Source organism: Flavobacterium sp. ACN6, assembly GCF_002304005.1.
GTDB lineage: Bacteria > Bacteroidota > Bacteroidia > Flavobacteriales > Flavobacteriaceae > Flavobacterium.
The window spans coordinates 173,015-230,685 of the sequence record NZ_MRCQ01000005.1; the positions used below are offsets into that span (position 1 = coordinate 173,015).

45 protein-coding genes (2 of these 45 running past the window's edge) are annotated in these 57,671 nt (G+C 34.2%); 20 read left to right on the forward strand and 25 right to left on the reverse strand.

Annotated elements, in window-relative coordinates:
- The 8 genes from BSF42_RS09660 to BSF42_RS09695 form a co-directional block, all read left to right on the forward strand.
- On the forward strand, positions 1–8,802 hold the 3' portion of the coding sequence (locus BSF42_RS09660; protein ID WP_172426665.1) for a T9SS type B sorting domain-containing protein. 9,429 nt of this gene lie to the left of the window's left edge; only the last 8,802 of its 18,231 coding nucleotides appear in the window; the start codon falls outside the window, past its left edge; it ends in the stop codon at positions 8,800–8,802.
- A 43-nt stretch (positions 8,803–8,845) separates the two neighbouring features.
- Entirely contained in the window at positions 8,846–9,826 is a 981-nt protein-coding gene (locus tag BSF42_RS09665) for a type IX secretion system membrane protein PorP/SprF (protein WP_253251023.1), read from the forward strand.
- A 157-nt stretch (positions 9,827–9,983) separates the two neighbouring features.
- On the forward strand, positions 9,984–11,171 hold the full coding sequence (gene pgk / locus BSF42_RS09670) for a phosphoglycerate kinase (RefSeq protein ID WP_095952881.1): 1,188 nt from the start codon (positions 9,984–9,986) through the stop codon (positions 11,169–11,171).
- A gap of 110 nt (positions 11,172–11,281) precedes the next feature.
- The gene (locus BSF42_RS09675) at positions 11,282–13,099 is read left to right on the forward strand and encodes a LysM peptidoglycan-binding domain-containing protein (protein WP_095952882.1); all 1,818 of its coding nucleotides are present in this window, start codon (positions 11,282–11,284) and stop codon (positions 13,097–13,099) included.
- Positions 13,100–13,145: 46 nt separating this feature from the next.
- Positions 13,146–14,114 (forward strand): DUF4837 family protein, encoded by a 969-nt coding sequence (locus BSF42_RS09680; protein WP_095952883.1) that lies wholly within the window; start codon positions 13,146–13,148, stop codon positions 14,112–14,114.
- A 155-nt stretch (positions 14,115–14,269) separates the two neighbouring features.
- The gene (locus BSF42_RS09685) at positions 14,270–14,926 is read left to right on the forward strand and encodes a DUF1579 domain-containing protein (protein ID WP_095952884.1); all 657 of its coding nucleotides are present in this window, start codon (positions 14,270–14,272) and stop codon (positions 14,924–14,926) included.
- A gap of 179 nt (positions 14,927–15,105) precedes the next feature.
- Positions 15,106–15,549 carry a GNAT family N-acetyltransferase gene (locus BSF42_RS09690; protein ID WP_095952885.1) on the forward strand — a complete coding sequence of 148 codons (444 nt, stop codon included), beginning with the start codon at positions 15,106–15,108 and terminating at the stop codon, positions 15,547–15,549.
- Positions 15,550–15,693: 144 nt separating this feature from the next.
- A complete protein-coding gene (locus tag BSF42_RS09695) occupies positions 15,694–17,355 on the forward strand; it encodes a S41 family peptidase (RefSeq protein ID WP_095952886.1) in 1,662 nt (553 codons plus the stop codon).
- Between the two features lie 67 nt (positions 17,356–17,422).
- Here the strand turns inward: BSF42_RS09695 and BSF42_RS09700 are convergent, their stop codons facing one another.
- The 4 genes from BSF42_RS09700 to rnpA all read right to left on the reverse strand — a co-directional run bounded on the left by BSF42_RS09700 (position 17,423) and on the right by rnpA (position 21,196).
- On the reverse strand, positions 17,423–18,226 hold the full coding sequence (locus tag BSF42_RS09700) for an OmpA family protein (protein ID WP_095952887.1): 804 nt from the start codon (positions 18,224–18,226) through the stop codon (positions 17,423–17,425).
- A gap of 3 nt (positions 18,227–18,229) precedes the next feature.
- A complete protein-coding gene (locus BSF42_RS09705; RefSeq protein ID WP_095952888.1) occupies positions 18,230–19,867 on the reverse strand; it encodes a S41 family peptidase in 1,638 nt (545 codons plus the stop codon).
- 2 nt (positions 19,868–19,869) lie between these two features.
- The gene (locus tag BSF42_RS09710) at positions 19,870–20,721 is read right to left on the reverse strand and encodes a DUF4349 domain-containing protein (protein WP_095952889.1); all 852 of its coding nucleotides are present in this window, start codon (positions 20,719–20,721) and stop codon (positions 19,870–19,872) included.
- Positions 20,722–20,791: 70 nt separating this feature from the next.
- Positions 20,792–21,196 carry a ribonuclease P protein component gene (rnpA, locus tag BSF42_RS09715; protein WP_095952890.1) on the reverse strand — a complete coding sequence of 135 codons (405 nt, stop codon included), beginning with the start codon at positions 21,194–21,196 and terminating at the stop codon, positions 20,792–20,794.
- Positions 21,197–21,483: 287 nt separating this feature from the next.
- Here rnpA and BSF42_RS09720 point away from each other — a divergent pair, with 287 nt between their 5' ends.
- The 4 genes from BSF42_RS09720 (at position 21,484) to BSF42_RS09735 (ending at position 24,911) form a co-directional block, all read left to right on the forward strand.
- The gene (locus BSF42_RS09720) at positions 21,484–22,230 is read left to right on the forward strand and encodes a 1-acyl-sn-glycerol-3-phosphate acyltransferase (protein ID WP_095952891.1); all 747 of its coding nucleotides are present in this window, start codon (positions 21,484–21,486) and stop codon (positions 22,228–22,230) included.
- 45 nt (positions 22,231–22,275) lie between these two features.
- Positions 22,276–23,268 carry an acyl-ACP desaturase gene (locus BSF42_RS09725; protein WP_095952892.1) on the forward strand — a complete coding sequence of 331 codons (993 nt, stop codon included), beginning with the start codon at positions 22,276–22,278 and terminating at the stop codon, positions 23,266–23,268.
- A gap of 287 nt (positions 23,269–23,555) precedes the next feature.
- Positions 23,556–24,209, forward strand: a complete 654-nt coding sequence (locus BSF42_RS09730) for an HD domain-containing protein (RefSeq protein WP_095952893.1) — start codon at positions 23,556–23,558, stop codon at positions 24,207–24,209.
- Between the two features lie 105 nt (positions 24,210–24,314).
- On the forward strand, positions 24,315–24,911 hold the full coding sequence (locus tag BSF42_RS09735) for a SpaA isopeptide-forming pilin-related protein (RefSeq protein WP_095952894.1): 597 nt from the start codon (positions 24,315–24,317) through the stop codon (positions 24,909–24,911).
- Between the two features lie 197 nt (positions 24,912–25,108).
- Here BSF42_RS09735 and BSF42_RS22420 read toward each other — a convergent pair whose 3' ends face one another.
- From BSF42_RS22420 to BSF42_RS09770, 7 genes are all read right to left on the reverse strand, one after another.
- Complete coding sequence (locus tag BSF42_RS22420; protein ID WP_172426666.1) at positions 25,109–25,273, reverse strand: hypothetical protein; 165 nt, start codon at positions 25,271–25,273, stop codon at positions 25,109–25,111.
- Complete coding sequence (locus tag BSF42_RS09740) at positions 25,270–25,599, reverse strand: hypothetical protein (RefSeq protein WP_095952895.1); 330 nt, start codon at positions 25,597–25,599, stop codon at positions 25,270–25,272. Before BSF42_RS09740 ends, BSF42_RS22420 begins: the two co-directional genes overlap by 4 nt.
- A 329-nt stretch (positions 25,600–25,928) precedes the next feature.
- On the reverse strand, positions 25,929–28,493 hold the full coding sequence (locus tag BSF42_RS09745; protein WP_095952896.1) for a collagen-like protein: 2,565 nt from the start codon (positions 28,491–28,493) through the stop codon (positions 25,929–25,931).
- Positions 28,494–29,314: 821 nt separating this feature from the next.
- On the reverse strand, positions 29,315–30,199 hold the full coding sequence (locus tag BSF42_RS09750; protein WP_095952897.1) for a DUF4349 domain-containing protein: 885 nt from the start codon (positions 30,197–30,199) through the stop codon (positions 29,315–29,317).
- A gap of 482 nt (positions 30,200–30,681) precedes the next feature.
- Positions 30,682–32,781: a ferrous iron transport protein B gene (gene feoB / locus BSF42_RS09760; RefSeq protein ID WP_095952899.1), complete on the reverse strand. Its 2,100-nt coding sequence runs from the start codon at positions 32,779–32,781 to the stop codon at positions 30,682–30,684.
- On the reverse strand, positions 32,781–33,020 hold the full coding sequence (locus tag BSF42_RS09765; protein ID WP_095952900.1) for a FeoA family protein: 240 nt from the start codon (positions 33,018–33,020) through the stop codon (positions 32,781–32,783). Before BSF42_RS09765 ends, feoB begins: the two co-directional genes overlap by 1 nt.
- A gap of 103 nt (positions 33,021–33,123) precedes the next feature.
- Positions 33,124–33,789: an SCO family protein gene (locus BSF42_RS09770; protein WP_095952901.1), complete on the reverse strand. Its 666-nt coding sequence runs from the start codon at positions 33,787–33,789 to the stop codon at positions 33,124–33,126.
- A 226-nt stretch (positions 33,790–34,015) separates the two neighbouring features.
- Between BSF42_RS09770 and BSF42_RS09775 the strand changes: the two genes are divergently transcribed.
- Both BSF42_RS09775 and BSF42_RS09780 read left to right on the forward strand, forming a co-directional pair.
- The gene (locus tag BSF42_RS09775) at positions 34,016–36,076 is read left to right on the forward strand and encodes a M13 family metallopeptidase (protein WP_095952902.1); all 2,061 of its coding nucleotides are present in this window, start codon (positions 34,016–34,018) and stop codon (positions 36,074–36,076) included.
- A 169-nt stretch (positions 36,077–36,245) separates the two neighbouring features.
- Positions 36,246–38,306, forward strand: a complete 2,061-nt coding sequence (locus BSF42_RS09780) for a M13 family metallopeptidase (RefSeq protein ID WP_095952903.1) — start codon at positions 36,246–36,248, stop codon at positions 38,304–38,306.
- Between the two features lie 591 nt (positions 38,307–38,897).
- Here the strand turns inward: BSF42_RS09780 and BSF42_RS09785 are convergent.
- The 3 genes from BSF42_RS09785 to hemB are packed head-to-tail and all read right to left on the reverse strand — an operon-like array spanning position 38,898 to position 41,267.
- A complete protein-coding gene (locus BSF42_RS09785) occupies positions 38,898–39,296 on the reverse strand; it encodes a c-type cytochrome (protein ID WP_095952904.1) in 399 nt (132 codons plus the stop codon).
- 11 nt (positions 39,297–39,307) lie between these two features.
- Entirely contained in the window at positions 39,308–40,222 is a 915-nt protein-coding gene (locus tag BSF42_RS09790) for a hypothetical protein (RefSeq protein WP_095952905.1), read from the reverse strand.
- A 52-nt stretch (positions 40,223–40,274) separates the two neighbouring features.
- A complete protein-coding gene (gene hemB / locus BSF42_RS09795) occupies positions 40,275–41,267 on the reverse strand; it encodes a porphobilinogen synthase (RefSeq protein WP_095952906.1) in 993 nt (330 codons plus the stop codon).
- Positions 41,268–41,546: 279 nt separating this feature from the next.
- On the opposite strand from hemB, the gene BSF42_RS09800 reads away from it, so the two are divergent.
- Together BSF42_RS09800 and BSF42_RS09805 are read left to right on the forward strand one after the other, a co-directional pair.
- Positions 41,547–42,179, forward strand: a complete 633-nt coding sequence (locus tag BSF42_RS09800; RefSeq protein WP_095952907.1) for a hypothetical protein — start codon at positions 41,547–41,549, stop codon at positions 42,177–42,179.
- A gap of 2 nt (positions 42,180–42,181) precedes the next feature.
- Entirely contained in the window at positions 42,182–43,987 is a 1,806-nt protein-coding gene (locus BSF42_RS09805; RefSeq protein ID WP_095952908.1) for a hypothetical protein, read from the forward strand.
- Between the two features lie 73 nt (positions 43,988–44,060).
- Here the strand turns inward: BSF42_RS09805 and BSF42_RS09810 are convergent, their stop codons facing one another.
- The 11 genes from BSF42_RS09810 to hemA all read right to left on the reverse strand — a co-directional run bounded on the left by BSF42_RS09810 (position 44,061) and on the right by hemA (position 54,332).
- Positions 44,061–44,948 (reverse strand): fructose bisphosphate aldolase, encoded by an 888-nt coding sequence (locus BSF42_RS09810; RefSeq protein ID WP_095953028.1) that lies wholly within the window; start codon positions 44,946–44,948, stop codon positions 44,061–44,063.
- An 88-nt stretch (positions 44,949–45,036) separates the two neighbouring features.
- Positions 45,037–45,975, reverse strand: coding sequence for a DUF4421 family protein (locus BSF42_RS09815; protein ID WP_095952909.1), 939 nt, complete (start codon positions 45,973–45,975; stop codon positions 45,037–45,039).
- Positions 45,976–46,219: 244 nt separating this feature from the next.
- Positions 46,220–46,678, reverse strand: coding sequence for an IS200/IS605 family transposase (gene tnpA / locus BSF42_RS09820; protein WP_095952910.1), 459 nt, complete (start codon positions 46,676–46,678; stop codon positions 46,220–46,222).
- Between the two features lie 928 nt (positions 46,679–47,606).
- On the reverse strand, positions 47,607–48,509 hold the full coding sequence (hemF, locus tag BSF42_RS09825; RefSeq protein WP_095952911.1) for an oxygen-dependent coproporphyrinogen oxidase: 903 nt from the start codon (positions 48,507–48,509) through the stop codon (positions 47,607–47,609).
- Entirely contained in the window at positions 48,499–49,050 is a 552-nt protein-coding gene (locus tag BSF42_RS09830) for a GNAT family N-acetyltransferase (protein WP_095952912.1), read from the reverse strand. The genes hemF and BSF42_RS09830 overlap by 11 nt, the downstream gene beginning before the upstream one ends.
- A gap of 2 nt (positions 49,051–49,052) precedes the next feature.
- Positions 49,053–49,430, reverse strand: coding sequence for a hypothetical protein (locus tag BSF42_RS09835; RefSeq protein ID WP_095952913.1), 378 nt, complete (start codon positions 49,428–49,430; stop codon positions 49,053–49,055).
- A gap of 210 nt (positions 49,431–49,640) precedes the next feature.
- Positions 49,641–50,129, reverse strand: coding sequence for a hypothetical protein (locus tag BSF42_RS09840; protein ID WP_095952914.1), 489 nt, complete (start codon positions 50,127–50,129; stop codon positions 49,641–49,643).
- Between the two features lie 86 nt (positions 50,130–50,215).
- On the reverse strand, positions 50,216–51,241 hold the full coding sequence (hemE, locus tag BSF42_RS09845; protein ID WP_095952915.1) for a uroporphyrinogen decarboxylase: 1,026 nt from the start codon (positions 51,239–51,241) through the stop codon (positions 50,216–50,218).
- A gap of 123 nt (positions 51,242–51,364) precedes the next feature.
- Complete coding sequence (locus BSF42_RS09850; protein WP_095952916.1) at positions 51,365–52,039, reverse strand: uroporphyrinogen-III synthase; 675 nt, start codon at positions 52,037–52,039, stop codon at positions 51,365–51,367.
- Entirely contained in the window at positions 52,039–52,962 is a 924-nt protein-coding gene (gene hemC / locus BSF42_RS09855) for a hydroxymethylbilane synthase (protein ID WP_095953029.1), read from the reverse strand. The genes BSF42_RS09850 and hemC overlap by 1 nt, the downstream gene beginning before the upstream one ends.
- A 119-nt stretch (positions 52,963–53,081) precedes the next feature.
- A complete protein-coding gene (gene hemA / locus BSF42_RS09860) occupies positions 53,082–54,332 on the reverse strand; it encodes a glutamyl-tRNA reductase (protein ID WP_095953030.1) in 1,251 nt (416 codons plus the stop codon).
- Between the two features lie 227 nt (positions 54,333–54,559).
- Here hemA and BSF42_RS09865 point away from each other — a divergent pair, with 227 nt between their 5' ends.
- The 4 genes from BSF42_RS09865 to BSF42_RS09880 all read left to right on the forward strand — a co-directional run.
- Positions 54,560–55,432, forward strand: coding sequence for an AraC family transcriptional regulator (locus tag BSF42_RS09865; RefSeq protein WP_095952917.1), 873 nt, complete (start codon positions 54,560–54,562; stop codon positions 55,430–55,432).
- A gap of 68 nt (positions 55,433–55,500) precedes the next feature.
- Complete coding sequence (locus BSF42_RS09870) at positions 55,501–55,974, forward strand: hypothetical protein (protein WP_141248445.1); 474 nt, start codon at positions 55,501–55,503, stop codon at positions 55,972–55,974.
- 155 nt (positions 55,975–56,129) lie between these two features.
- Complete coding sequence (hemH, locus tag BSF42_RS09875) at positions 56,130–57,143, forward strand: ferrochelatase (protein WP_095952919.1); 1,014 nt, start codon at positions 56,130–56,132, stop codon at positions 57,141–57,143.
- Between the two features lie 87 nt (positions 57,144–57,230).
- Positions 57,231–57,671 carry the 5' portion of a CopD family protein gene (locus BSF42_RS09880; RefSeq protein ID WP_095952920.1) on the forward strand. It continues 108 nt past the right edge of the window, so the window shows 441 of its 549 coding nt (coding positions 1–441); its start codon is at positions 57,231–57,233; its stop codon lies beyond the right edge, outside the window.

Sequence of the window (57,671 nt, forward strand, 5' to 3'; positions counted from 1 at the left end):
TATAATTATCAGGTTATTGATACTAAAGGATGTATTAGTGACTCTCGTGATATTATTTTAGTAGAACCTGATCCAATTGATGTTGACAGAACGATTGTAGGTATTACTTGTAATGTTTTAAACGGAGTATCGTTAGGCTCTATCACAATTGATGAAGTTAAAGGTGGTACAGGTCCTTATAGCTACTACGTAACAGGAAGAAATTATTATAAAGAGTTTAAAAACGTACCAGGTACATCTCAAGTTTTTGAAATTGTTGACTTCGGTTTATACGAGTTAAAAATTATTGATGCTAATGACTGTCCATATATTGAAGAGATAACTATTACTTCTCCTCCAGAAGATTTGGATATTACAGTTACTGCACCGCCTCCAGCAGATTGTTCTGCTTTAGGTTCTGCAATTGTAGCGGTAGGAAGTAAAACTACAATTCCAGTTGGTAATGGACCATTTTTCTTTAGTTACTATACCGGAGTTAAGCCTGTATATCCTACTAGTGGGACATGGTATCCAGAATCTACTCCTTTACAAGCGGTTATTCCAGGTTTGATACCAGGAGTAAGATATACATTTATTGTATATGATAGTAAATCAGGGTGTTACTATTATGAGACGTCAGAATTTGCTATTCCATCAAATTCAACACTTACTGTAGGAGCACCAACAGCACAAAATGTTACTTGTACGGGAAGTGCAGATGGTAAAGTTACTTTTGCAATAAGCAGCTCTTACGGAACTCCTACACCAATCACTTATCAGGTGTATGATGCATTAACTTTAGCACCATTACCAATTAATGGTTCAGGTACTATTCCTGCAAACAGTAGTTTAACAATTAGTGGTTTTGGAGCAATGGCTCATGGGGATTATTTTGTTTTAGTAAAAGAAGACACAGGAGCAACAAATGCTGGATGCAGTGTGTCTACGGCAATGTTTTCTATTAGACAATCGGCAGTATTATTATCTGCAGGTTATGAGATCGTAAAAAATGACAACTGTAAAACAGAAGCAGGTATAATTAGAGTAAGCGGTAAAGACGGAACTGGACCATACAAATATATGGTTACAACGACAGCTGCAACGCCTTTGGCAACAGATGCAGCTTGGACAACTGTTCCAAGTTTTAGTAAAGATTCAAACAATTATTATGCTTGGGTAAAAGATGCTAATGGATGTATTCAAGGTACACCTGCATTCTTATTACCTTTAGATCCTAGTCCAGCAATCAGTCTTGATATACTTACTTATTGTGCTGCTGAGGGAGCATTCCAAGTAGAGGCTAATTTAGTGACAGCGGGTATTGCGCCATATTATATTAGTGTAAATAATAGCAATTTCAAAGAAATTACTATCACTACAACTGATTCATATACAATCACTGGATTAAATTCTGGCCTAGTTAATGTTGTTCTTAGGGATGCTAACGGTTGTGAAACGCCTGTTACTTCAACAACAATTAATGCTACGCCAATAGCAAGTGCTGAAGTTACTAGACAATTAGAGTGTTCTATTTCTGGTAGTGTTGTTGAAAATGCACAAATTACAGTTAAGGTTGAAAACGGAACAACACCGTATACATATCAAGTTAAAAAAGGTACCGGAACATATACTACAATTACTCCAGTAACTACGGTTGTTGCAGGAGAAACTACATTTGTTTATACGGTAGCTTATGGTGATGCCGATACATATCAATTTAGAATTAGTGATGTAAATGCTTGTCCAATTGAAACAACTGTTGTAAGAGTAGATGCTATAGTTCCTATTACACCATCTTATACTCCTACAAGACCATTATGTAATGGTGATAATAATGGAACTATTCTATTATCGGGAACGGGAGGAAAAGGAGGTTATTCTTATACATTAATAAGAACGGCTCCTACAACAGGAACGTTAATTTCTCAAGCTGTTCCTTTGTTTGAAAACCTTATTGCAGGTGATTATACATATACTATTAAAGATGCTTTAGGTTGTGAGGTTTCAGGTAATGCTACTCTAGGTCAACCTGACATTTTAGAAGAGATTGCACCAGTAATTCAAGGATTAAAATGTACAACAGGAAATGATGCAGTATCTGCTACAGTGACACTAGCTGCTGTGGTAGGTTCAGGTACAGCTCCTTATTATTATAGTTTTAACGGAAGTGATTTTAGCGAAACTGTTAAAACTTATACTGTAGATAATACAGGTGCAGATCAGACTATTCCATATGTTATAAAAGATGCGAATGATTGTGAAGTTTCAGGAACGGTTATTATCAATAGATTAAACCCTCCAACAAACTTTACAATGACGCCAGGTCCAGTAATTACTTGTACAACATTAAATACTACAATTAATATTTCTGCAGTCCAAAATGGTGTAGGAGCATTTACTTACCAAATAGTTTCGCCTGCGAGTGCAGCTATAGATAATGGTAATGTTACATTATTTACTGGTTTGTTACCAAATATTGAATACATCTTCCAAGTAACAGATGCAAATGGTTGTACAGTACAAAAATCTTTTACAATCGATGATGTTATTAAAATTAATATTGTAGAGCAATCTAAAACACCAATTACTTGTTTAGGTACACCAGACGGAAAAGCTAATTTCTTTGTATCTGGATTTGGAACAGGTGCTGGAACATATCATTATATACTTGACGCAGGATTAGCAGTTGGTGGTTTAACTTCTCCGGAAATTAACTTAACCAATTTAGCAGCAGGCAGCCATTTAATTACTGTTTATGATGATGCTACAGGTTGTGAGATGCCATTATCATTTACGATTGCGGCACCAGTGACAGCTTTAGTATTAAATCCTCTTGTTGTTACACCAAAAGGATGTACGACTTTTGGAGGTGTTACTATGACTGCAACGGGAGGTTGGGGTGATTATACTTACAGTGTAACACAACCAGACTTGAATGTTTTATCTAATAAAGATGGAATTTTTGGAAATCTTATTCAAGAAGGAACTTATACAGTTTCTGTAACAGATGCAAACGGATGTTCTATTCCAGATTCATTTAATTTGATTGCTCCGGTTAACCCAACAGCGACAATTGCTGCAACATCAGATTATTGCTATGTGAATGGTGGAAACACAACTACACTTGTTGTTACGGCAGCTACAACATCAACTTTTGATGTAAGGCCTTATCAATATAGTATCAATAACGGTGGAACATGGCAGCTATCAGACACATTCTCTAACTTAAGCCCTGGTACATATACCATTTTAGTTAAAGATAAATTTGGATGTAAATCAACTGCTTTCAATACAGAAATTAAAGGACAGTTATATGCAACTGCAGAAATAGAGAAACCAATTTATTGTGTTGGTGCTCTTCCTGAGAATGGAATAATTAGAATTAAAGCTTTAGGAGGATATGCCCCTTATAGATATACAGTTACTTACAATGGCGTGACAACTGCACCAATTGCATTTACTAATGCATTGTATTCAGATTATACGGTGTTAAGTTCAGCAAATGGCGTATATGTCTTTAATGTATACGATGATAACGATTGTCATGCTACTAAAAACACTGTTGATATGGTAGTGCCAGCAGCAGTAACATTTACTGCAACGCCAACTTCACCATATTGTGCAGGTGGTCAAGGAAACATGGCTAACGGTTCTATATTAGTAGAATTACAGCCAGGTAATAATGATCGAAATTACACCTATACTATTCAGCGTACGATCCCAACATTAGGTGCCATGACTTCTCAAAGCACACCATTATTTACTGGATTAGTTGCGGGTACTTATACTGTACGTGTAATTTCAGGTAAACAATGTGTTGATACAAAATCTATTGTTATCACTGAGCCTGTTCTAGTAGAAGCAAGAGCAGATGCATCGCCATTTACATGTGCTGCAACTAATACTTTAAACAGTACTGTAGTAACAGTTACTGCTTTAGGTGGGGTAGGAAATGGTGTAGTAGGTAATTACAGTTATAGTGAAAATGGAACAGACTGGAAAGGCACAAATACATTTAATGTTATTGATAACCAATTGCCTCAAACTTTAACGTATTATGTTAGAGATGCTAATGGATGCATTGACGATGTTCAGATTACAGTAGCTCCATTCCCAAAATTAACTGCTGCTACGGCAAGTTTATTTGAAAGAGCTTCTTGTGATAACAACGGACGTGAGATTATTCGTGTAGCGATTACTGGTGGTGCAACTCCAGCTAATTTTGAATATGAAGTATATCAAGATGGACAGATTTTACAAACTGCTACTTTGGTAGGTGCTGGAAATAGTAGTTTTGACTACATTGCTCCAACTGCTGGACATTTCTATCAATTTAAAATAAAAGATAGAACTACATTATGTTCTATTACAACAGATGCTTACGAAGTACCGCTATATAATACTGCAAAAGTTATTGCAACAGCATCGACTTCTGTATCTTGTAATGGACTGACGGATGGCGAATTAACTATTGATGTGATAGACTATAGAGGACATTACACATATCAGATCTTCAATGCTAATGTTGCAGTAACTGGAGCTTCTGGTTCTGCTAACAGCGCAACAGTGAACCCACTTACAATTCCATTTGGACTTGGAGCAGGAAGCGCTTATATGGTAGTAATTACTCAAACTGATTATCCATTCTGTCCTGTGACTTCAAATATTGTTGAAGTGGAACAACCGCCAATATTAGATATAACTGGATTGAACCCAACAGTTAAAAATCAAAATTGTAATACGGCAGGTGCGGTAATCACTATAGATGAAACACAAATTACAGGAGGTAGTGGAGAATACAAATATGTTGCTGTAGCAGCGACTGCGGGTATTCCGGCAGATGCGTTATTCAAAACAGAAAAAATAATCACAATTCCAACAACTGCAATCGCCCCAGCATTTGATACTTGGCATGTGTATGTGATGGATGCAAATGGATGTAAAACATTTGTACCAGTAAACATTTCAAAAGACCCTATGCCGGCTATTACTAATGTAAGTGTGGTTAGCCCTTGTTATGATGTTGCAGGTTACAGAATCAATGTAACAGCAACGGGAGTAGCTCAGTTGCAATATAGCTTAGATGGTATTCAATATCAAGATGATGCATTCTTTATTGTAAAAGCTCCTGGAGATTATACAGTAAGAGTAAGAGATGCTAATAAATGTGTTGTAACAGCTGCAACGGCATTTAACATTCCTGCTCCGCTTACATTAAAAGCAGAAATTACAAAAGTGCCAACGTGTTTTGCAGCTGATGGAGAAATTACATTAACAGCTGGCGGTGGTCAAGTTCCAGGAAGTTATGTTTACACTAGAGATAATTGGGCAACAGCACCAAGTATAGATAATGTATTTAGAAACTTAGCACCAGGTGCTTACAGATTTATCGTAAGAGATGTTCTAACGAATTGTGAGAAATTTGTAGACATAACAATTGAAGACCCAACGCTTGTAACAGGAATTGTGGCAGCAGGATTTGATGCTTCTTGTAAAGGTTCTTCAGATGGACGTATCGAAGTTACAATTGCAGCTTCTAACGATAATCCTGTATATATGTACAGCTTATCAGGTCCAGTAAATAGACCTGCTCAAGAATCGGCTATCTTCAACGACTTACCATTTGGTAGTTATGTTGTGACTGTTACATCTGGAAGAGGATGTTCTAATACTGCTCCAGCAACTGTAGGAGAACCAGATGCAATTGTTGTTGATGTTCCAACATTTACACAATATATCTGTAATACAGGTAATACAGCGATTGATGCTACGATTACAGTTCCTGCAGGTTCGGTAAGAGGTGGTTCTGGCAGCTATATCAGATACCAATTCTTAAGAAATGGTGTTGAAGTTCAAAATGACGATAGAAATGTTTATGTTGAAAGCGATTATCTAGGAGGTGACTATGTAATTAATGTATTTGACAATAAGGGTTGTCAAGGAAGTTATGCTACGGTAACTATTGATCCTTATGCAGGTATCGCAGATCTAGAACTTGTTACTACAGAAATTAACTGTAGAGATGACGAATCTGTTCAAGTAACAGCGGTTCCAATAAATGGCGCTTTACCAACATTAACATATACGATTGAAGGTACAAATAGTACAATTTACCCTGTAACATCTAGTCCAACTGGATTGTTTGCAGGATTAAAACCAGGTACTTACTTAATTAAAGTTACAAATCCAATAACGGGTTGTGGTATCGAAAGAAACTATATCGTTAATGAGCCAAATACATTCCGTTTTGTAGCTTCGGATATTAAAGATGTGACTTGTTTTACAGATAAAAATGGAAGTGTAACATTAACTTTAGTTGATGATATTCCAACTCCATCAGATAATGCTGGTCCATTTACATACGTACTAACGCACGAATCGGGAACAGTTGTTAATGGATTTACAACAAGCACAACATTAGAACTTTCTAACTTGGCTGTAGGTAAATATACCATCACAGCAACATTACAAGGAGTTCCATATTGTCCAGTGACAACAGAATTTACTATCCAAGGTCCAACAGCAGCTTTAGAAATTACTGTAAGCCCTAAACAAATAACTTGTGAAAGTGCTGCTAACGGTGAAATCGTGGCGACTGCAATTGGAGGATGGATTGGTGATTATCAGTATAAACTAGAGGGTACAGTAAATAAACCGTATTCTGCTGAAAATAAATTTACAGATTTACCAGCTGGATCTTACACAGTTTATGTTATGGATGCAAATGGTTGTGAAGATTATGTACCTGTTAACTTATCACTTCCAACTCCAATTACTTTGGCAATTAGTGCAGATAGAACTTCATTAACTTGTTATAGTGGTACAGATGCGACAGTATCAGTTAATACAATTAATGGTGGTTCAGGTAACTTTACATATACGTTACACGGAACTCTGACTGACGGTACAGAGATCATAAGAGAAGCACAGCCAACAGGAATATTCACTGGATTGGGTGCTGGAACTTACTATGTAACTGTTTCAGACGACTGGACTTGTACAGGTACATCTAATACAGTTGTAATAGCACAGCCAGATAAAGTAGTTGCAACATTATCATTAAAATCTAGAGAAACATGTGATACAACACCAGTAATTACATTAAGTGCAGAAGGTGGAACAGCTCCATATTTCTACAGCACAGACGGTAATACTTGGAACCCAGTTTCATTTACAACTCCACAAGACTTTAATGTTCCAAAAACAACTGCAGCAGTTTCTTACAGATATTATGTAAGAGATGTAAATGGTTGTACAGCAGAGTATGTTGAGATGCCATTATTACCAGTTCCAGAATTGGTATTTGAGAAATTTACTCATTTGGATGTTCCTTGTAAAGGTGGAGCAACAGGAAGTATTTATGTAGAAGCAAAAGGAGGTTTAGGTAATTATGTATATACATTAATAAATGCAGCTACTAATACGCCAGTAACGCCGGCTCCAACTCAGCTTACACCTGGAACATTTACACGAATTCCTGTTGGAAATTACTATGTGAATGTTAATAGTGAAGATTGTGATAAACTTTCTGCTCTAATTGAAATTACAGAGCCGCCTTTAGATTTATCGGCTGAGGTTACTCACACAGATGTAACATGTGCAGGATTTAATAATGGAACAATTACACTTGTTGCAACAGGTGGAGCAATTGATGGAACATATTCTTATGCAATTACGCCAAATCTTGAACAATTCTTTGAGACACCAGTTTTCGAAAATTTAAAACCAGGTGATTATACAGTAAGAGTTCAAAAAGGTATTTGTATTCAAGATTATCCAGTGACGATCGAAGATGCTATTCCATTAGTTGTTACGGAACTAGTTGATCAGCAAATTCCAGAACATTGTTACGATGATAAAGACGGAGTTGCTTTTGTTGAAGTTGAAGGAGGAAAAGGCCCTTATACAGCTAGTATCTCAGGAAACGGTGTAACATTAGATTTCAGAGCGCCAGACGTAACGCCAGAGATCTTTAGTTTCACAGGTTTATTAGGAGGAATTGAGTATACAGTAATTGTAAAAGATGCTAACAATTGTGATCAGGAAGTTAGAATTACATTACCAGATCCAGTTAAATTGAATCCTGTAGCACAAGAAGCTTACGATTGTGAAAATAATCTTCCAGTTAATTCGATCACTGTTACAGTAGATGACAGTATTGATCAAACAAGAAAAGATACAATTGTATATACTTTAGTATTAGATGGAGTTCCTACAGATAGAGTTCAAACTGGTGATCCAGTATTTAAAAATCTTCCTACTGGTAATTACAGTGTAAGAGCTTTACTTGAGGGTTGTGAGAAAGAATCTAATGTAGTTCATATCCAAGCAGTTGATCCATTATCGTTAATTGATTTAACAAATCAAAGTACAGAGATAAACACAATCAAAGTTAAAGCTTCAGGAGGTGTTGGTCCTTACGAGTATAGTTTCAACGGAGAACCATTTACATCATCAGACACCTATAGAATCTATAAAACAGATGTTTATAAAGTGATCGTAAGAGACAGAAATGGTTGTGAGGCAACAATAGACGTTCCTGGTACATTCTATGACTTCTGTATGCCAAATTACTTTACACCAGATGGTATCGGTGCTAATAATACTATTGGTCCTGATTGTGGTGCATTAGCATACAAAGATCTGACATTCGATGTTTATGACAGATACGGCAGAGTAGTTGGTAAATATCGTGTAGGAGGAAAATGGGATGGTAGATACCACGGAAATGAATTACCAACAGGTGATTACTGGTATGTTCTTAAACTAAATGATCCGAAAGATCCAAGAGAATTTGTTGGACATTTCACTTTATACAGATAACAAAATTATAGCCCCAATGATGTTATCTAAAAAATTTATTACAATGAAAAAGTTTATTTTATCCTTAGTACTCATGGCTGTAACAACAAGTTACAGCCAAGAGTTAAACCTACCAGTGTTTACCCAGTATTTAGCTGATAACCCTTTCATTCTTTCACCTGCTTATGCCGGTATTGGAGATAATCTCCGTATTAGAGCCAATGGTTTAACGCAGTGGGTCGGAATTAAAGACGCACCAGACAACCAATCATTGTATGCAGATTTTCGAGTTTTAGATCGTTCGGGAGTTGGTTTGTCCTTTTATAATGACAGCAACGGAAATACAAGACAAACAGGAGCAAAAGTTTCATTTGCACACCACCTTATTCTGGATTATTATTCAGAACAATACCTGTCATTAGGTATCTCTTATAACTTTAACAGTTTCCGTATCGAAACTGGTAATTTTACAGGAGATGTAAATGGTGTTCCAGTAGCATTAGATCCTTCAATAACAGACAATCGTTACAATTCAAATAATAACTTTGACATTAGTGCTTTATACCGTAACAAAGGTTTTTATTTAAGTTTTAATGCCAACAACGTTTTAAAGAAAAACACAGACAAGTTTAGAGGAGTTGAACCACAATTACTATCAAACTTTCAGGTGTATTCTGGATTCACTTTTAAAGATGGTGAAAACAGAAGAATCGAATACGAACCATCTGTTTTCTTGCAGTACTTTGCAAGTGACCAGCGTTCTACAACCGATTTTAACTTTAAGTACAGACGTTACAATCGTTACGAAGATTACTACTGGATTGGAGTTTCGTACCGTTTCCTAAATGATCAGTTTCCAAAGCCATTGGCAGCGGGACCTATGGCTGGTTTTATGAAATCTAAATTCTATTTTGCCTACTCTTATCAATTAATGTTTAATGGTTTAGGCACCTACAATTCAGGAACACATTCGATAACAATCGGGTTTGATTTCTTACAATCTATCAGTAACTGTCCTTGTACGCAGAGTCCGGTTCACGATTAAGCAAATAATTTTATCATTTTTAAGAATTAATTTGTTTGTTTTCATAAATTACAACGTTTTCGTTTTTATTGAAGCATTATTTTTACTTTTTTGAAATTTAGAGTACTGTAAAAGTTCTATATTTGTTATTCTTTCAAAAAATTAAAAAAATTAGCAGATGAAAACTTTAAACGATTTCGATTTTAAAAATAAAAAAGCAATTATCCGTGTTGACTTCAATGTGCCGTTGGATGAAAATTTTAATGTTACAGATACAACACGTATCGATGCTGCAAAACCAACAATTGACACAATTTTGGCACAAGGCGGAAGTGTGATCTTAATGTCTCATTTAGGCAGACCAAAAGGAGCAGAAGAAAAATATTCTTTAAAACATATTTTAAAAACAGCTTCTGATATTTTAGGAGTTGAGGTAAAATTTGCTGAAGACTGTGTTGGAGAACCAGCTCAAACTGCAGCAAAAGATTTAAAACCAGGCGAAGTATTATTATTAGAAAATTTACGTTTTCACGCTGAAGAAGAAGCTGGAGATGTAGCTTTCGCTAAAGAATTAGCTTCTCTTGGAGATATTTATGTAAACGATGCATTTGGTACAGCACACAGAGCACACGCATCAACTACAATTATTGCACAATTTTTTCCAAACGAGAAATGTTTCGGAACATTATTAGCTAAAGAAATTGAGAGTTTAAATAAAGTACTTAATAACAGTGAAAAACCTGTTACAGCGGTTCTTGGAGGTTCTAAAGTTTCGTCTAAAATCACAGTTATCGAAAATATCTTAGATAAAGTAGATCACATGATTATTGGAGGCGGAATGACATTTACTTTCGTTAAAGCACAAGGAGGAAAAATTGGTGAATCTATCTGCGAAGATGATAAACTAGATTTAGCTCTTGAAATTTTAAGATTAGCAAAAGAAAAAAACGTTCAAGTTCATATTCCTGTTGATGTTATTGCTGCAGATGATTTCTCAAACACTGCAAATACTCAGATTGTAGATGTAACTGCAATTCCTGACGGATGGCAAGGTTTAGATGCAGGTCCAAAATCTTTAGAAAACTTCAAAAAAGTAATTTTGGAGTCTAAAACGATTCTTTGGAACGGTCCATTAGGAGTTTTCGAAATGGAAACTTTCTCTAAAGGAACCATCGCATTAGGAGATTATATTGCCGAAGCAACTGAAAATGGAGCATTTTCATTAGTTGGAGGTGGTGATTCTGTTGCAGCAGTAAAACAATTCGGATTTGAAGACAAAATGAGCTATGTTTCTACTGGTGGCGGGGCTATGCTTGAGATGTTAGAAGGGAAAGTTTTACCTGGAATCGCTGCGATTTTAGACTAAAAAATCACAATTAACATTTTTTAACATAGTTTTCTTCAATAAAGGGCTTAGATTTGCAAAAATACAGTTCCTATAATTCTTTGAGTTACAGAATTTTAAAAAAATGTTATATGATTGTAAAGAAAATATCCTTAGTGGTTACAGCTTTATTCTCTTTATCGATGTTCGCGCAGGAATCTGCAGAATTTTCTAGAGAAATTAAGCAAGACATTAAGTTGTCGTATTTAGATTCTATTAAAAGCACATTCAAAAAAGAGCCATTAGCTGCAAAAGTTGACAGTCTTTGGATGAATGAATTAGTAAGTTTAGATATTTACGACGATTTAACAAAAGACATTCAAACGATAAACAAAGATGTCACTGTCGATGAAGAATTGCCGACCGAACTGCTGAAACAGCGTTTAGCAGCAATGAATCAAAAATCACCTTTTGAGATTGAATACAATCAAGGTTTAGAAAATATAATAAAGTCATTTCTTAAGAACCGTAAAAAATCGTTTTCTCGATTAATGGCTTTATCAGAATATTATTTCCCAATCTTCGAGGACGCTTTTGCCAAACAAAATGTTCCTTTGGAAATAAAATATTTAGCCGTTGTAGAATCTGCTTTAAATCCTAAAGCAGTTTCTAAAATGGGCGCCACGGGTCTTTGGCAGTTTATGTACGGAACCGGAAAACAATACGCTTTAAAAATTGACTCTTATATCGATGAAAGAAGCGACCCTCTTAAAGCTACAGCTGCCTGTTCTGAATACATGACCAAAATGTTCAATATTTTTGGTGACTGGGAACTAGTTTTAGCATCTTACAACTCTGGTCCAGGAAATGTTACTAAAGCAATCCGCCGTTCTGGAGGAAAAACCAAATACTGGGACATTCGTAATTATCTTCCAAAAGAAACTCAAGGTTATGTTCCTGCTTTTTTAGCTACAATGTATCTTTTTGAATATCATAAAGAACACGGAATTAATCCAGAAAGAGCAGTTGTTAAAAATTTCGAAACAGACACTATCTGCATAAAAAATCAAATGTCTTTCAAACAGATTGCCGACTTACTAGACATGCCGCAATCTCAGATTCAGCTTTTAAATCCATCTTATAAAATGAATGTCGTTCCTTTTTATCAAGGAGAACAACATTTTATTCGTCTTCCAAAAGATAAAATAGCAACATTCGTTTCTAACGAAGATCAAATTTACGCTTACGTTAAGCATGATGCAGAACACAGATCAACATCATCTAGACTAGCTGTAAAATATGCTCCAAAAGCTAAACCAGCGGCAAAACCTGCAGCAATTGACAATAGCGATTATGAACTTTATAAAGTTAGAAAAGGAGACAATTTAGGAGCCATTGCATCAAAATACAATGTGAGCACTACTGAATTAAAGAAATGGAATAATTTAAAAACGAATGCTGTTGCAATTGGCAGAAGTCTTAAAATTAAATCGGTTGAAGAAGCGCCTGCTAAATCAAATTCTGTTATAGATAAAAGAGAAGAAGCAATCGCAGCTGCAGACGATAAAGAAAAATCAAAAACGGCTGATCAAGACTATGTTGTGGCGGCGGGAGACAATTTAGGCAGCATTGCTAAAAAATTCGGTACGACTATTGCGGAGTTAAAAGAACTTAACAATTTAACTTCGAATAATATTGGTTTAGGAAAAACGCTTATTGTTTCAAAAGCGTCACCAATTATAGAAGAACCTGCTTCAGTATCGACAGCAATTGCATCGAACTCGGTTGATTCATTTAAGAAAAAAGCAGTTTCTAAAAATATTGGCGAAGATTATTACGTTAAAAAAGGAGACTCTTTATACAGCATTTCTAAAAAATATCCTGGAGTAACAATTTCAGATATTAAAAAATGGAATGGTATTAAAGATGAAGACATTAAACCGGGAATGAAACTTAAAATAAACGGATAATAGAATAATCTTATTAAATTTGGGTTTTATTTCATAAATTAAGAAAATGAATAAAACCCATTTTTTATTTCTATTACTTCCATTTTTCCTGATCTCCTGCTTTAAAGGTGATAAGCAAAACGATCCAGTTTCAGGAAAAACAAACGCCATTTCGATCATTATTGATGATCAATTATGGTATGGAGAAGTAGGTGATAGCATTCGAAATAAATTTGCTTCGCCAGTTCTTGGACTCACACAAGAAGAACCTCTTTTTACCATCAATCAATATCCAGCAAGACTTCTAGAAGGCTTCGTTACCGACAGCCGAAGCATTATTGTGGTTAAAAAAACGGCTACGGAAAAATTCGAAATCATTCGGAACAAAGATTTACCGCACAATACTTTTCGCATTTACGGAAAATCTGTAGATGACATTATTTGCAGTATTGAATTAAATTCTCCTCACATCATTAAACAAATTCGTGATGCAGAGATTAAAAAAGTTCAAGAAGACAATAGTAAATCACTGCTAAATCCGGCGATCATTAAGAATAAATTTCATATCGATCTACAAATTCCTACCGGATATGAATACATGCTTCACAAGAAAAAATTTATCTGGCTTAAAAAAGAGATCATCAGTGGGAATACCAGTCTTTTGATATACCAAATCCCGTTACGTAATTTCCAAAAGAAAAAAGACATTGTAAATTCAATTGTTAGCATGCGTGATTCTGTTGGAAGCTACATAAAAGGGCGTGAACCCAACACCAAAATGATTACAAGTGAAGCCTATGCACCTTATTTTTCAAAAGCGATTTTAAACAATAAAGATGCTTTTGAAACAAAAGGAACTTGGGAATTAAAGAATGATTTTATGGCTGGACCATTTATCAATTATGCCATCGTAGACAAAACCTATAACCGTCTTTTGGTTATTGAAGGATTTTGTTATTCACCTTCAAATCAAGAACGTGATTTAATGTTAGAGCTGGAAGCAATTATAAAGTCGGTTAAAATTGATAAAAGATAAAAGACGCCAACCAATAATTTTTGAAATAACCTTTGTGCTCTTTGTGTAAATCCCTGCTGACTTTGCAGTTACCTCACACAAAGTACAAACCTGAAACAAAACCTTTTGTTATTTTTCTTACTTTTGTTTTTTAACAATCACAAAAACAAAGACTTATGAAAAATGTAACCACAACATTAGTATTGTTTATGCTATGCTTTATATCCTGTAAAAAAGAGGTAAAGACAGAAACCGAAACCACAAAAGTTTCAGACAGCATTAAAACCGAAGAACCAATGGCTGAAGAATCAGTTGCAGAAAAACCTGTAGATTCAGCAGCTTACGTAAAAGCATGGCAAGATTATGCCACACCAGGAAATCCCCATAAATTACTCGCAGATGAAGTTGGAACTTGGAACTGCGAAATGACTTTTTGGTATGAACCAAATGCCAAACCAGAAAAAGCATCTTCAGTCGCCAACATTAAAATGATTCTAGGCGGACGATATCAGGAAGCAAATTATGTCGGAAAAATTATGGGCGCACCTTTTGAAGGCAAAAGTACAGTCGCTTTTAATAATGCGACTAAAGAATACACTACTACCTTTATCGATAACATGGGAACCGGAATGATGATTGGAGTTGGTAAGTATAATGAAAGCTCAAAAAGTGTAGAATACAAAGGTGAAGTTGTAGACCCTGTAACAGGAAAAAAAGCAGCTTACAGAGAAGTTTATACAATTGTTGATGCATCAACTCGTAAAATGGAAATGTTCGATACAAAAGACGGAACAGAATATAAAAGCATGGAGATTGTAATGAAGAAAAAGTAATTTTTTTTTGCTGCAAAGGCTTGAAGACACAAAGTTTTATTTATTCCAAGATGAAACTTATTTGTGCCTTCGAGCCTTTTTATATTTTCCAAAATAATAACTTTGCAAAGTAAATTACAAGGACATCTTTTTACTTAGCGTCTTAGTGCCTTTGCGGCAAAACAAAACAAACTATTAAAATGTTAAAATGGAAAATAAAGCCTTTTGAGGCGTTAAATGTAAACGAGCTATATGATTTGCTCCAATTAAGAAGTGAGGTCTTTGTAGTCGAGCAAAACTGTGTTTATTTAGATCTTGATGGTAAAGACAAGAAAGCGCTGCATTTAATTGGCGAATATGAAGGTAAAATTGTGGCATATTCTCGTTTATTCGATGCTGGGATTTCATTTGATAATGCTTCGATAGGAAGAGTAGTTGTAGATTCCAATTACAGAGATAGAAAATGGGGACACGATTTAATGCGCGAAGCTATCGCTGGTATTAAATCAAACTTTGGAAAAGATAAAATAACAATTGGAGCACAATTGTATTTAAAGAAATTCTATGAAAGCCACGGTTTTGTGCAGACAAGCGAAATGTATTTGGAAGATGATATTCCGCATATTGAGATGATTCGAGAGTAATCAATTTCTATTTATTTTTAAACCTTCATTTACTGATAAAATAAAAGAAGATTTTTTTATTCTTATAATTTTATGATTAGAATAACACTTTTAAAATTGACAATTTCTAATTTAGATTTTAATTATTTAGATAAGATTTAATAAATGAGTAAGTTAAAATGGGTTTTGGTTTTTTGTGCCTGCAGTTTTATGACTTTCGGTAAAAATCATTCTTATAAACGTATTGAAAATCTACAAATTGAAAATTTAGCCAGTTTGGCAAAAGTTTGGGGATTCTTAAAGTATTATCATCCAAATGTGTCAAAAGGTAATTTCAATTGGGATGAACAATTAATTCAAATCATTCCAAAAGTAGAACAAGCTCACAACAAAGAAGAATTATCTAATATTTATTTGGAATGGATTTATAGTTTAGGATCAATTAAAGAATGTAAATCTTGTAAAGATGTCCCAAAAGCAGTTTCATTTGATAAGAACTTTAATCTTTCATGGACACAAAATTCTAAAATATTCACAAACGAACTTTCTCAGAAACTAAAGTATATTGAAGAAAACCGTTTTCAAGGTTCAAATTTTTACGTTGCGGCTAGTCCTCAAGGTAACATAGTAATTAAAAATGAAATTGAATATCCAGATTTCGAATATCCAAATAGTAACTATAGGTTATTAAGTTTGTTTCGGTATTGGAACACTGTTGAATACTTCTTTCCATACAAGTATATGATGGATCAAAAATGGGACGAGGTTTTGATGGAAATGATTCCAAAATTCGAAAATGCGATTAATGCCACCGAATATCAATTAGTAATGCAGGAGACAGTTGTAAAATTAGATGATACACATGCTAGTTTTTTTTCTAATAAAAATTTTGATTTTTTTGGAAGAAAATATATTCCGGCATTTGTAAATGTTATAGAGAAAAAGGTTGCTGTAGTGGGACTTTACAATGATTCTTTGGCAAAAATAAATGACATCAGAATAGGAGATATTATTGAAGAAGTTGATGGTAAAGATGCTTTAAAAATAATGGAAGACAGAGCAAAGTATGTAAATGGGTCAAATAAAAATACAAAGGCAAAAAATTACCATTATTTTATTTTTAATGGATCGACAGATTCCGTAAAAGTAAAACTTAAACGCGACAATAATTTTTTAGCTAAGAAAATAAAACGATATGAAGAAGTAAAGAAATATCCTGAAATACATCACATTAAGGAAAAGTTTAAAATTGACGAAAATAATATTGCCTACATTAATTTGGACAATTTAGAGATGAAGGATCAAGATGTGATCATGAATAAAATAAATTCTACAAAAGGTTTGATTATTGACATAAGAAATTATCCAGATTTTATGGCTTATTTAATTGCCAGAAGATTAATTAAAGAGGATAAAGTGTACGCAAAACTTATAAAGCCAGATTTAACTTATCCAGGAAAATTTATTTGGAAAAAACCAAAAATTCTTGATCCGATGAAAAATCATTACTATTCAGGAAAAGTAGTTTTACTTGTAAATGAAGAAACACAAAGTATGGCAGAATATACTACAATGTTTATGCAGACAGGTGATAATGTTACTACTATTGGGAGTCAGACTGCGGGAGCAGACGGTGATATTGCGAGAGTTGAATTTTTGACGTTCAAAACTGCAATGAGCGGACTTGGTGTTTTTTATCCCGACGGAACAGAAACACAGAGAGTTGGTGTTAAAGTTGATATTGTAGTTAGGCCAACGATTAAAGGAATTCAAGAGGGAAAGGATGAGGTTTTGGACGCAGCGAAAGAGTTTTTAAATAAAAAGTAAATGTAGAGGATTCAAAGATTTAAATTAAAAAAAACTTTGTGCCTTAGATCCTTTGCGGCAAAAAACATTAAAGACTAGTAATCAAAAACTCCACCCTTCGATCGTAATTATCTCCTCTTTTAAGCGGATACTTATTGCCGCATCCAACATAAGTCATGCGGCTTTTGGATATTTTTTTATTCATTAAATAATAAAAAACAGTTTTGGCACGATTCCAAGAAAGTCGTCTTTCTTTGGTATCTCTGTCAATACCGTCGCTGTAAATTTCTGGAGTACAGCAGACATGACCGCGTATTTCAAACTTAAGATTTTGATGCTTTAGAAGCGTAACAACAACTTTGTCTAGTTCTTTTTTGGCATGATGGGTTAGTTTAGCACTTCCAATATCAAATAAAATTGATTCGAGATAAACTTTATCGCCAACTTTTAACTTGCCTTTGAATGAAGTATGAATCCCTTTTCCAAAACTATTCTTTTTGACAACAATTAAATCAACCCGTCGATTTTTCAATCTTGTTTCATACAGATTTTCAATAGTATCTGCCTTTACGAGGACGCGTCCTTTTCCTTCGAGAATAATAATTTTATTTGGGTTAAATCCATAACTGACCAAAAGATTCTGAATAGTAACCGCTCGATTATTGGATAATCTAAAATTGTATTGATCTGTTCCGCGATCGTCGCAATAGCCATAAACCTGTATAGACTCAACCGTAGAAGTGTCTATGTTTTTTATAAAGTCCGAAACAACATTGATCTGTTTGTCTGTCAAATCATATTTATCAAATTCAAAATAAATAGTTTCAACAGGTTCCTGCTGTGCCGATACTGTATAAAATGAGAAAAGAAGTATGGCAAGATGGAACTTCATTCACTACATTTTTAAAATCGTTTTATATTCTGTCTGGTTATTTAATACATTAACTGCTCTTTTAATCTCAGAATTGTTTTTGATGTAAAACTGATACAAACCTTCTTGATATTGATATCTCTTAATCAATTCTTCCTGAATCATGTTTTTGATTTCCTTTTGGTTTTTATCCAATAAAGTAGTTTCGCTTTTTTCTAAAGCCGCCAATAACTGCTGATATTCGGGAGCAATCGTTTCATCTATTTTTTCATTTTTAGCTGCAGCTAAAGTATTTTTCAAAGCTACTTCTGTTTCCGTATCAAAGGTGATTTTATTTGTTTTCAAATATTGTTTGAAAGCGCTATAATCAGCATCTGTAATCGTTGGGATCTTATCTCCAAGATTTGGGTTTTTATAATAATACGTTGTAGCATAATCAAAAACGCCATCATTTCTTAGTAAAGCCGTTGCAATGGCACTAGTTTTAGTTTCATCCAATTCGATATCTGGTAAAACACCGCCGCCGTCATAAACTGTTCTTCCTTTTCTGGTTTTAAAAGCATTAAAGTTCTTAGAATCGGTTTTTTGGGCAACTCCGTTTTTGTCTTTATGCGCGTAATCCAATGCTTGAATGCAGCGTCCAGATGGCGTATAATATCTAGAAATTGTCACCTTTAACTGCGTTCCATAAGTAAGGTCAACAGAACGCTGTACCAAACCTTTTCCGAAACTTCTGCTTCCAAGAATAACCGCACGATCCAAGTCTTGTAAAGCACCCGAAACAATTTCAGAAGCCGAAGCACTTCTTCCGTTTACTAAAATCGCCAACGGAATCTGTGTATCAATAGGCTCTTTGGAAGTTTTATACGTATTATTATGCTTTTCGATTCTTGATTTTGTAGTTACAATTACCTCATTCTTTGGAACAAATAAATTACAAATATCAATTGCTTCGTTTAACAAACCTCCAGGATTTCCTCTTAAATCGAGAACAATCTGTGTCGCGCCGTCTGCTTTCAATTTTTCAAGAGCCTCTTTTACTTCATTTGAAGCTTTTCTGCTAAAATGCGCCAAAACAATATATCCTGTTTTATCATCGATTTTTCCGTAAAACGGAACCGATTTAATATCCACTTCATCTAAAACCAAAACAGTCGTAAATGGTTTTCCCTGACGAAGATATTTGATGTTGATTTTAGTGTTTTTTGTGCCTTTCAATAATTGAGAAGCATCATCTTTAAAATCGGCAATCAAAACATCGCCAATCTGAATAATTTCGTCACCGGCTTTTAGTCCCGCTTTGTCTGCTGGATAATTTTTATAAGGTTCGCGAACAACCAGACGATCTTTTTTTCTAGAAATCAAAGCGCCGATTCCTGTATATTCTCCAGTATTATTGATTTTAAAGTTAACGACATCCTGCTCGTTAAAATAAACCGTATACGGATCTAAACTTCCCAACATGCTTTTAATGGCTTTATCCATCAAATCACCAGGATTGGTTTCGTCTACATAATTGGTGTTTACAGCTTTAAACAAAGTGGTAAAAATCTCGATCTGCTTGGCAATTTCAAAAAAATCTTCTTTAAAACTGGTTCCAACAAACAACATTCCCGCAGCAGCGACAGGTATAATAAATTTCTTTTTGAAATACGGATACATGATTATTCTTTTTTTCTTTTTAATCTTCTTCTAATAAAATAGGCAAATACACAAAATAGGATGACAAATGGCCAAACGCTTAATAACGAAATCAACAAATCGGATAAACTGAAAAACCCTGATTTAATTGCGGTCCACAATTTTGAACCGTACGATATTTTAACGCCTTCTTTTTCGGCTATTGTTTTATAAAATTCAATTGTAATGGTGCTTTCAGAAACACGGCTTTCCAAATATTTCAGCTGGCCTTCTTTGGCTTCGATCTCTTCGCGAATTGCCGAAATTTGTTCTTCAATTTCTAAAATCTCACTTACTTTATTTGCTTTTTTTAGGATTTCGAGATAGCGTTCTTCGAGTTTTTTCTTTGTTTTTAATCTTGAAGTCAGATCAATAAATTGCTCCGTAACATCTTCGGCAGATATATTTTTAGTTTCAAAATAAGAAACACCTTTAGAAACATCATTAATAAAACGGTCAAAATTCTGACTAGGTACTTTTATAGTAAGATTTCTAAAAACAGTTGCATAATCTTTTCCTTCGGAATCGTTTATTATTCTGGCTTTGCTCATTGCAACAGCTTTTTGAATTTGACTGAAAGAATTTTCTAAATTATCTGTTTCAAATTTTAAAGTTGCTTCTTTTATGATTTTTTGTTCGATTTGTTGATCTATCCTTGTAGGCGGAGGTGGCTGTTGAGGAGATGCAACCTCTGCTTTTCTGTCATAAGCTACATTTTCTGCTTTTGCAGGCAGTTTTACAGTTTGAATAGCGTAAGCTTCTTCATTTACAGCATCAGCTTTTTTACAGCCAACAAGAACTAATATGAATAAAAAGAAAAAGAAAATATGTCGCATAAAATTTCAATTTAGAGCTAAAACTACGATTTTTTTGTCTAATTTGATTATTAATCTTACGTTTTGAAAACTACGGCTCAATTTTCTTTTCAGAATCTGGAGATTTGTTTATTTGAGCTGCAAATTTCTCAAACAACTGAATCATTTTAGTATTGATTTCTGCGTATGATAATTTGTCTTTAGTCTGATAAAAAAGCATAATAGAATACGCTCCATCGAGATTGTCTAAAAGTAAATGCTTGTTTAAACGATACGTTTCTCTTAGAACTCTCTTAAAGTAATTTCGATCAACTGCTTTTTTAAAGTATTTTTTTGAAACCGAAACGCCGATTTTTGTAAGTTCTTCTGAATTTTCTTCCGCTTGACGGTAAACCAAACGAAGCGGATATTTAGAAACCGATTTTCCGTCAGAAAAAAGTAAGCCAATCGTTGTTTTGCTTTTTAAACGCTCGTTTTTAGGGTAAGTGAAATTCATTTAAATTCAGAAAATATTTGCAATAGAAAAAGCAAAGGTAATTTTTTTATTTGCTGTTTAATTATTCCGTAATGGGTTTTATGAAATCAATTTAGTCATTTGTATAATAGAAATCGCTAAGTATAGCCTATTTTTGTAATATTGATTTTTTAATGCCCTTATAATTCGTACAAAATTGAAGGTTTTTTTGTTATTTTTTACTTTTAAACGCCTTGTATATTGATAGTTATATAATTTTTATAGGGCTAAAAATATATTTATTACTTTTGGCCTTAAATTTTTCAAGCATGCAAAAGATAATTTCATATCCAATCTCTGTAATTTATTATTTGTGTTTTGGATTGTGTTTGGCAGTTTTTCACCCAATACAATGGATTTGCCTTAATCTTTTTGGTTATCAGGCGCACAAAAAAAGTGTTGATTATTTAAATTTCTTTCTTTTAAAGTGTACCAATTTGGTTGGAACTACGTATACAGTTAAAGGAGTTGACACAATTCCAACTGGAGTTCCTATTATTTTTGTGGCTAATCACCAAAGTATGTACGATATCGTTGCTATGATTTGGTACTTTAGACGTTTTCATTGTAAATTTGTAAGTAAGAAGGAGTTAGGAAGCGGGATTCCAAGTGTGTCATTTAATTTACGCCACGGAGGATCTGTGCTAATCGACCGAAAAGACCCTAAACAAGCGATTCCAGTAATCAAAGGCTTGTCTGAATATATAGAAAAGAATAAAAGATCGGCTGTAATTTTCCCTGAAGGAACTCGCAGCAAGACTGGAAAACCGAAAGAATTTGCCCAAAGCGGTTTAAAAATTCTATGCAAATATGCGCCATCAGCGTATGTGGTGCCAGTTAGTATTAACAATTCATGGAAAATGGTTCGTTTTGGAATGTTTCCGGTAGGCTTAGGAAATCATTTGACTTTTACTGTTCATAAAGCTATGGCGGTAAAGGATCATGATTTTGTCGAGTTAATGAAATTGACAGAAGAAGCAGTTAAAGAAGGTATAAATGAGTATAAACAGGTTTAAGTTTTAGTCCGAGCTAAAACGTACAACCCAAATCTATAATAAGTAATGTCTATAAAAAACATTAGATTAGAAGTAATGCAGTTTTTGGAAAAAAACGTGGATAGCTTCGTTGAACAGTATTTAATTCCAGTGGAAAAAATTTGGCAGCCGTCTGATTTTTTACCAAATTCTGAAGGAGAAAATTTCTTCGAAGAGGTAAAAGAATTACGCGAAATTGCTAAAGAATTACCATACGATTTCTGGGTTACGCTTGTTGGTGATACCATTACCGAAGAAGCTTTACCTACATATGAATCTTGGTTAATGGATGTAGAAGGTATTGACCAAATAGAAAATGGTGGAAACGGTTGGTCTAAATGGATCCGTCAATGGACCGGAGAAGAAAACCGCCACGGAGATCTTTTAAATAAATACTTGTATTTGTCTGGTCGTGTGAACATGCGTGAAATCGAAATGACTACACAGCATTTAATCAACGACGGTTTTGATATTGGAACTGGAACTGACCCATACAAAAACTTTGTATACACTAGTTTTCAGGAATTAGCAACTTATGTTTCTCATAACAGAGTAGCGCAGATTGCAAAGAAATTTGGCGATAATAAGTTGTCTAAAATGTGTAAAATGATTGCTGGAGACGAAATGCGTCACCACCATGCATACAGCGAATTCGTAACTAGAATTTTTCAAGTTGATCCAAGCGAAATGATGCTGGCTTTTCAATATATGATGAAGCAGAAAATCGTTATGCCGGCTCACTTTTTGAGAGAATCCGGTCAAAAAATCAGCACTGCTTTTGAACAATTTTCTGATTCAGCACAGCGTATTGGTGTTTACACAGCAAATGATTACGTTGATATTATGCAGAAATTAATCATTAAATGGGAAGTTGATAAAATTACCAATTTGACTGACGAAGCAGAAAAAGCGCGTGATTACTTAATGAAATTACCAGCGCGTATGGCTAGAATCTCTGAGAGAATTGTAATTCCACAAGAATCACACATCTTTAAATGGGTTGAACCGGCTAGATTGTAGATTGTAGATCAGCGGTATAATAATGTTACATAGCTTGTCCTCCTGAGCGAAGTCGAAGGATCTCATGCTAAATCCATAGTTTGCATCCTTCGACTTCGCTCAGGAAGACATAAAATGAGAATTGAAATGTGGTCCCAATAGCTATCGGGATTGGAATCAAAAAAATATATTTGTTGATTGTTAGATTTCAAAACTCTAACAATCAACATTTTTTATTTAATATAAAACCTTTCGTATAATCTGCTCAATCTGCATGATCTGCGAGAAAATTCAAATACTAATAATTCATGAATACTTCTGAACTAATAAACAAAACGATCACTTTTGTAAAAGAAAAATTAAATGATGCTGAAGGCGGACACGATTGGTTTCATATCGAACGCGTTTATAAAAACGCACTTTTAATCGCAAAAGATACCGTTTGTGATCTTACAGTTGTACAATTAGGCGCTTTACTTCATGATATTGCCGATAGTAAATTTCATAACGGAGATGAAACTATTGGGCCAAAGACAGCACGAGCGTTTTTAGAAACAGAAAATGTTTCAGAAGACATAATTGTTCATGTAGTCAATATTATTGAAAATATCTCTTATAAAGGAGGAAATTTTGAAAAGAAATTCTCTTCAATAGAATTGGATATCGTTCAGGATGCGGACCGTTTAGATGCAATTGGGGCAATTGGAGTAGCAAGAGCGTTCAATTATGGAGGATTCAAAAACAGAACATTGTACGACCCAGCAATCGAGCCCATAACAAACATGACGAAGGAGGAGTATAAGAAGAATAATGCTCCAACAATAAATCATTTTTACGAAAAGCTTTTGCTTTTAAAAGATAAAATGAATACCCAAAAAGGAAAAGAAATCGCTGCCGAAAGACATCGTTTTATGGAATTATTTCTAGGGCAGTTTTATGCGGAGTGGGAGGGGGTTAAATAATTATAGGTCTGGTATTTGCAAAGATTATTCTTTTATAACATCAAAAATTATGGTGCTTTTTTCTTACGAAAAGTCAAAAATTATTATATTTGACAAAAAGAGCGTATGAAAAAATTGTTTTTAATAGTAGTTTTTGTTTTTCAATCATTCCTATTTACTTCTTGTGATAATGATAATAACGAAATAGCGAAAGCTACTTTAGAATTAAAAATTAAAGATGAAGTAGGAAATAATATCAAAGATGCTAAAGTAACTTTATTTTCGACTAAAGAAGATTTTGAAAGTAAGTCAAATCCTCTGGGCATTTTAACTTCTGACAATGATGGAAAAGTAATTTTTGATAATTTAGATACTGAGAAATACTACTGGTTCGTCGAAAAGGAATGTAAAGATAATAGAAATGGAAAATTTTCGAGCGAATTAGCTTTAAAAGGTAACGTTGTTGAAAGAGAGGGTATAATAATTTCTGATAAGACAAGTAATATCGAGATACTTAATTCGAATAATATTCCACTTTCAGTAAACATAAATGGTGGGGAATATTTTATTGTAAATGCAAAACAATACATTGAAGTACCCGGATTCGGCTTAGGAAAGTATACAATAACCTGGAAAAATGAAGCGGAAAATATCCCAATAAAAATGGGTTCTGTTGAAATCGCAAATTGCGGATTTAGTTCTGCATTGGTTGTTTTATGGTAAGCGATGACATCCAAAAGGCAAAGCTTCACAAAGAAATTTAAATCTTCGTGAAGCTTTGTCCTTTTACTCTGTGTATCTGTAAAATTATATTCCGCAACGATTCCCCAAGAAAACACAAAGCTTCACAAAGAATTTTAATCTCTGTGAAGCTTTTTTATTTTCAAATACTAAATCTTATCTTAACTAGGCAAGAATAACTATTCCGTTGACCAGCCATTCTCATTTGAACCGCTTTCTATACAATGTTTTGAATAACGATCAAATTCTTCTCCAAATTTTTCCTCAAAAAGATTATAAGCAGAAAATCCAAAGCTTTCACCATCGATATCAAATGTAGCTTTTGAAGGGGTTTTATAGATCATATTATAATATTCTCGTCCCATTCCAAGTATAAAGCAACGGGAGTATAAAAGCCATCGTCAGAGCCATCTGTGTATTCATGAATTTCCTCTCGATCAATATTATACAGTCTTTCTTCTAAAATGAGAATGAATTTTGTTATATCTTCTTTATTAAGTTCAAGAAGTCTTTTGTTGTAATTTTTGAGAATAGAACCTTGCAATTCATCACTTAATTGTTCAAGTATTTCAGCATCATTATTTTTTAGACATTCGGCTCTTAATTTGTGAAGTGCTGGTGAGTCTGCCCAGGAAAGTTCAATAATTTCCCAAAATTTGTCTTCTGTCATTGTTTTAATGTGTTTTGTAGTTTACAATTAGATCAAAAGTATTTCAATTTTTTAAAAGATAAATACTCTAAAACGGTTTTTAAATATCATTAGAAAACAAATCGCTGCCGAAAGACATCGTTTTATGGAATTGTTTCTTGCTCAGTTTTATGCAGAATGGGAAGGGGTGAAGTAAGTTTTTAGTTTCAGTATTATTATAAAAAAAGCGACTTCAAATTTTGAAGCCGCTTTTTTATGTCTAAGAACCTAAGTCAGTCTAATGATCTAAGCAAGTCTTCTTCACTTTTTTGATTATCTCGCCGTTTCTATATCTTAAATTTCCATCACAGTTATTGTTTTACAAATGTAAATCTGCCAGCCATTACATTATTGTTATTGGATAATGGAAAATTTCCATTGGTTCCAATTGCATTTCGTCCATAACTTGTAAATATAATTCTAAATTGTGTTGCACTATACGGGATAATTAACATACTAGTGGTAACCATTCCACTTGGATCAAAAGCAAAAGCTGTTTTAGTGTTTCTTACGGTATATATTGAAGCACTGTTTTTTGTAGTGTTGTCAATAATTGGACCTGAGTAAAGAGGCTGGTCCGTTAGATCAAATTGGTAGCCATTAGGGAGTGAGAAAAGATAGTCTCCATCTCCTGGATCACTGCCAGACGAATCAGTTGCGGAATATAAAAAATCTACTTCTATTTCATTGTTTCCAAGATCTTTGTAACGTATAAAATCATTTTCACGTGTTGTCGGTTTTGTTGGTGCGGTAATTGTCGCGCCAATTTCTAAGGGAACTTTAGCGGAAAAACCCCCACGTGGTGGTGCAGTTTTCAAAACACCAGTTGCATCAACCACTACATTTAAATCGGCAGGATTCGAACTTGCCTTCAAACCTTCAAAACGTACAGGATCAGAGGTCGGGTCATTCCTGTTACTGACATGTAAGGTGTTTGTTGGGGCTTGTACATTAATACCTATTTTTGCGTCTGCTCTGTCTGCTGTTTGATTGATGTTTGTTCCAAATAATACATTTCCAATATTTAATTCATCATATGCATCTGGAGAAGAAGCATTAACTCTTTGTATGGTGCCGCCTCCAATAAGAATATTGTTGCTTCCTGTAGTCAAGTCACCGCCGGCATCATAACCAATAGCTATATTTTTGGTTCCCGATTCAATAGTTTTTAATGTTCCGTATCCTATTGCTACGTTTCCAATTCCTCCACCTGTCGCATCAGGAAAAGTTTGATACCCTAAAAAAACGTTAGTTCCATCAATTTTACCAGATTGGATATTATTTCTTTTGAAAATTAAATTGGTATCATCTGTAGTACCAATAAAATTAATAGCAGGGTCAGTTCCCGCATTACCAAGAATGTTCCAACTGTTAGCACTAAGTTCTGAAGGGGTAATTGTTTTTAGAACGCCATTTGTGTCAGTTATAACAATATTGTCTGTTGCAGCTCCTGCCTGCAGGCCGGCAACCGTTAAAGTGTTAACAGCATCAGTAGTTATAGTTGTTGGGGTTACTAATGCACCACCCAATTGTACATTTCCATTAGTAACAGTCAAAGCATTATTGGCTGTTATTAGTACAGGAACTGCTGGAGTTGATGCAACTCCATTTACGGTTGATATAAGATTGCCATTTGCAGCATCCAGAACATTACTGTTAATAATAGTAACATTCTGACCTGTTGTGCCATTTACTGTTGTGTTTATATTATTGGCTGTAGAAGTATTTGATACTGTTGTCACAGGTATAGAAGGGGTATTTACTTTATAGGGATCAGAGGTTGTACCTGTACCGCTTACTGTTGTATTGGTTCCATTTACAATTAATCCAATACCACCCTGAGCACCGACTGCACCATCATTTCCGGGTACTCCCTGTGGTCCTTGAGGCCCAGTTGCTCCAATTGCACCATCATTTCCAGGTACTCCCTGTGGTCCTTGAGGCCCAGTTGCTCCAATTGCACCATCATTTCCAGGTACTCCTTGTGGTCCTTGAGGCCCGGTTGCTCCAATTGCACCATCATTTCCAGGTACTCCCTGTGGTCCTTGAGGTCCAGCTGCTCCAATTGCACCATCATTTCCAGGTACTCCCTGTGGTCCTTGAGGTCCAGCTGCTCCAATTGCACCATCATTTCCAGGGACTCCCTGTGGTCCTTGGGGTCCAGCTGCTCCAATTGCACCATCATTTCCAGGGACTCCCTGTATTCCTTGCGGTCCAGTTAGTCCAGTTGCACCATCATTTCCAGATACTCCTTGTGGTCCTTGAGGCCCAGTTGCTCCAATTGCACCATCATTTCCGGGTATCCCTTGCGGCCCAGTTAATCCAGTTGCACCATCATTTCCTGGTGCACCTTGTGGTCCTTGAGGTCCTGTTGCACCATCATTTCCGGGTATTCCTTGTGGTCCTTGAGGCCCAGTTGAGCCATCGTTTCCAGGTACGCCTTGTGGGCCTTGAGGCCCTGTTTGTACAGTTAATTGTAATACATTCGAAACACCGTTTTCATCTTTGTACGTTAATTCATTTGTAGCTGTATTATAATTTAATGTTGTTAGGGTTTCATTAAAAGCTATAGGGTCGCTTTTTGCTAATAATCTAACCCATTTGTTTACCTGCCAGTAATAAAATCCAGGAGTTACATCATTTGCAGTTATGGTATTGTATACTAGTAAGCTGCTTGTAATGGTTCCTGTCACAGGGCTTTGATTTGATGTTTCTGTCAAGGATAATCGAGGTATCAATAATCCTTTATTCGCTGAAACGATATCCAGCTGTGATGACATTTCGGGATTTAAAGTTCCTATGCCAACCTGCGCATTCGAAATTGAACAAAATCCTAATATTGCAATTGTGACCGCTATTTTATTTTTTAAACTCATAATTGTTATGATTAATTTGTTTTTATTAAAAAATTTGGTTTTTTTGCGTGCAAATGTCTGGTAAACAGGTATTTTTTTTAGGCCTGTAAAAGTTTTTTAAATGATAGACTAAGACTTTTAATTGTGTTTTTATGATTTTAACAAGCAATTAATTTATTCCCACGGTTTAAACAAGAAAAAAACATAATGAGTATAAAATTTTAATGATGTTATTGCGCTAAAGTAGAATCTGAAAAGGAATTGCGAAATTTAAATTAAGTAACAAATAAATCATTAAAATAATTTAAATCTGGTGTATTTGTTTTTGATAACTGGCTTAAAATTTGGCTTAAAAGGTATTGCTTTTACTAAAATTTCAGATGTAGAAGCTTAGAAGCAATTATAGTTTATTTGTCGAAATTATAAAAAATAAAAAAAGATTTCTATTTTGCGCAAGTAATACTTATAATATCAAAAGTACTGAATTATAGTTAATTAACAATTTTTTTAACAGGAAATAATTGTTACTTGATTTAGTATGAAAAAAAATTAATGCAATTGCATATTTCTAAATTTATAGTACTGGAAATTTTAAAAGTATATTTTCGTGTAGTAATTAGTATTCGTGTTTGATAGTTAGGGTTTCAATGGTGCACAGAATTCCCAAGCAAAATTGAAGATCTTCTAACCCGTTTTCCGGTAAGCAGAATTGAATTTTTCTTCGTTTAGTTTTACGTAGAATGTGAAGGAATTAAATAGTTTTTGTCTTTAATTGTCCAGTTTGAAAAGTAGGAAAGGAATACTCATTACTGATTCTCAAACAGGATAAATGCATTTTTATTTTACTCGTTTAGTTTTTTATTTATTGTTGAGATAATTTTGAGTTTATCAGCTATTACCAATAAAACAAATAATGTCAATGAAAGGAAAAGTACGGTAACTACACTTAGTAAAAAATATTTCATTGACCATTCAAGTGCAACTTTGATTCTGTGAACAAAACTGATACTTTTTTCTGCAGCCCCTTCGTACATTGAGAATCTTACGGTGCAAAATTCATTTTCAGTATTGAAATTTCCCAGTTCAACACCCAATCCCTGCAATTGCTCTTCAACTTCCAAAATTTTGTCATTCAGGGAAATAAAATCTGAAATCTGTCCTCCTTTAGATTTGAGCTCAAGTAAGGATTGAAGCATTTTTTCGATAGAAATCTTTTTAGCATTCAATTGACGGTATTCATTCGTTTTATCAACTTTCGTAATTTCAGTATCTTTAAGTATTCCAACTTTTTGGAGATCAACATAAAAATCATCAAACTTTGCGGGATTTACTCCAATAAGCAGGTGAATTTGTCTATTTCCTTTTTGCCCTATTTTTTGCTCATATTGAATAATTGCATTGTACGATTTTGTTTTTGCTTTAACTATATATTCATCTTTTTGATATTCAGATGTTTTTGTTTTAAGTGATGCCGTTTTTTCAAATTTCTGAGTAGAAGCCATATTCGGAGCGGCAGGTTTAAAGTCCCCTTTTACAGCTACTTTTTCAGAAGCGTAGTTCTTTCTTAAATTATCAATGCTTCCAAAAAAGTTGTCACTGTAATCATTTCCAGAAGTTTGACTAGAAGCAGCATAACCGTATAGAAGTCTAAATACAAACAATAAAATAAACAACCCAGCAGACCATTTGCCTAATTTCCAAATTCTATTTTTAAAGTTATTTGCCATCTCAATTAATTTGAATAATATTTATGTTTCATGTAAATGTACATAATAATAAGTGCGCACAAAAAACCAAGCGAGAACCACAATAATCTTGCAACTCTATTGTCTCTAATGATCTCTATTTTATCTTCTGGATTCATTTTCATGCATTTAGAATCCCAAAATTAAGAGAACTTGAATTTATAAGTCTGACCTAAAAGTTTTTAAAGTATCATAAAAAGACATTTTTATTTGAAAGAATATATTCTTAATATAAAAAGCTTCTCAGAGAAATCGAAATATCTCTGCGAAGCTTTGTGTTTTTATTTTGAGAATCTCTGCAAAATTACTTTTTAAATCTCAGCACCTTAAAATTACGAACATCCACAATCAGTTCCATTCCCACAGTCCTTTTTCTTTTTAGATTTAAAAAAGTACTTTTTGATCAGAAAAGCAACGGCTAATCCTAATATGGCGAAAGCTATAATTTGCTGGATCATAATTTTTTATTTTAATAATTGATACGCAATTAGTGCAGTAAAATAGGCTAATGCACTCATGAAGACTAACTGCATTGCCGGCCATTTCCACGAATTGGTTTCTTTTTTAGTAATTGCCAATGTACTGGCACACTGCATCGCAAAAGCATAAAACAGTAACAATGAAATTCCGGTTGGAAAATCAAATACTTTTTTTCCTGTTTCTGGACGAATTTCTGCTGCCATTTTGCTTTTTATAGTCGATTCGTTGTCTGTGTCACCAACACTGTAAATAGTTGCAAGAGTTCCCACAAAAACTTCACGTGCAGCAAATGAACTGATTAATGCAATTCCGATTTTCCAATCGTAACCCAAAGGCGCAATGGCAGGTTCGATTGCTCTACCCATTAATCCGATATATGAATTCTCCAGTTTTTGAGAGGCAACTTCATTTTCAAACTGAGTCTCGTCTATAGCTTTATTGGCAAATCTTTCTTTTACAATAGATTCTGCTTCATTAAAATCTTTTCCAGGTCCGTACGAAGCTAAAAACCATAAAATGACCGATATCGCCAAGATAATTTTACCCGCGCCAACAATAAAAGCTTTTGTTTTTTCAACAACATTGATTCCGACATTTTTGAAAAGCGGCATTTTATAGCTAGGCATTTCAACAACGAAATACGTTTTTGATTCCAATTTTAAAACTTTGTTCAAAATATAGGCTGATAAAATTGCTGCAAAAAAGCCTAAAACATATAAAAGCATTAAAGTTAATCCCTGAATATTTAGAAAACCAAAAAGACGTTTACTCGGAATAACCAAAGAAATAATAATAGCATAAACTGGTAATCTGGCAGAGCAAGTCGTGAAAGGCGTTACTAGGATCGTAATAAGACGTTCTTTCCAGTTTTCGATATTTCGCGTAGCCATAATCGCTGGAATCGCACAAGCAGTTCCCGAAATTAAAGGCACAACACTTTTTCCGGAAAGTCCGAACTTGCGCATTATTTTGTCCATTAAAAATACCACACGGCTCATATAACCGCTTTCTTCCAAAATAGAAATAAACAAGAACAAGAAGGCAATCTGCGGAATGAAAATAATAACACCGCCAATTCCTGGTATAATTCCCTGCGAAAGTAAATCAGTCAAAATACCGCTTGGCAGTTCTGCGGCAACCCAGCTGCTTAACGAAGCAAAAGTGCTGTCAATAAAATCCATCGGAATTGTCGACCAGCTGAAAATAGATTGGAAAATCAAAAATAAAATAGCAAAGAAAATCACATAACCCCAAACTTTATGCGTTAAAACGCGGTCCAGTTTAGCTCGGATATCTTTGGCCATCGAAGCGTCAACTTTTAAACCTTCTTTTAAAACATCATTTATAAATTGATATCTTTTAATGGTTTCTTTTTGTTGTAAACGCTTTAATTCTGAATGTGATTTGGTAAAAGTGCTTCGAACTTCATTTCGGTCTAAATTCGAAAAATTGACGTCCTGCGTAATTACCAGCCACAATTTGTACATTAATTGATTCGGAAAAGCATGCTGTAATTTTTGAAAATATTCAGGATCAATTACAGAAGCATTTAAGCAAGGTTCGTTTGGCAGGGTTTTATAAGAAACAATTAGTTCTTTCAATTCCTCAATTCCTAAACCTTTGCGCGAACTTACTAAAGCAATTTTGGTTTTTAGTTTTTCTTCTAAATACGGAATGTCCAAGGTAATTCCTTTTCTTTCCATACGATCAGACATATTGATAACCAAAATCGTTGGAATTTCAAGGTCTTTGATCTGTGTGTAGATCAGTAAATTTCTTTTCAGATTTTCAACATCTGTTACAACAACAGCAACATCAGGATATAATTTGTCGTTTTTGTTTAATAAAAGTTCAATAACCACGCTTTCGTCCATCGAACTGGCATTCAAACTATACGTTCCTGGTAAATCTAGAATGTTAGCTTTTATATTATGAGTCAGTTTGCAGAACCCCATTTTTTTCTCAACCGTAATTCCGGGATAATTACCAACCTGCTGGTTAAGACCCGTTAATTGATTGAAAACTGAAGTTTTTCCAGTGTTTGGATTCCCAATAAGGGCAACGTTTATATTTTGAACACTCATTACAAATTGTTTTTGATAAGTTCAACTTCAATTTCACGAGCGGTTTCAATACGAATCGCGACATGCGAACCGTTAATGTCCAAATATAAAGGATCTCCAAAAGGGGCAATCTGCAGTAATTCAACTAAGCTGCCAGGAAGACAACCCATTTCTAATAATTTAAGTGGAATAAGATCGATATCAAAATCTTTGATAATGGCTTTCTCGCCTTTTTTCAGAGTGTGGATTGTATTTTGCAAGCTTATTTAGATTGAATTTAGATTGCAAAAGTAGACAATTATTCTTTATTTCAAGGCATTTAACACTTGCTCAAATGCTAAATGTTTCTAAAAATAAGGCTTTTTACTCTTTTGAGAGGAAATCAATATCTTCCAAAAGACGTTTGATGTCTTCTTTGTTTGTTCCGTCATAAAAACCTCTAACACGTCTTTTTTGATCAACCAAAACAAAATTCTCGGTATGAACCATATCGTACAATTGATCTGGGCGTCCAAGCTTTACTGCCAAATAGGATTTTCTGGCCATTTTGTAAATGTCTTTTTTATCGCCGGTAACCAAATTCCACTTGCTGTCTACAACGCCGTATTTAATTGCATAAGCTTTTAAAACAGAAACGCTGTCCACTTCTGGAAAAACCGTATGAGAAAGCAGCATAACTTTTGGATTGTTCAAAACAGCCTTTTGAACATCTACAAGATTCGTTGACATTTTAGGGCAGATCGAACCGCAGGTGGTAAAAAAGAAATCGGCAACATAGATTTTTCCTTCGTAATTTTTCTGCGTAATCGTATCGCCATTTTGGTTTACAAATGAAAAATCGGCAATTGTGTGGTATTTGCTTTTATATTGAACCGTACTATCGACTAACTCAGGATTTACATCGGCTGGATTATAAATTGGCAGTGTCTTTTTAGGTTTTAATGCCGAATAAAACAAAGATATCGTAACAACCGAAAACAGTATTAAAACAATAAAGAATTTGCGGTATTTATATAAAAGCGATTTCATAAAAATAATTTGGCGCAAAAGTACAAAAAGGAGATTTTAAAAACTTTACTCCAATATTTTTTAACAGGCTTTTGTAACATTTATTACGAAGATGTATACTAATGAAAAAGTTTTAAATTGCTAGCTGTGAAATTTATGCTTGTTTTTGATTTTGCAGTTAGGATTTTAACATAATTTTTAAAATAATAACAATATGTTTGTATTTTCCACTAAACTATAAACTTTTATGAAAAAACAATTTGCTAAACCTGTGTTTGGTGTATTATCTGCAATTTTTTCAATGACTGCAGTTCAAGCACAAGAGACAGCTTCTAAAGAACCGGGTATCAATGTATCTTACATGGATAAGAAAATCAGTCCAAGTCAGGATTTCTTTAAATTTGTAAACGGAACTTGGCTTGAAAAAACAGAAATTCCGAGCGACCGTACAACATGGGGAAGTTTTAATGAGCTGATCAAAAGAACGGACAAAGATGTAATGACGGTTTTAAAAGACGCGTCGAAAAACCCAAAATACAAATCAAATACAGATCAGGGAAAAGCAGTTAATTTATTTAGCACCTATTTAGATACGATTGGAAGAGATAAAAAAGGAATCGAACCGCTAAAACCTTATCTGAAAAAAATCGATGCCATTAAAAATGTTGCCGATTTACAGAAATATTTGGTGGAAATGGAAAAAGAAGGCGGTTCTGGATTTTTCGGTATCTACATTGGAGCTGATGATAAAAACAGTTCTAAAAATTCCGTAAATCTTGCTCCAAGCGGACTTGGACTTCCTGACAAGGATTATTATATTTCTGATGATAAAGACTCTAAAGAAAAACGTGCAAAATACGAATTGCATGTGGCAAGAATGCTTCAGTTTATTGGAGAATCTCCAGAGAAAGCAAAACAAAGCGCTGCCGAAATTTTAGCTTTGGAAACAGAATTGTCGCAGCCGAGATTAAACAGAGTTGAACAAAGAGACAGCCGTTTGCAATACAACCCAATGACTGTTGCTGATATTCAAAAACTGACACCGGCAATTAAATGGAACGAATATTTCTCTGGTTTAGGAATTACGAAATTAGATTCAGTAATTGTGAGCGAACCAAAATATATGAAGGCGCTGCAAACTGTTTTTACTGAAAACAAAGTAGGAGCGTGGAAAGAATATTTGAAATGGGATTTACTAAACGGTGCGAGTGGACAATTATCTACAGCACTTGATGACGCCCGTTTTGACTTTTACAGCAAAACTTTAAGAGGAGCTATCAAACAACTTCCAGCTGAAGAAAGAGCGCTTAATATCATAAATAGTACGGTTGGTGAGGCTTTAGGTAAATTGTATGTAGAGAAATTATTTCCTGCTGAAGCAAAAGAGAAAGCGCAGAAAATGATCCAAAATGTGATTTTGGCTTATAAAAATAGAATCAATTCTTTGACCTGGATGTCTCCTGAAACAAAAGTGAAAGCGGTTGAAAAATTAAACAAAATTACGATCAAAATCGGATATCCTGATAAATGGAAAGACTATTCTGCTTTAACAATGAAGAGTGTTTCTGAAGGTGGAACTTACTTTGATAACATGAAAAATTTATCAAAATGGAGCTTTAAAAAAAGTATTGATAAATTAAGTAAACCAGTTGATAAAACAGAATGGGGAATGTCTCCTCAAACGGTAAATGCTTATTATAATCCGTCTTATAACGAAATTGTATTTCCAGCAGCAATCTTACAGCCGCCATTTTACAATTACCAAGCTGACGAAGCGGTTAATTATGGTGGAATTGGTGCGGTAATCGGACATGAAATTTCTCATGGATTTGATGATTCTGGTGCACGCTACAACGCTGATGGAAATTTAGTTGACTGGTGGACAGAAGAAGATTTGAAACAATTTACAGTTTTAGGTACAGATTTAGCCAATCAATACAGCGCTCTTGAGCCATTGCCTGGAGTTCACGTTGATGGTAATTTTACTTTAGGTGAAAACATTGGAGATTTAGGCGGAATCAATGCGGCTTATGATGGTTTACAATTGTATTTAAAAGAAAATGGTAATCCAGGATTAATTGACGGATTTACACCAGAACAACGTTTCTTTATTTCTTGGGCTACTGTTTGGAGAACAAAAACAAGAGACGAAGCGATTAAAAATCAAGTAAAAACAGATCCACACTCGCCGGGAATGTACCGTGCGTATGTGCCAATTCAAAATGTAGATGCTTTCTACAAAGCTTTCGATATCAAGAAAGGCGATAAAATGTATGTTGAACCAGAAAAACGAGTTAAAATCTGGTAGTAGAATCATTATAGAATGAAAAAACGGCGCTTAATTAAGTGCCGTTTTTTATGGATTTAAAATGCCGGCAAATTAAATTATATTCCTACAATTAATTATTCGGAAATTTTAACATATTATTCAAAATAATAACAATATGTTTGTAATTACACTAAAACGTTAAATAAAAATGATAAAAAAGCTTTCAAAACCTATGTTTTGTGTAGTTTCTGCAATGTTTTCATTAACAGCAGTACACGCACAAAATGCAAAGCCAAAGGAACCAGGAATTAATGTTTCCAACATGGATCCTAAAATTAGTGCAAGTCAGGATTTTTTCCGTTATGTAAACGGTGCCTGGTTAGATAAAACAGAGATCCCGAGTGATCGTAATTCTTGGGGGAGTTTTAACGAACTGCGCCAGAAGACAGATACCGATGCACTCGCTATTTTAAAAGCGGCTTCGAAAGATCCAAAATATAAATCAAATACAGATCAAGGTAAGGCAATTGCATTATTCAATACTATTTTGGATACTGTTGGAAGAAATAAAAGAGGTATTACACCGCTTCAGCCTTATTTGAAAAAAATCGATGCCATTAAAAATGTGGCGGATCTTCAAAATTATATAACCGAAATGCAGCTTGCGGGCGGTTCTGGTTTCTTTGGAGTTTACGTTGGTGCTGATGCTAAAAATAGTAACAAAAGCACCGTTAACCTTGGTCCAGGAAGTTTAGGTTTATCTGATAAGGATTATTACAACGCTGATGATAAAGATTCTAAAGAAAAACGTGAAAAATACGAAGATCACGTTGCCAGAATGCTGCAATACATTGGTGAATCTCCTGCAAAAGCAAAGGAAAGCGCAAAACAAATTTTGGCTTTAGAAGTTGAAATGTCTGCGCCAAGATTGGACCGTGTGGAGAGAAGAGACAGAAGAAAACAATACAATCCAACTGCTGTTGCAGATTTGAAAAAAAATACGCCTTCTATTCAATGGGAAAAATATTTCACAGGAATCGGAATGGCAAAATTAGATACTGTAAATGTGGCACAGCCCCGTTACATGATCGCTTTGGAAAAAACTTTTACTGAAAAGAAAGTAGAGGCTTGGAAAGAGTATTTGAAATGGTCATTATTAAACAGATCTGCTTCAACTTTAAGTACAGAGATTGAAAATGCCAATTTTGATTTCTACGGAAAAACATTAACTGGAGCTTTAAAACAGCGTCCGCGCGAAGAAGTAGCTTTGCAGGTAATCAACGGAGCAACGGGAGAAGCTTTAGGAAAATTATATGTAGAAAAATTATTTCCTGCTGAAGCAAAAGCAAAAGCGAAAGACATGATTGCTAATGTAATGCTGGCTTATGAAAACAGAATCAATGCGCTGCCTTGGATGTCAAAAGAGACGAAAGTAAAAGCCATTGAGAAACTAAACAAATTGACGGTTAAGATTGGATATCCTGATAAATGGAAAGATTATTCAAAACTAGAACTTAAAAATGTCAATGAAGGCGGTACTTATTTTGATAATATGAAAAATTTATCAAAATGGTCTTATTCTGAAGCCTTAGCAAAATTGGGTAAACCAGTTGATAAAACAGAGTGGGGAATGTCTCCGCAAACGGTTAATGCTTATTTCAACCCTTCTTATAACGAAATTGTATTCCCAGCAGCAATTTTACAGCCTCCTTTCTATAATTATCAAGCGGACGAAGCAGTTAATTATGGCGGAATTGGAGCAGTAATTGGTCACGAAATCTCTCATGGTTTTGATGATTCAGGAGCACGATACAATGCTGATGGAAACTTAGTGGACTGGTGGACGCCAGAAGATTTAAAACAATTTACGGTTCTTGGAGGTGAATTAGCGGCACAATACAGTGCATTAGAACCGCTTCCTGGAATCTTTGTTGATGGTAAGTTTACTTTAGGTGAAAATATTGGAGATTTGGGAGGTATTAATGCTGCTTATGATGGTTTGCAATTGTATTTGAAAAAGAATGGAAATCCAGGTTTGATCGATGGATTTACTCCAGAACAACGATTTTTTATCTCTTGGGCTACAGTTTGGAGAACAAAATCTCGTGACGAAGCGATCAAAAGTCAGGTGAAAACAGATCCGCATTCTCCAGGAATGTATAGAGCTGTCGTGCCAATTAAAAACTTAGATTCTTTCTATGAGGTATTTGGAATTAAAAAAGGAGAACCTATGTATTTAGAACCAGAAAAGAGAGTTAAAATCTGGTAATTTAGATTCTATGATATTAAAATGGGCTGTCTCGAATTGAGACAGCCCATTTTTTATAATTATCTAGTTTTGTGAATGGAAATTAAGATTATCATTTTTCCATATCTGTTCCGTAGGAACATTTCATTGGTAAAAAACAAATATTGGCCATCCATGTATGATTCGTGGCTGCGTTTGATTTTGCCAGCATCATTTTTCTATATCTTTTTATCATTTCTTAGGAATGTTTCATTGGTAGAAAAAAAATAGTAACAAGTCTCATTTACGTTCTGTAGGAACGTTTGATATGTTTGATTGTCAAAGAAATTAGGATGTCAAACGTTCCTATGGAACGTAAAAAAAATCATAAAATATAAATTTTCTACCGTTGAAATGTTCCTACGGAACAGAGATATATATAAATAGAAAAACGGCGCCAATGCAGCGCCGTTTTTGTTTTTTTGTACTAAGTCCCGGAGGGACGCAATATTTATAGAATATTTATTTTTTAGTTCTAAACCCCGTAGGGGTGATATTTGACGTAAAATTTCGCTCCTATGGAGCTTTAATTCATAATGAAAAATTAACTATAAATATGCCGTTCCGATGGAACTATTTCAAATAACTGTAAATATAAACCTCAATAGCTTTTAATTCTTCATCAGACATCGCCTGCGTTATTGGGAAGTTTGTTTTCATCACCGCAAACTGACTCGGATCTACAATGGGTTCGGCATTTCCTTTTAAAAAAGTGACCATATCGCCCTTTTTGTCTTTGTAGATTTTGGCAATTTCCTTAATGCTTGGTCCAATCACTTTTTGATCCGGCTGATGGCATGCAAAGCAATTTCCAGTTCCTTCAAAAATTTGTTTTCCCAATTCTTCTGGTGTTTTGGCTTTCGCCGATTCTCCTTCAGAATACGATTCCGTTGTCTGATCTGTTTTTTCAGAACCCTCTTTTTTACAAGAGGCAAAAGCTAAAACAGCAGCTAAAAATACTGCTTTATTCATATTTTAATGTATTATTTCATCGCTTCAAATTTGTAGCCATTAAAAAGTAATTTAGCTACAAGTTGTTTTTCAAGTAAATCTTTGTCTCCTTTTTGAACAGAAAGCTTAATTTTTTCTGTGTCTGTAAGGGTACCTTTTAAAGGGAAATATTTATTGTCTGCAGTAATTACTTCGTCTTTAATGTTTTTACCTGTTGTTGGGTTAGTATATCCTGTTTTTGTAGCATACCATCCACCTAATTCTCTGTATTTTGTTTGTTCTCTGTTGTTATTATCTACAACTGTAAATATTGAATTTACCATGTACACTAAACTTGGAGGCCAATTAGGCATATAAGTGATATTTTTTTTCACTACATCTCCAATTTTTACATAATCTTGTACCATTCCATTTTCCTTTAAAACTTCTTGTTTTTGGTAAATGATTCCGTTTGTTACTTTTATGTTCAATGCTGCCATAGCATCCTGCTCCACTTTTAACTGATCAACAGTTTTTTGGTTAGCATCTGCAATTACTTTCTCAATATCAGTTGGTGTTCCGTTTATAAATTCCAAAACTCCTTTTTCGTCAATTCCTGCTGCACTGATAAATTTGTATTTGTCATTGCAAACACTTGCAACAATAGTTCTTTGAAAACTTAGACCTTGATCTTTACCATAATCAACAACTTCATTAGTTTTGCTGTTACTTAAATCAGTAAGAACAGACCAGTAAAGCGTAGATCCATCAGACATTAAAGCGCTTTTTCTCTCGATTGAAAAAATTGGGCGGCTATCCAACGTAAGGATTTTGTAATTTACCTTTTCTTTGTCTAAAATTGCAACCTCAGTTCCATCGATACTGATTTTGTCTTTTTTAAATTTAATTTCCTGAGCTACTGCTGTTAAGCCAGTAACTAATAAGAAAGAAAGTAATAATTTTTTCATATACTTTTAGTTTAGATTTGTGGCGCTAAAGTATATGTTTTTTTGTAATTAATTACTTGTTTAATAATATTGCTGCTTCTTTTGCGAAATAAGTCGAGATAATACTTGCACCAGCGCGCTTAATGCAATATAATTGCTCTATCATAATTTTATCATGATCCAGCCATCCTCTTTCTGCTGCTGCCTTTACCATAGCATACTCACCAGATACTTGGTAAACTGCAACCGGCACATGAACCGTATCTTTTATCTCACGAACAATGTCTAAATAAGCAATTCCTGGTTTTACCATTACAATATCTGCACCTTCCTCAACATCCAATAAAGCTTCGCGAATTCCTTCAATTCGGTTCGCATAATCCATTTGGTATGTTTTTTTATCTTTTGGGATATCTTGAGAATCTACTGGAGCAGAATCTAAAGCATCACGGAAAGGTCCGTAAAAAGCAGAAGCATATTTGGCGCTGTAACTCATAATTCCAACATTATGATGTCCGTTTTCTTCCAACGCTTTTCTTATCGCCAAAACGCGTCCATCCATCATGTCGCTTGGCGCTACGAAATCGGCACCCGCTTCGGCGTGGCTTAAACTCATTAAAGTTAGCGCGTCAAGAGTAGCATCGTTTACCAATTGGCCTTTTTCGATAATTCCGTCATGACCGTAAATAGAATACGGATCTAGGGCAACGTCTGGCATCACAATCATTTCTGGAACAGCATCTTTAATTGCGCGAATGGCTTGTTGCATTAATCCGTCTTTGTTCCAGGCTTCCGTTCCTTTATTGTCTTTTAAGTTGTCGCTCACTTTTACATAAATGTTCACCGCTTTGATACCCAAATCCCAAGCTTCTTTTACTTCTTTAATCGTGTTGTCCAGCGAATGACGGTAAATTCCAGGCATCGACGGAATAGCCGATTTTATATCTTTTCCTTCTGCAATAAACATAGGAAGCATAAAATCCTGCGGACTCAAACTGGTTTCACGAACTAAAGAGCGAATAGATTCATTGGTTCTTAAACGGCGGTTTCTCTGTAATGGGAACATATAAATTTAGATTTTAGATTTTAGATTTCAGACTGAACCTGATTTCCTTGAAAACAGATTGATTCATCCTTGTTTCTAAAAGTGTAATTGTTTTTTTCTTTTTTGAAGATTTTTTACTTTTTATAAAGTGCTGCAAAGTTAAAGAAAAAGGAATAGAGTAAGGTCTTTAGGGGAATACAGATCCGTTAATATTATCTAAAAATTTGATTTGTTCTGATACTTTGAGTTAGAATTTAGCTAAAGCATGGTTTTTAAAATATTTCCATCTAAATTTGTCTAATGAAGAAAATTCTCGCTTTATTTTGCTGTTTGCTCTTAACAAGTTGTTTTGAGATAACAGAAAGAATCAAACACCACGACGATCAAAGTGGTGAATATACGCTCATGATCGACTTTTCACGATCTTGGTTTAAGACAAAATCTGCTATTTGGCTCGAAGAAGTCGATGGCGTTAAAATTCCCAACGAACAGGAAATTGTTCAAAAGCTCGAAGACTTTAAAACCAAAGCTTTAAAAATTGACGGAATCTCAAACGTAACCACAAAAACAGATTTTAACAATTACGTATTTATCATCAAAGTCAATTATGCGAATTTGAAAGCATTAAATGCTGTTGTAAATACGATCAACAATCAGCGTGATCAGATTCACTTTAGCGGAAGCGGAAAAAATTTCGAAAGAATTGCCTCTTATCCAATTCCCGAAAAAGTAGTAAATGATCCGAAGAAAAAGAAAGATCTTGAGGAAGCCACGATTACTTCGATTTATACTTTTGATAAAGATATTCTCTCCGTAAATAATAACAACAGTAAAATTTCGACAAACAAAAAGACGGTTTTTTTAAAGCAAAGTATGTACAGCGTTTTGAAAAAATCGACATTAATGAATAATACCATACAATTAACGCCTTGATTATGAAACAATTTTATACTTTAATTTTTTTACTCGCCTCTTATTTAACGTTTGGACAAACCAACAAATACGATTATTTTGTGCAATTCAACGGAAATCAGCTTTCTAAAAAAGTAAGCGTTTCAGATGTTTTAAATCATCCGCTGATAAACAAATACAGCAGCAAAAAACCTGATTTTGATTTTAGTAAATATACTTCGCAGATCAATTTTGATCAAAAAATAAGCATTCACGGCAGTTTTACAGACAGCATTCCGTATTATCAAGTTACCATTCCGATAAAAGGGAGGGAAGCGCTTAGACAGTTTTTGATAAAAGAGTTTAAAATCAATAATAGTAATGACTCTATTGCTGCAATTGAAGATTTTGACAAATATTCTGTTTATACACCAAACGGCAAAAAGAGGTCGATGGTTTGGAATGATACTTATTTGGTTGTTTTAGAATTGACAAAAAAACTTTCTAAAAATGTTTATGATTTGCAGACTGAAGTTCAAATTGATTCTGCTTATTCGGAAGAAAGCTACGGCGATCCAGTAGAAGTTGTAGAGGCACCTGTAATAATTGAAGAGCCTGCGCCGATGGCAAATTCAACTCAGGAAGAATATTTGTATGATGGAAATCCATATGAAGAATATACTTTACAGCAGGCAGAATTTGATCGAAAATTAGCCGACAAACAAAATGAAATTATAAGAGGATTATTTGAAAACGGTTTTACGGCGCCAAGTTCATCAAAAATAAACGAATCGGCAGATATTTCATCTTGGGTAGATTATGGCGGTGCAATTTCGAGTTTGTATTCGGCATACAATTATCCGACGACAATTTTTGGTGGTTATGACAAGTTTTTACCGATGCAGAATAATTTTGGAAATTTTGTAAAAGGAATAAATGTTGATTTTTATTTTGACAATGATAATGCCCGTATTGAAGAAGTTGTAGAATATTCTGCAGAAATTGCGGGTGTAATCAATAAAATTACCAATAGAAAAATCAATAAAAAAATATTTGATTATTTCCCTGCAGAAAAGCCTTTGGCTTACGGTTCGTATCACATGAACACAAAAGAGGCGCTTGAAAGTTTTCCTTCCTTAACGGCTGATATATTTCAGAATCCTAAATTTGGAAAAGAAGATATAAGCGTTATTATCGATTTAATGTCGACAATAATCGATGAAGAAGCCACAGCAAAGCTTTTTGATGGTGATTTAAGCGCTTTTTTATATGGAATGAAAGATGTTGAGGTAATGACCAAAAAATACGGTTATGATGAAAATTATGAAGAAACAATTACAGAAGAGAAAGTGAAAAAATCTATTCCGTTGTTTGCTGTAATTTTTACTTCAACACATCCGACATTTGGAGACAAGCTTTTGCAATTGGGCGTTCGTAAAAAGTTATTAACGCAAAACGGAAATCAGTATCAGGTTTTTGGAACGGAAGAATATGGTACTGTTTTTATTCTAAAAGATAAAGATGTCGTAATTGTTGCCAATACAATGGATTATTTTAATAAAGGAACAGGTTCTTTTGTTAAAGAAACAAAGAAAGATTTGTCTAAAAATTACATGATTGGAAAACTTAATATTGCTCAGACTATAAATGCATTTGGGAAGAATGCGAAGGAATCAGATCTGGTTCAAATCAATAAAGTTGCTGCGCAGTTTTCAGATATTACAACAGAATCTCCAAAGAAACTAATTGATAATAAACTGAAATTCATCTTCAAACTAAATTCTAACAAATCTGATAAAAATATCATTTTGCAGACATTAGATTTAGCCGATGAAATGACTTCAAAATAATTCAAAAGCTATAAAATGTAAAAGCCCGAAAATCTAATTTTCGGGCTTTTTTTATATCTCAAAAGTGAATTTTTTATGTTATGGAAGCTTTGTAAATATCTTTAATTGTGGTTTCAAGTACAGCGTTGAAATCATCATCAGACTGACCCGCCGTAAGTCCTTCAGAAAGTGCTCTTGAAAAACTGGCAATTAATCCGTGGTTTTGAGTCAGTTTAAGATTTGCATCTTCTCGCGAATAACCGCCAGATAACGCCACAACGCGCACAACATGCGGATCCGACATTAATTCGCTGTAAAAATTATCTACAGTCGGAATTGATAATTTCAGCATTACTTTTACATCTTTGTCTAATGTTTTAAGCTGTTTACTGATTTCTTCTTTTAGAATTTCTTCTGATTTTTCTTTATCCGAACTGTAAATATCAATTTCAGGTTCAATAATCGGAATAAGTCCTTTGTTAAAGATTTGTAAACCAACTCTAAATTGCTGTTCTACAATATCACGTATCCCATCAGGATTTGCTTCTTTAATAACCGAACGCATTTTAGTCCCAAAAACATTTCGTTCTACTGCTCTTGTCAGCAATTCATCTAAATTTGGAATTGGTTTCATCAGCTGTACGCCGCCGGCAGTATCAGCAAGTCCTTTATCAACTTTTAGAAAAGGAACTATGTTTTTCTTTTCCCACAAATAATCTGCTGTCCATTGACCGTCGATTTTGCGGTCCATTGTGTTTTCAAACAAAATAGCACCAAGAATATATTGGCTGTCAAAAGCGGGACTTTTAATAATTCGGGTTCTCATGTCGTGTACCAGAGTGTACATTTCTTCATCATTTGAATAGCTGTTGTCTTGAACGCCATATAGCGATAATGCCTTTGGTGTGCTTCCGCCGCTTTGATCTAGTGCCGCAATAAATCCCTTACCGGAATGCATACGATTTAATTGATCCTGATTTATGTTTTCCATGATAATGCATTTGATTTTACAATAGCTGTAATTTACGCATTTTTTTTCCTCGGTATTACTTTCAAAAAGTTAAGATTTCTTAAAGGCCAATTTTTTCATTTGCCTTATCATAAATCTCTTTTACTTTTTTTGGAGGATCAAATCGGTATCCAACAGAAATTTTGAAGGTAGTAATATTGTCGTTGAGTCGGGTTTGTACTTTTTCATCTTGAGCAAAACTAATAGAATTCAGACTCGTGTAAGCGAAGAAACGATCTTTATTATAAGCAATCTTCAAGTTAAGATCCAACTGATACAATGCTGAGGTCTCGCCATCCATATCATTAATTCCGGCGCCTAAAGCTATTCCTGCACCAATTAAAACACGGTCGCTTATTACAAAATTATAAAAATAGGAGGGAGCTAAAGTAAAAACATACAAATCTCCAGGGGAAGAATCTGGAGTATTTAAGTCCAAATTAGTGTAATAAAAGGAAAAAGTTGGAATAAAACTTCCAGAACTTTTGGTCTGCCATTCATTATGACTTACCAATGATTTAAAAGAAAATTTATCGTTAAAGACATAAGCCGTCGATCCGCCAATTTTTGTAGTACGCATATTGGGCAGCTGCGCCGTTATGTTATCATCACTAATGTAAAATCCTTTTTGATTGATAAAAGTAAACGACTGCATCCATTTTTTATAATAAAAACGGGTGTTGAAATTGAAGTTTTTAGAATTTGAATCGCCTTTATTCCCGCTAAGAAATTTTGGAGCAAAACCAATAGTAACGTCAATGATTTTATAGCTTAAATTAAAACCAATCTGTTCTCTTCGATTGGGAATTAGATCTACATAAATTTTTGGATCCTGACTATCCGAAGTAATCTGAAAATTATTTGAAGTATCTAAATAATAAACGCTTGCGGTAATTTTATCGTCGTATGATTTAAAATAGGGGTTTTGCAGCGTATCGTTTTGGGCAAAAGCTCCAAATATGCTGGCAAAAAAGGCTATGTAAATCAGTTTTAGATTCATATTTATTATTTAGCAAAAATTTATAGTATATCCAATTATCATTTGAGATGAGCTCTAGCAGAGCAAAATAATGCTGTAGATAATATCACCCCCGATGGGTTTAGGATGTACTAATTTATAAAATTTCTATAAATATATTGTCCCTCTGGGACTTAAATAAAAAAGCTTCGAAGAGGCAAAATGTATATAGTAAAAATAGAAGTGTGCCTTAGAAAGCTCCGTTGGAACGAAATATTTATAGGAATCAAACATCATCGAAAACATATTCATTTTTAAAATCAACATTAAATAATTTTAAAAAATCAATATATTCTTCTTTAAATGTTCTTTTCTTATGATGTTCTTCTTGATTTTCAATGTATTTTATAACATTATTCAATTGAGAATGTCCATAAGTAAAAGCTCCAAATCCAGTCTGCCATTCAAACTTTCCATTAATCCATTTTTGATCATTTATGAATTTTGAAGAATTTGCTTTAATATCCCTTACTAAATCTGATATTGATTTGTCAGGTTTTAAGCCAATTAGAATATGAATATGATCCGGCATTCCATTAATTGCAATTAATTTTTGCTCTTTATTGGTTATAATACCAGTAATGTATTTATAAATTTCATTTTTCCAGTTTTTAGAAATCAAATTTTGTCTGCCTTTAACTGCAAAAACAATATGAACATATATTTGAGTATACGTATTTGCCATTTTTTATTAAAATTATTTAAAGAGTAAAGCTAATTAATAATTTTAAATTTGTAGGATAAATATCTCTTTTTGTGGAGGCGAAGATATTTCACCACCAATGGGTCTGTATGTTGTGGGATAAATTATTTCTATAAATATTTCGTTCCGATTGAACTTTATTTAAAATGAATTATTGAAGTTGTAGATATATGTGCTTTTCTATAAATATGTCGCCCTGATGGGGCTTTATATTGTTGAATAAATTATTTCTATAAATATTTCGTTCCGCTGGAACTTTGTTCGACATGAATTATTGAAGTTGTAGATATCTGCTTTTCTATAAATATGTCGCCCCGATGGGGCTTTATATTGTTGAATAAATTATTTCTATAGATATTTCGTTCCGCTGGAACTTTATTCGACATGAATTATTGAAGTTGTATATATGTGTTTTCCTATAAATATGTCGCCCCGATGGGGCTTTATATTGTTGAATAAATTATTTCTATAGATATTTCGTTCCGCTGGAACTTTATTCAAGATGAATTATTGAAGTTGTAGATATGTGCTTTTCTATAAATATGTCGCCCCGATGGGGCTTTATATTGTTGAATAAATTATTTCTATAGATATTTCGTTCCGCTGGAACTTTATTCGACATGAATTATTGAAGTTGTATATATGTGTTTTCCTATAAATATGTCGCCCCGATGGGGCTTTATATTGTTGAATAAATTATTTCTATAGATATTTCGTTCCGCTGGAACTTTATTCAAGATGAATTATTGAAGTTGTAGATATGTGCTTTCCTATAAATATGTCGCCCGATGGGGCTTTATATTGTTGAATAAATTAGCAAAGCCTAGTCCCAGAGGGACGAAATATTTATAGAGAAATTACAAGGTATTATTCAAGAGCTCCTGCGGAGCGAAACAAATTTATCTTAATATTAAACCCAATCAATTGGATTTTCTAACGCATTTACTAATTTTTCTTCCTCGCTTCCAGCTTCTGCATGATGATCGTAAACCCATTGCACGTGTGGGGGAAGACTCATTAAAATACTTTCAATTCTTCCGTTAGTTTTTAAACCAAATAAAGTGCCCTTGTCGTGAACCAAATTAAACTCTACATAACGACCACGGCGAATTTCCTGCCAAGTTCTGTTTTCTGGAGAATACTCTAAATTTTTTCTTCTTTCTACAATTGGAACATAAGCTTCAAGAAAACTATTGCCGACTTCGGTTACGAAATTGTACCAATTTTCCATTGACATTTGCTCATTTGCTTTGCAATAATCAAAAAACAAACCACCAAGACCGCGGGCTTCGTTTCTGTGTGCATTCCAAAAATAAGAATCGCATTGTTTTTTATATTTCGGATAAAACTCTGGATTGTGTTTGTCGCAGGCAGTTTTACACGTTTGGTGAAAGTGTTTTGCATCTTCTTCAAACAAATAATATGGGGTTAAATCTTGTCCGCCGCCAAACCATTGTTCGATTACATTTCCAGATTCATCATACATTTCGAAATAGCGCCAATTGGCGTGCACGGTGGGAACCATTGGGTTTTTCGGATGAATTACCAAACTTAAGCCACAGGCAAAGAAATCGGCTTCGCCAACGCCAAACATTTTCTGCATCGTTTCCGGAAGTTTTCCGTGAACGGCTGAAATGTTTACGCCGCCTTTTTCGATGACGGCACCATTTTCAATAACACGTGTTCTGCCGCCACCTCCTTCTGGACGTTTCCATAAGTCCTCGCGGAATTTTGTTGTTCCGTCAACAGCTTCTAATCCAGCGCAGATTTGGTCTTGTAATTTTTGTATGTATGCGTAAAATTTATCTTTCATGAGTATTGTATTCTGATTTAAGCAAACCGAAATAAACCGTGTTTTGCAGTCCACCGTCACCATTTCTAAATTCGTCTCTTAAAATTCCTTCTTTTTTAAAGTTATGTTTTAATGCAATTCGCTGACTTGCCAAATTTATTTCTGAGGTGCAGATAAAAACCTTATTCATCGTTAATTCATTAAAACAAAAATCAAGAGCATTCGAAACCATTTTTGATGTAATTCCTTTTCCTTGATAATCTTCGTCAATAAAATATCCCAATTCACATTTTGAAATGCGGTAATCAATCGTTTTTACACACAAATAACCAATTAAATTATTTGTTTTGATATCTCTTGCATAAAAATAAAAACCTTCATTGTTTTTTTCTTTATCAAGACTGACTGCCAGAAAATCTGCTGCTTTTTTTAATGAATCAGAATTGGCAAGAGTTACAGGAAAAGTGTGGCCTATATGGGTTTTATTCTTGTCTACTAGGTGGTAAAATTCTTCGGGAAGAATGTTTTCAATTCGGTCGATTTTCCAATCTGTAAAACTCATCTTTATTTGTTTTTAGCCGAAGCGATTTTAGTATTGATTCCAAATGAAAAAACTTTGCTTTCCTGTTGGATATATTGGTAAATGGCCAGTGCCTTTCCTAAAAAGTCAAATTGTTTTTCTTTAGATAAAGCGACTAAGATATCTGCAAATTGTTCTTGCTGATTCCAGTCTAAATGACATCGCTGTAAAAGAATAATTAGTTCTTCCTCAGGAATTTCAATAGTTCTTTCTAAACTTAAACCAAAACTTTTTAATTGTTCGTCTATTAGACTCGTGTCTTCTGCATTCCAAAATTTTGGTATAAAAATTAACGCATGCAAAGTTCTTAGAGTGTTCTCTATTCTAATACTTTCTTCGTCTCTAAGGCCTTTGTTTAGCATGATTTTTATCTTTTATTCGATTTAAACTTCTGACTATAGCTTGTTTTACTAAAAATAAGTTTCTCTTCCTGAAAAGTATCACTGTTATTTCTTCCAAAACTTTTGATAGTTTTATAAATAAAATATAAAACCGGCAAAGAGTAGTATATAAAGCCCATACATATTGGTACATATGGTTTTTCTATAAACAATCCGCTTGATTTTACAGTGTCAAAACTTAGATTTTTCTAAAAATTCTTCTGTTAATCCAAATTTGGGAATTATACTATTTCCAAAACAAACTGCAAAAATCAAAAAGAAGTATAACATTGCTTTAGCAACAGATTTTCCTATTTGCATTGCACGCACTTCCATACTGACATCAGAAAAAGCAAATCGCATGCGGTTTAAGACCGTTAGCAAATAAATATATAAAATGTTGGTATTAATGACAGAATGATGAAAAGCCACTGCAAACAATCCATACATGGGAAAAAACACAAAAAGCGACAATTTTTTAGGCATAACCGCCATAAAAACTCCTGAATGCACCATGATAAATTCGAAAGCCATTAGAATAGCCAAATCATTTATAAGACTTAGCGGATGTTGTTCCGGATGCAGCCAAACCATTAAAAATACCGTCGCATAATACGCTTGAAATGCATATTCTACAAAAGAAAATGGCGAGTTTCTAGTGAAGTTTAGGTTTGCGAACATCTAAGGTTTTTTTAGTTTTCAGTCTCAGTCGCAATTTTCAGCTTAAAAGTAGACTGAAAACTGCGACTGAAAACCGAATACTCTATTTAGTTCCCATATTCCTTAACCGCGTCAATAAACGCTTTTGCGTGATCTACAGGGATATTTGGTAAAATTCCGTGACCTAAATTTACAACATATTTATCTTTTCCGAATTCATCGATCATTTCGTGAACCATTTTTTTGATGGTAGGAATTGGAGAAAGCAATCTTGACGGATCGAAATTTCCTTGTAAAGTAATGTTTCCACCAGATAAATAACGCGCATTTCTAGCCGAACAAGTCCAGTCTACTCCGAGCGCCGAAGCTCTACTTTTACCCATTTCGCCAAGAGCAAACCAACACCCTTTTCCGAAAACAATAACCGGAGCATGATCAGCCAAAGCCTCAACGATCTGGTTGATATATTTCCATGAAAATTCCTGATAATCAACCGGAGAAAGCATTCCTCCCCAAGAATCAAAAATCTGAACGGCATCAACACCCGCTTTTACTTTTTCTTTTAAGTATAAAATAGTTGTATCTGTAATTTTTTGTAATAATGTATGTGCCGCTGCAGGGTTTGAGAATGCGAAACCTTTTGCAGTATCAAAACTTTTCGAACCTTTTCCTTCAACAGCATAACAGAAAATTGTCCAAGGAGAACCAGCGAAACCAATTAATGGCACTTCGTCGTTCAGCATTTCTTTAGTCAATTTAATGGCATCCATTACATAACCTAAAGTTTCCTGAATGTCTGGAACAAAAACTCTGTGAACATCTGCCATTGAACGAATTGGATTTGGTACAAACGGACCGAAATTTTCTTTCATCAAAACTTCGATTCCCATTGCTTGAGGCACAACCAAAATATCTGAGAATAAAATAGCTGCATCCGGCGCAATTCTACGAATGGGCTGTACTGTGATTTCTGCGGCTAATTCTGGAGTCTGACAACGTGTGAAGAAATCATATTTATCACGCAAAGCGATAAATTCTGGCAAATATCTTCCAGCTTGACGCATCATCCATACTGGCGGACGTTGAACAGTTTCTCCTTTTAATGCTTTTAAAAATAGGTCGTTTTTTAACATTTTTTTTATTGCTTTAGGCTTTAAGCTTTAGGCTTTAAGCGTTGTTTTCTGTTTTATTATTTGCTTACGGCTTAAAGCCTAAAGCGTATTGCTATATAAATTTTTGTGCTTATGGCCTAAGGCTTAAAGCTTATTGCTGTATTCAGCAATTACATCTTCGATTACGTCTTCAACCGTTGGCTGATCTGCAATGATGATGTTTTTTGTAATTTTATGTAAAGCTTCGGCAGTGGTTTCTCCAATACAAAAGCACTTTTCTTTCTTAATTGTGTTGTCTTTCAGATAACTTTCAACTCCCGAAGGACTAAAAAATAAGATCCCGTCAACGGCAGTTTTTATTTTCTGTGGCGTTAATGAAGTATCATAAACCTGAATTTCATTAAATTTCACATCAGCATCTTTTAGAGCTTGTGGTAAAGTTTCTCTACGAAGGTTTCCGCTAAAAAAAGTATAGCTTTCAGTACGGTAAATCAAAGTGATGATTTCGGCTAAATCAGCTGCGTAACCGGTATACGCCACAACATTGAATCCGCTTTCTGATAAAAGAATTTTGGTTTTTAAGCCAACACAAAATACATTTTTACTTTTCAGTGCTTCAGATTTTGGATCAGCTAAAATACTGTGAACCGCATTCTGACTCGTGAAAATCAGATTTTCGTTGAGGTCTTTTAGTTCGAAAGGTTTATTTTGAGTTTGAATGAAATCGGATTCGATTACATCAATATGAGCATTTACTAATGCTTGTTTTTGCTCGCTGGAAAGCTTTTTAGTAGATAATATCTGAATTGATTTCGCCATTATTTTTTCAGGGATTCTTTAATTTGCTGCATTAATTGGGTTCCTCCATTATTCAAAATCTCCTGTGCCGAATGAAAACCGAGTTTCTTCCACTCTGAAATATCAACCGTTTTGTCGATTTCCAATTTTTGTTTTCCATCAATAGAAAGTAAAACACCTTGAAAATGCAATGTATCTTCTTCTTCGTTATAAGTTACCAAAGACCCAATTGGTGCGGTACAGCCACCTTCAAGCGTTCTTAAAAACTGACGTTCAATATAGGTACAGATTTCAGTTTCAATATCATTTAACTGCGAAAGTGCATCAAGTGTATAATTGTCATTTTCCATTGCCACAACAAGCATTGCTCCTTGTGCCGGCGCGGGAATCATCCAGTCTAGATTGATGTAATTTTCAGGTTTTAAGTTGATTCGTTCCAAACCTGCAGCTGCAAAAACAGCTCCGTCCCAGTTATTGTCTTGCAGTTTTTGCATACGCGTATTCACGTTCCCGCGTAAATCAACTACAGTATGATTTGGGTATTTGTTAAACCATTGTGCCTGACGGCGTAAACTTCCAGTTGCAATTGTACTTGGATTTGCGAAATCGGGATTTCCCTTATGAACTAAAATGTCCAAAACATTGGCTCTTGGCAAAACAGCAGCTTGAACAATTCCTTTTGGCAAAGCCGTTGGAACATCTTTCATGGAATGTACTGCGATATCAATATCACCATTAATCATAGCGATGTCCAGCGTTTTTGTAAAAATCCCAGTAATTCCTAATTCATAAAGAGGTTTATCCAGAATAATATCGCCCTGAGATTTAACCGCAACAATTGAGGTTTTATAGCCTAAGTCGTTTAGTTTTTTCTCGACAGTATGTGCCTGCCAAAGTGCCAATTCGCTATCGCGAGTTCCAATTCTGATTGTTTTTTCCGCCATTTTGTTGAATTTCACCATATAAGTTATGTAAGATAATTTAAGTAGTTTGGATTAAAAAACAAGTAGTCGTTTGCTATTAAATGAACTTATATAACTTATAGGGTGGAAAATTTATGTTTTTAAGATGCTTTTATTTTGAAGACTTTTTCGATCCATTCGATGCTTTCATCCACCATGGTGTCGTCGTCTTTTAAATGATTTGCGAAATGAGTAGTGATTTTTTGAATGATTCTGTTACTGATGATTTCCGCTTGTGCCTCATTAAAATCAGCAATTTTTCTGCTTTGAAAATCTAATTCAGAAACTTTAATTGCATTCAATTTGTCTTTTAAAGCATTGATGGTTGGCGCAAATTTTCGCCCTTTCATCCAAACAACAAATTCTTCTTTGATTTCTTCGATAATAGCTTCCGCTGCCGGAATGTGTAATTTTCTGTTTTCCAAAGTTTCATCTGTCAATTGAGACAAATAATCCATGTGAATTAAAGTCACACCTTCTAATTCCTCCACATTTTCATGAACGTTTTTCGGAATAGATAAATCTAAAATCAACAAAGGTTTTTTCAGATTCAAAATCGCTTTGTCAACTGTTGGGTTTTGCGCGCCTGTTGCTACAACCACAACATCAGCTTTTTGAAGTTCTAAGTGTAATTCAGAATAATCTTTAACAATCAGGTTTAGTTTTCCAGCCAATTTCTCGGCTTTATCTTTAGTTCTGTTGATTAAAGTAATATGTTCATTTTTAGTATGTTTTACTAAATTTTCGCACGTATTTCTACCTATTTTTCCAGTTCCAAAAAGCAAAATATTTTTGTTACTGATATCTTCTACATTTTTAAGAATGTATTGTACCGATGCAAAAGAAACAGAAGTTGCACCAGAACTAATCTCAGTTTCATTTTTAATTCTTTTGCTCGCCTGAATTACAGCATTTACCAATCTTTCCATAAAAGTATTGGCCAATCCCATTGATTTAGAATGCGAAAAAGATGTTTTGATTTGAGATATAATTTCGAAGTCACCCAAGATCTGACTATCTAAACCAGTTCCTACGCGAAACAAATGATTGATAGCTTCTTGGTTTTTGTAAACGAAACCAACTTTTTGAAAAGCGTCAACAGAACCATTGCTGTTATCGCAGATCAATTTTATTAATTGAAATGGATGTTCTGCAAAACCGTAAATCTCGGTTCTGTTGCAGGTTGAAGTGACAATTAAACTTTCTATTCCATCGTTTTTAGCTTGTTCCAGCAAACGCGTTTTAGCAATTGCATCCAAACTAAATTGACCTCTGACCTCAGCATCAGCTTTTTTATAACTCAGACCAACTGAGTAAAAATAAAGGTGTTTCGGTACGTTATTGTTTTCCATAAATTCACTTTCATAAAAGTGCAACAAAATTATTACTATACTATTGATAAAAGTAACGCTGAAAGTACTTTTTGTATCGCTGCATGTTTTTTTGATTCTAAACATCTGTTTTTATGCAAAAAGGAGTACTTTTGTAGCAAAATCAAGTCGTTGGAAACAATTTGTTTAGAGTCATTCTAAATAACATTTTGCAATTGTTCTGATTTTTGTTTTAAAAAAATATCGCTATGAGTTCTCAAGAAGTTATAAAAATTGAAGACGACTTTACGCTGATCCGTTTTCAAAACGATGGTTCTGAGCCTTTTTATGCACAGCACGAAATAGGTACTGGCCTGATACAGTTTCACTTCGGAATAAAAGGCAATGCTAAATTTTTATTCAATCAAGGTGCTTACGCCTTAGATTTGAAGGAAGAAAAATCGCTGCTTTTGTATAATCCGCAGAAAGAATTACCGCTGAATTTAGAATTGGCTCCAAACTCTTGGGTGATTTCTGTAATTGTCTCCATCAAAAAATTTCACGCGTTATTTTCTGCAGAAGCAGATTATATTACTTTTTTAAGTCCTGATAATAAGGATAAGAAGTATTATAACGAAGGAAATATTAGTCCGTCAATGGCAATTGTTTTGAGTCAGTTATTTCATTATAACCTTCATCCATCTATAAAAAATCTTTATTATAAAGGAAAAGGATACGAATTATTGAGTTTGTATTTTAATAGAACAGAAGATCCAAATGCAGAACAATGTCCGTTTTTGATAGATGAAGATAACGTTCTAAAAATTCGAAGAGCCAAAGAAATCATCATCGCCAATATGGCCGAACCTCCGGGATTGCAAGAATTAGCAGATGAAATTGGTTTGAATTTGAAAAAACTTAAAATGGGTTTCAAACAAATTTACGGCGATACGGTTTATGGTTTCCTTTTCGATTACAAAATGGATTTCGCCAGAAAACTTTTAGACAGCGGTTCTTATAATGTAAATGAAGTGGGACTTAAAATTGGCTACAGCACCGGAAGTCACTTTATAGCGGCTTTCAAGAAAAAGTTTGCCACAACTCCAAAAAAGTATTTGATGTCGATTAATGCGAATGTTTAATGATTAAAAGGTATTCAATAGTTTTGTTGCTTTTCCTAATACTGTCTTGCAAATCAAAAGAAGAAAAAATGTTTTTTGATTTTGACAGTGTTGAATATTTTTCATTGAATAAAAGTAAAGAAGAAGAAATAGTCAAGAACAATAGAAAAGGTATTAAAGATTCTATTTTAAATAATATCCTTTATTCTGAATTTCCAGATAAATTAGATAATAATGTTTTTTATAAAACTATTGGGGCTAGTGGATTTTCTAAGTTTAAATTATCTCAAGAAGACGTTGAGTATTTAAGAAGTGATATTCTTTTAGAAAAGTTTTCTTTAAAGATATTTGAAGCAGTGAAAGGCTGTGCGCCGGAATATAGAGATATTTTGGTTTTTAAGAAAAATAATGAAATTTCTGGTTTAGCTAAAATTTGTCTTTCATGCGGAGAGTTTTATTTTATCAGTTCTAAAAAAGGAATTCAAACAGAAAATTTTGGAACAAAACAAGATTATGAATCGTTAGCAAAATTATTTAATACATATAAGCAAGTTCGAAATTGAAGATGTTTAAATACATCAATTTTTTAAATAAGGATATAACCAAAAAGTAATAATTATCATATTTCTAAAAAGTTACAAGTAATACTTTTGACGAAATTTTTAAAAACAAATTAAATGCTTAAAGCCTAAAGCTTAAAGCCTAAAGCAAAGAATAAATGAAAGGCGTATTATTAGTAAATCTAGGATCTCCAGAAAGTCCAACACCAAAAGATGTTAAACCTTATTTAGATGAATTTTTAATGGATAAATACGTGATCGACGTTCCGTATTTATTGAGAGCATTACTGGTTCGCGGTATTATTTTAAGAAAAAGACCAGAGGAATCTGCACACGCTTACGCGAAAATTTGGTGGGATGAAGGCTCTCCGCTTGTAGTTCTTTCAGAAAGAATGCAGAAAAAAGTGCAGCCTTTGGTAAATGTTCCGGTTGCATTAGCAATGCGTTATGGAAGTATGACCATCGAAAAAGGACTTCAGGAATTACACGATAAAGGGGTTACAGAAGTAATGCTTTTCCCATTATATCCGCAATATGCAATGGCTTCGACTTTGACAATCTTAGTTAAAGCAGAAGAAATCCGTAAAAAGAAATTTCCACAAATGACTTTTACAGATGTTCCGGCGTTTTACAACAAACCAGATTACATTAAGAATCTAGCAGATTCGATTCAAAAACACTTAGTTGGGTTCGATTACGATCATTTATTGTTTTCGTATCACGGAATTCCAGAACGTCACATTCGCAAGACCGATGTAACAAAATCACATTGCAAAATTGACGGTTCTTGTTGTAACACACCTTCAGCGGCGCATGATTTCTGTTACCGTCACCAATGTTATGAAACAACAAAACAAGTCATTAAATTATTAGGACTTCCAGAAGATAAATACAGTTTGACTTTTCAATCGCGTTTAGCGGGAGACAAATGGTTAGAACCTTATACAGATGTTGAAATTGACAACATGCCGGCAAAAGGAATCAAAAAATTAGCAGTTGTAACACCAGCTTTCGTTTCGGATTGTTTAGAAACTTTAGAGGAAATCGCCATGCGCGCCAAAGAAGATTTTGAAGCAAACGGAGGAGAAGAATTTTTAGCGATTCCATGTTTAAATGATGATGACGAATGGTGTCAGACAGTGAGTAATTGGATAAACGATTGGGCTAAATAGAAAATAGAGGCAAGAGTAAAGAAGAAAGATTGTTGTGTGAAAATCAACTTTAAGAAAACCTGAAACCTGAAACTTGAAACAAAAAGAATGGAATATTATAACTACCTAAAATCACTGCATCTTATATTTGTAATCACTTGGTTTGCGGGTTTGTTTTATATTGTGCGTTTGTTTGTGTATCAAATTGAAGCCAATGAAAAATCATCTCCTGAAAAGGAAATTCTGCAGGCACAATACAAAATTATGGCCTATCGTTTGTGGTATATAATAACATGGCCATCGGCGGTTTTGGCCAGTATTTTTGCTTTTTGGATGTTGTTTTTTACCGATGCAGGAAGTGTTTGGATCAAAATGCCTTGGATGCACGTAAAATTATGTTTCGTTTTTCTTTTATATTTATATCACGGAAAATGCCATCAAATTTTTAAACAACTCCAAAATGATGAGGTAAAATATACCAATAATTTTATGCGTTTATGGAATGAAGGCGCAACGATTATTCTATTTGCCGTTGTTTTTTTAGTAGTT

What these genes read in the sequence shown, in the direction of transcription:
- BSF42_RS09665 (WP_253251023.1), top strand. Translation starts at nt 8,846, where the DNA reads ATGAAAAAGTTTATTTTATCCTTAGTACTCATGGCTGTAACAACAAGT.
- pgk (WP_095952881.1), top strand. Translation starts at nt 9,984, where the DNA reads ATGAAAACTTTAAACGATTTCGATTTTAAAAATAAAAAAGCAATTATC.
- BSF42_RS09675 (WP_095952882.1), top strand. Translation starts at nt 11,282, where the DNA reads ATGATTGTAAAGAAAATATCCTTAGTGGTTACAGCTTTATTCTCTTTA.
- BSF42_RS09680 (WP_095952883.1), top strand. Translation starts at nt 13,146, where the DNA reads ATGAATAAAACCCATTTTTTATTTCTATTACTTCCATTTTTCCTGATC.
- BSF42_RS09685 (WP_095952884.1), top strand. Translation starts at nt 14,270, where the DNA reads ATGAAAAATGTAACCACAACATTAGTATTGTTTATGCTATGCTTTATA.
- BSF42_RS09690 (WP_095952885.1), top strand. Translation starts at nt 15,106, where the DNA reads ATGTTAAAATGGAAAATAAAGCCTTTTGAGGCGTTAAATGTAAACGAG.
- BSF42_RS09695 (WP_095952886.1), top strand. Translation starts at nt 15,694, where the DNA reads ATGAGTAAGTTAAAATGGGTTTTGGTTTTTTGTGCCTGCAGTTTTATG.
- BSF42_RS09700 (WP_095952887.1), bottom strand. Translation starts at nt 18,226, where the DNA reads ATGAAGTTCCATCTTGCCATACTTCTTTTCTCATTTTATACAGTATCG.
- BSF42_RS09705 (WP_095952888.1), bottom strand. Translation starts at nt 19,867, where the DNA reads ATGTATCCGTATTTCAAAAAGAAATTTATTATACCTGTCGCTGCTGCG.
- BSF42_RS09710 (WP_095952889.1), bottom strand. Translation starts at nt 20,721, where the DNA reads ATGCGACATATTTTCTTTTTCTTTTTATTCATATTAGTTCTTGTTGGC.
- rnpA (WP_095952890.1), bottom strand. Translation starts at nt 21,196, where the DNA reads ATGAATTTCACTTACCCTAAAAACGAGCGTTTAAAAAGCAAAACAACG.
- BSF42_RS09720 (WP_095952891.1), top strand. Translation starts at nt 21,484, where the DNA reads ATGCAAAAGATAATTTCATATCCAATCTCTGTAATTTATTATTTGTGT.
- BSF42_RS09725 (WP_095952892.1), top strand. Translation starts at nt 22,276, where the DNA reads ATGTCTATAAAAAACATTAGATTAGAAGTAATGCAGTTTTTGGAAAAA.
- BSF42_RS09730 (WP_095952893.1), top strand. Translation starts at nt 23,556, where the DNA reads ATGAATACTTCTGAACTAATAAACAAAACGATCACTTTTGTAAAAGAA.
- BSF42_RS09735 (WP_095952894.1), top strand. Translation starts at nt 24,315, where the DNA reads ATGAAAAAATTGTTTTTAATAGTAGTTTTTGTTTTTCAATCATTCCTA.
- BSF42_RS22420 (WP_172426666.1), bottom strand. Translation starts at nt 25,273, where the DNA reads ATGATCTATAAAACCCCTTCAAAAGCTACATTTGATATCGATGGTGAA.
- BSF42_RS09740 (WP_095952895.1), bottom strand. Translation starts at nt 25,599, where the DNA reads ATGACAGAAGACAAATTTTGGGAAATTATTGAACTTTCCTGGGCAGAC.
- BSF42_RS09745 (WP_095952896.1), bottom strand. Translation starts at nt 28,493, where the DNA reads ATGAGTTTAAAAAATAAAATAGCGGTCACAATTGCAATATTAGGATTT.
- BSF42_RS09750 (WP_095952897.1), bottom strand. Translation starts at nt 30,199, where the DNA reads ATGGCAAATAACTTTAAAAATAGAATTTGGAAATTAGGCAAATGGTCT.
- feoB (WP_095952899.1), bottom strand. Translation starts at nt 32,781, where the DNA reads ATGAGTGTTCAAAATATAAACGTTGCCCTTATTGGGAATCCAAACACT.
- BSF42_RS09770 (WP_095952901.1), bottom strand. Translation starts at nt 33,789, where the DNA reads ATGAAATCGCTTTTATATAAATACCGCAAATTCTTTATTGTTTTAATA.
- BSF42_RS09775 (WP_095952902.1), top strand. Translation starts at nt 34,016, where the DNA reads ATGAAAAAACAATTTGCTAAACCTGTGTTTGGTGTATTATCTGCAATT.
- BSF42_RS09780 (WP_095952903.1), top strand. Translation starts at nt 36,246, where the DNA reads ATGATAAAAAAGCTTTCAAAACCTATGTTTTGTGTAGTTTCTGCAATG.
- BSF42_RS09785 (WP_095952904.1), bottom strand. Translation starts at nt 39,296, where the DNA reads ATGAATAAAGCAGTATTTTTAGCTGCTGTTTTAGCTTTTGCCTCTTGT.
- BSF42_RS09790 (WP_095952905.1), bottom strand. Translation starts at nt 40,222, where the DNA reads ATGAAAAAATTATTACTTTCTTTCTTATTAGTTACTGGCTTAACAGCA.
- hemB (WP_095952906.1), bottom strand. Translation starts at nt 41,267, where the DNA reads ATGTTCCCATTACAGAGAAACCGCCGTTTAAGAACCAATGAATCTATT.
- BSF42_RS09800 (WP_095952907.1), top strand. Translation starts at nt 41,547, where the DNA reads ATGAAGAAAATTCTCGCTTTATTTTGCTGTTTGCTCTTAACAAGTTGT.
- BSF42_RS09805 (WP_095952908.1), top strand. Translation starts at nt 42,182, where the DNA reads ATGAAACAATTTTATACTTTAATTTTTTTACTCGCCTCTTATTTAACG.
- BSF42_RS09815 (WP_095952909.1), bottom strand. Translation starts at nt 45,975, where the DNA reads ATGAATCTAAAACTGATTTACATAGCCTTTTTTGCCAGCATATTTGGA.
- tnpA (WP_095952910.1), bottom strand. Translation starts at nt 46,678, where the DNA reads ATGGCAAATACGTATACTCAAATATATGTTCATATTGTTTTTGCAGTT.
- hemF (WP_095952911.1), bottom strand. Translation starts at nt 48,509, where the DNA reads ATGAAAGATAAATTTTACGCATACATACAAAAATTACAAGACCAAATC.
- BSF42_RS09830 (WP_095952912.1), bottom strand. Translation starts at nt 49,050, where the DNA reads ATGAGTTTTACAGATTGGAAAATCGACCGAATTGAAAACATTCTTCCC.
- BSF42_RS09835 (WP_095952913.1), bottom strand. Translation starts at nt 49,430, where the DNA reads ATGCTAAACAAAGGCCTTAGAGACGAAGAAAGTATTAGAATAGAGAAC.
- BSF42_RS09840 (WP_095952914.1), bottom strand. Translation starts at nt 50,129, where the DNA reads ATGTTCGCAAACCTAAACTTCACTAGAAACTCGCCATTTTCTTTTGTA.
- hemE (WP_095952915.1), bottom strand. Translation starts at nt 51,241, where the DNA reads ATGTTAAAAAACGACCTATTTTTAAAAGCATTAAAAGGAGAAACTGTT.
- BSF42_RS09850 (WP_095952916.1), bottom strand. Translation starts at nt 52,039, where the DNA reads ATGGCGAAATCAATTCAGATATTATCTACTAAAAAGCTTTCCAGCGAG.
- hemC (WP_095953029.1), bottom strand. Translation starts at nt 52,962, where the DNA reads ATGGCGGAAAAAACAATCAGAATTGGAACTCGCGATAGCGAATTGGCA.
- hemA (WP_095953030.1), bottom strand. Translation starts at nt 54,332, where the DNA reads ATGGAAAACAATAACGTACCGAAACACCTTTATTTTTACTCAGTTGGT.
- BSF42_RS09865 (WP_095952917.1), top strand. Translation starts at nt 54,560, where the DNA reads ATGAGTTCTCAAGAAGTTATAAAAATTGAAGACGACTTTACGCTGATC.
- BSF42_RS09870 (WP_141248445.1), top strand. Translation starts at nt 55,501, where the DNA reads ATGTTTTTTGATTTTGACAGTGTTGAATATTTTTCATTGAATAAAAGT.
- hemH (WP_095952919.1), top strand. Translation starts at nt 56,130, where the DNA reads ATGAAAGGCGTATTATTAGTAAATCTAGGATCTCCAGAAAGTCCAACA.